Source organism: Telmatospirillum siberiense (assembly GCF_002845745.1).
Taxonomy (GTDB): Bacteria; Pseudomonadota; Alphaproteobacteria; order Rhodospirillales; family Magnetospirillaceae; genus Telmatospirillum; species Telmatospirillum siberiense.
This window is the reverse complement of the sequence record NZ_PIUM01000005.1, coordinates 1-57,671: the sequence shown is the minus strand read 5'-3', so window position 1 is coordinate 57,671 and position 57,671 is coordinate 1. Positions and strand designations below refer to the sequence as shown.

50 protein-coding genes and 1 tRNA gene (1 of these 51 running past the window's edge) are annotated in these 57,671 nt (G+C 62.5%); 26 read left to right on the top strand and 25 right to left on the bottom strand.

Features of this window, described 5'->3' with window-relative positions:
* On the bottom strand, positions 1-128 hold the beginning of the coding sequence (locus CWS72_RS06580; RefSeq protein WP_101249788.1) for a bifunctional 4-hydroxy-2-oxoglutarate aldolase/2-dehydro-3-deoxy-phosphogluconate aldolase. 544 nt of this gene lie to the left of the window's left edge; the window shows 128 of its 672 coding nt (coding positions 1-128); the start codon lies at positions 126-128; its stop codon lies off the left edge, out of view.
* 531 nt (positions 129-659) lie between these two features.
* Between CWS72_RS06580 and CWS72_RS06575 the strand changes: the two genes are divergently transcribed.
* Complete coding sequence (locus CWS72_RS06575; RefSeq protein ID WP_101249787.1) at positions 660-1,658, top strand: sugar kinase; 999 nt, start codon at positions 660-662, stop codon at positions 1,656-1,658.
* Between the two features lie 362 nt (positions 1,659-2,020).
* Here CWS72_RS06575 and CWS72_RS06570 read toward each other — a convergent pair whose 3' ends face one another.
* Both CWS72_RS06570 and CWS72_RS06565 read right to left on the bottom strand, forming a co-directional pair.
* Positions 2,021-2,734 carry a FadR/GntR family transcriptional regulator gene (locus CWS72_RS06570; RefSeq protein WP_101249786.1) on the bottom strand — a complete coding sequence of 238 codons (714 nt, stop codon included), beginning with the start codon at positions 2,732-2,734 and terminating at the stop codon, positions 2,021-2,023.
* Between the two features lie 216 nt (positions 2,735-2,950).
* Positions 2,951-3,796 carry an IclR family transcriptional regulator gene (locus CWS72_RS06565; protein ID WP_101249785.1) on the bottom strand — a complete coding sequence of 282 codons (846 nt, stop codon included), beginning with the start codon at positions 3,794-3,796 and terminating at the stop codon, positions 2,951-2,953.
* A gap of 181 nt (positions 3,797-3,977) precedes the next feature.
* Here CWS72_RS06565 and CWS72_RS06560 point away from each other — a divergent pair, with 181 nt between their 5' ends.
* From CWS72_RS06560 to CWS72_RS06545, 4 genes are all read left to right on the top strand, one after another.
* Entirely contained in the window at positions 3,978-5,567 is a 1,590-nt protein-coding gene (locus tag CWS72_RS06560) for a hypothetical protein (RefSeq protein WP_146002654.1), read from the top strand.
* 426 nt (positions 5,568-5,993) lie between these two features.
* Positions 5,994-6,272, top strand: a complete 279-nt coding sequence (locus tag CWS72_RS06555; protein ID WP_101249783.1) for a BrnT family toxin — start codon at positions 5,994-5,996, stop codon at positions 6,270-6,272.
* The gene (locus tag CWS72_RS06550; protein WP_101249782.1) at positions 6,232-6,489 is read left to right on the top strand and encodes a BrnA antitoxin family protein; all 258 of its coding nucleotides are present in this window, start codon (positions 6,232-6,234) and stop codon (positions 6,487-6,489) included. The genes CWS72_RS06555 and CWS72_RS06550 overlap by 41 nt, the downstream gene beginning before the upstream one ends.
* Positions 6,490-6,589: 100 nt before the next feature.
* Positions 6,590-6,922, top strand: coding sequence for a helix-turn-helix domain-containing protein (locus CWS72_RS06545; protein WP_146002653.1), 333 nt, complete (start codon positions 6,590-6,592; stop codon positions 6,920-6,922).
* A 77-nt stretch (positions 6,923-6,999) separates the two neighbouring features.
* Here CWS72_RS06545 and CWS72_RS06540 read toward each other — a convergent pair whose 3' ends face one another.
* From CWS72_RS06540 to CWS72_RS06520, 5 genes are all read right to left on the bottom strand, one after another.
* Entirely contained in the window at positions 7,000-7,563 is a 564-nt protein-coding gene (locus CWS72_RS06540) for a T4SS efffector SepA family protein (protein ID WP_101249944.1), read from the bottom strand.
* A gap of 462 nt (positions 7,564-8,025) precedes the next feature.
* On the bottom strand, positions 8,026-11,457 hold the full coding sequence (locus CWS72_RS06535; RefSeq protein ID WP_101249780.1) for a type I restriction endonuclease subunit R: 3,432 nt from the start codon (positions 11,455-11,457) through the stop codon (positions 8,026-8,028).
* A 24-nt stretch (positions 11,458-11,481) separates the two neighbouring features.
* Entirely contained in the window at positions 11,482-12,699 is a 1,218-nt protein-coding gene (locus tag CWS72_RS28050) for a restriction endonuclease subunit S (RefSeq protein WP_101249779.1), read from the bottom strand.
* Positions 12,696-14,798, bottom strand: a complete 2,103-nt coding sequence (locus CWS72_RS06525) for a class I SAM-dependent DNA methyltransferase (RefSeq protein WP_101249778.1) — start codon at positions 14,796-14,798, stop codon at positions 12,696-12,698. The genes CWS72_RS28050 and CWS72_RS06525 overlap by 4 nt, the downstream gene beginning before the upstream one ends.
* Before the next feature lie 230 nt (positions 14,799-15,028).
* Positions 15,029-15,105 (bottom strand) — tRNA-Arg (locus CWS72_RS06520).
* A gap of 435 nt (positions 15,106-15,540) precedes the next feature.
* Here CWS72_RS06520 and CWS72_RS06515 point away from each other — a divergent pair.
* From CWS72_RS06515 to CWS72_RS06500, 4 genes are all read left to right on the top strand, one after another.
* Positions 15,541-15,918, top strand: coding sequence for a hypothetical protein (locus CWS72_RS06515; protein WP_146002652.1), 378 nt, complete (start codon positions 15,541-15,543; stop codon positions 15,916-15,918).
* A 151-nt stretch (positions 15,919-16,069) separates the two neighbouring features.
* A complete protein-coding gene (locus CWS72_RS06510) occupies positions 16,070-16,258 on the top strand; it encodes a hypothetical protein (RefSeq protein ID WP_101249776.1) in 189 nt (62 codons plus the stop codon).
* Between the two features lie 143 nt (positions 16,259-16,401).
* On the top strand, positions 16,402-17,529 hold the full coding sequence (locus tag CWS72_RS06505) for an acyltransferase family protein (protein ID WP_158240532.1): 1,128 nt from the start codon (positions 16,402-16,404) through the stop codon (positions 17,527-17,529).
* Between the two features lie 148 nt (positions 17,530-17,677).
* Complete coding sequence (locus CWS72_RS06500) at positions 17,678-18,040, top strand: nitrous oxide-stimulated promoter family protein (protein ID WP_241911612.1); 363 nt, start codon at positions 17,678-17,680, stop codon at positions 18,038-18,040.
* A gap of 14 nt (positions 18,041-18,054) precedes the next feature.
* Here CWS72_RS06500 and CWS72_RS06495 read toward each other — a convergent pair whose 3' ends face one another.
* The gene (locus CWS72_RS06495; RefSeq protein ID WP_101249774.1) at positions 18,055-19,398 is read right to left on the bottom strand and encodes a chloride channel protein; all 1,344 of its coding nucleotides are present in this window, start codon (positions 19,396-19,398) and stop codon (positions 18,055-18,057) included.
* Positions 19,399-19,403: 5 nt separating this feature from the next.
* Entirely contained in the window at positions 19,404-20,168 is a 765-nt protein-coding gene (locus tag CWS72_RS06490) for a substrate-binding domain-containing protein (protein WP_158240531.1), read from the bottom strand.
* Between the two features lie 223 nt (positions 20,169-20,391).
* Between CWS72_RS06490 and CWS72_RS06485 the strand changes: the two genes are divergently transcribed.
* From CWS72_RS06485 to CWS72_RS28045, 5 genes are all read left to right on the top strand, one after another.
* A complete protein-coding gene (locus CWS72_RS06485) occupies positions 20,392-21,273 on the top strand; it encodes an AEC family transporter (protein WP_101249772.1) in 882 nt (293 codons plus the stop codon).
* Between the two features lie 181 nt (positions 21,274-21,454).
* The gene (locus CWS72_RS06480; RefSeq protein ID WP_101249771.1) at positions 21,455-22,123 is read left to right on the top strand and encodes an OmpW/AlkL family protein; all 669 of its coding nucleotides are present in this window, start codon (positions 21,455-21,457) and stop codon (positions 22,121-22,123) included.
* A gap of 420 nt (positions 22,124-22,543) precedes the next feature.
* On the top strand, positions 22,544-23,215 hold the full coding sequence (locus tag CWS72_RS06475) for an OmpW/AlkL family protein (RefSeq protein WP_241911611.1): 672 nt from the start codon (positions 22,544-22,546) through the stop codon (positions 23,213-23,215).
* A gap of 282 nt (positions 23,216-23,497) precedes the next feature.
* Positions 23,498-24,982: a putative sulfate exporter family transporter gene (locus CWS72_RS06470; protein WP_199175569.1), complete on the top strand. Its 1,485-nt coding sequence runs from the start codon at positions 23,498-23,500 to the stop codon at positions 24,980-24,982.
* A 26-nt stretch (positions 24,983-25,008) separates the two neighbouring features.
* Entirely contained in the window at positions 25,009-25,155 is a 147-nt protein-coding gene (locus CWS72_RS28045) for a hypothetical protein (RefSeq protein ID WP_199175568.1), read from the top strand.
* A gap of 36 nt (positions 25,156-25,191) precedes the next feature.
* Here the strand turns inward: CWS72_RS28045 and CWS72_RS27700 are convergent, their stop codons facing one another.
* Positions 25,192-25,524: a PilZ domain-containing protein gene (locus tag CWS72_RS27700; protein ID WP_101249769.1), complete on the bottom strand. Its 333-nt coding sequence runs from the start codon at positions 25,522-25,524 to the stop codon at positions 25,192-25,194.
* A gap of 224 nt (positions 25,525-25,748) precedes the next feature.
* Positions 25,749-26,582, bottom strand: a complete 834-nt coding sequence (locus CWS72_RS06460; RefSeq protein ID WP_101249768.1) for a MurR/RpiR family transcriptional regulator — start codon at positions 26,580-26,582, stop codon at positions 25,749-25,751.
* Between the two features lie 191 nt (positions 26,583-26,773).
* Between CWS72_RS06460 and edd the strand changes: the two genes are divergently transcribed.
* The 4 genes from edd (at position 26,774) to CWS72_RS06440 (ending at position 33,838) form a co-directional block, all read left to right on the top strand.
* On the top strand, positions 26,774-28,591 hold the full coding sequence (gene edd, locus CWS72_RS06455) for a phosphogluconate dehydratase (RefSeq protein WP_101249767.1): 1,818 nt from the start codon (positions 26,774-26,776) through the stop codon (positions 28,589-28,591).
* A gap of 658 nt (positions 28,592-29,249) precedes the next feature.
* Positions 29,250-30,041, top strand: coding sequence for a FadR/GntR family transcriptional regulator (locus CWS72_RS06450; RefSeq protein ID WP_158240530.1), 792 nt, complete (start codon positions 29,250-29,252; stop codon positions 30,039-30,041).
* Between the two features lie 78 nt (positions 30,042-30,119).
* Positions 30,120-32,306 (top strand): dihydroxy-acid dehydratase domain-containing protein, encoded by a 2,187-nt coding sequence (locus tag CWS72_RS06445; RefSeq protein ID WP_101249765.1) that lies wholly within the window; start codon positions 30,120-30,122, stop codon positions 32,304-32,306.
* 125 nt (positions 32,307-32,431) lie between these two features.
* Positions 32,432-33,838, top strand: a complete 1,407-nt coding sequence (locus CWS72_RS06440) for an MFS transporter (protein WP_101249764.1) — start codon at positions 32,432-32,434, stop codon at positions 33,836-33,838.
* Here CWS72_RS06440 and CWS72_RS28195 read toward each other — a convergent pair.
* On the bottom strand, positions 33,793-33,957 hold the full coding sequence (locus tag CWS72_RS28195) for a hypothetical protein (RefSeq protein ID WP_206747695.1): 165 nt from the start codon (positions 33,955-33,957) through the stop codon (positions 33,793-33,795). The genes CWS72_RS06440 and CWS72_RS28195 overlap by 46 nt on opposite strands.
* On the opposite strand from CWS72_RS28195, the gene CWS72_RS06435 reads away from it, so the two are divergent.
* From CWS72_RS06435 to CWS72_RS06420, 4 genes are all read left to right on the top strand, one after another.
* Positions 33,958-34,725 carry an SDR family NAD(P)-dependent oxidoreductase gene (locus CWS72_RS06435; protein WP_101249763.1) on the top strand — a complete coding sequence of 256 codons (768 nt, stop codon included), beginning with the start codon at positions 33,958-33,960 and terminating at the stop codon, positions 34,723-34,725. It begins immediately after the preceding gene.
* A gap of 19 nt (positions 34,726-34,744) precedes the next feature.
* On the top strand, positions 34,745-35,779 hold the full coding sequence (locus tag CWS72_RS06430; RefSeq protein WP_101249762.1) for an L-idonate 5-dehydrogenase: 1,035 nt from the start codon (positions 34,745-34,747) through the stop codon (positions 35,777-35,779).
* A gap of 104 nt (positions 35,780-35,883) precedes the next feature.
* The gene (locus CWS72_RS06425; protein WP_101249761.1) at positions 35,884-37,083 is read left to right on the top strand and encodes a mandelate racemase/muconate lactonizing enzyme family protein; all 1,200 of its coding nucleotides are present in this window, start codon (positions 35,884-35,886) and stop codon (positions 37,081-37,083) included.
* A gap of 454 nt (positions 37,084-37,537) precedes the next feature.
* Positions 37,538-38,308 (top strand): SDR family oxidoreductase, encoded by a 771-nt coding sequence (locus tag CWS72_RS06420; protein ID WP_101249760.1) that lies wholly within the window; start codon positions 37,538-37,540, stop codon positions 38,306-38,308.
* 193 nt (positions 38,309-38,501) lie between these two features.
* Here CWS72_RS06420 and CWS72_RS06415 read toward each other — a convergent pair whose 3' ends face one another.
* Positions 38,502-39,815 carry a methyl-accepting chemotaxis protein gene (locus CWS72_RS06415; protein WP_101249941.1) on the bottom strand — a complete coding sequence of 438 codons (1,314 nt, stop codon included), beginning with the start codon at positions 39,813-39,815 and terminating at the stop codon, positions 38,502-38,504.
* 274 nt (positions 39,816-40,089) lie between these two features.
* Positions 40,090-40,689: an HD domain-containing protein gene (locus CWS72_RS06410; RefSeq protein WP_241911610.1), complete on the bottom strand. Its 600-nt coding sequence runs from the start codon at positions 40,687-40,689 to the stop codon at positions 40,090-40,092.
* A 158-nt stretch (positions 40,690-40,847) separates the two neighbouring features.
* Between CWS72_RS06410 and CWS72_RS06405 the strand changes: the two genes are divergently transcribed.
* Positions 40,848-41,663: a universal stress protein gene (locus CWS72_RS06405; protein WP_101249939.1), complete on the top strand. Its 816-nt coding sequence runs from the start codon at positions 40,848-40,850 to the stop codon at positions 41,661-41,663.
* 159 nt (positions 41,664-41,822) lie between these two features.
* On the opposite strand, the gene polA is transcribed toward CWS72_RS06405, so the two are convergent.
* The gene (gene polA / locus CWS72_RS06400) at positions 41,823-44,642 is read right to left on the bottom strand and encodes a DNA polymerase I (RefSeq protein ID WP_101249759.1); all 2,820 of its coding nucleotides are present in this window, start codon (positions 44,640-44,642) and stop codon (positions 41,823-41,825) included.
* A 1-nt stretch (position 44,643) separates the two neighbouring features.
* Positions 44,644-44,823 (bottom strand): zinc-finger domain-containing protein, encoded by a 180-nt coding sequence (locus CWS72_RS06395; protein ID WP_101249938.1) that lies wholly within the window; start codon positions 44,821-44,823, stop codon positions 44,644-44,646.
* Positions 44,824-44,933: 110 nt separating this feature from the next.
* Here CWS72_RS06395 and CWS72_RS06390 point away from each other — a divergent pair, with 110 nt between their 5' ends.
* Both CWS72_RS06390 and CWS72_RS06385 read left to right on the top strand, forming a co-directional pair.
* Entirely contained in the window at positions 44,934-45,923 is a 990-nt protein-coding gene (locus CWS72_RS06390; protein WP_101249937.1) for an ABC transporter ATP-binding protein, read from the top strand.
* Positions 45,920-46,915, top strand: a complete 996-nt coding sequence (locus tag CWS72_RS06385; RefSeq protein WP_101249758.1) for an alpha/beta hydrolase — start codon at positions 45,920-45,922, stop codon at positions 46,913-46,915. The genes CWS72_RS06390 and CWS72_RS06385 overlap by 4 nt, the downstream gene beginning before the upstream one ends.
* Before the next feature lie 202 nt (positions 46,916-47,117).
* Here the strand turns inward: CWS72_RS06385 and CWS72_RS06380 are convergent, their stop codons facing one another.
* Positions 47,118-47,720, bottom strand: coding sequence for a DUF4337 domain-containing protein (locus CWS72_RS06380; RefSeq protein WP_158240529.1), 603 nt, complete (start codon positions 47,718-47,720; stop codon positions 47,118-47,120).
* A gap of 106 nt (positions 47,721-47,826) precedes the next feature.
* Here CWS72_RS06380 and CWS72_RS06375 point away from each other — a divergent pair, with 106 nt between their 5' ends.
* Positions 47,827-49,071: an MFS transporter gene (locus CWS72_RS06375; protein WP_101249756.1), complete on the top strand. Its 1,245-nt coding sequence runs from the start codon at positions 47,827-47,829 to the stop codon at positions 49,069-49,071.
* A 37-nt stretch (positions 49,072-49,108) separates the two neighbouring features.
* On the opposite strand, the gene CWS72_RS06370 is transcribed toward CWS72_RS06375, so the two are convergent.
* From CWS72_RS06370 to CWS72_RS06340, 7 genes are all read right to left on the bottom strand, one after another.
* Positions 49,109-49,291, bottom strand: a complete 183-nt coding sequence (locus tag CWS72_RS06370) for a DUF1289 domain-containing protein (RefSeq protein ID WP_101249755.1) — start codon at positions 49,289-49,291, stop codon at positions 49,109-49,111.
* A 10-nt stretch (positions 49,292-49,301) separates the two neighbouring features.
* Complete coding sequence (typA, locus tag CWS72_RS06365) at positions 49,302-51,122, bottom strand: translational GTPase TypA (RefSeq protein WP_101249754.1); 1,821 nt, start codon at positions 51,120-51,122, stop codon at positions 49,302-49,304.
* A gap of 3 nt (positions 51,123-51,125) precedes the next feature.
* The gene (locus CWS72_RS06360; RefSeq protein WP_101249753.1) at positions 51,126-52,124 is read right to left on the bottom strand and encodes an adenosine kinase; all 999 of its coding nucleotides are present in this window, start codon (positions 52,122-52,124) and stop codon (positions 51,126-51,128) included.
* A 105-nt stretch (positions 52,125-52,229) separates the two neighbouring features.
* Complete coding sequence (locus CWS72_RS06355; protein ID WP_101249752.1) at positions 52,230-52,640, bottom strand: GtrA family protein; 411 nt, start codon at positions 52,638-52,640, stop codon at positions 52,230-52,232.
* A 35-nt stretch (positions 52,641-52,675) separates the two neighbouring features.
* Positions 52,676-54,166 (bottom strand): NAD(P)/FAD-dependent oxidoreductase, encoded by a 1,491-nt coding sequence (locus tag CWS72_RS06350; RefSeq protein ID WP_199175565.1) that lies wholly within the window; start codon positions 54,164-54,166, stop codon positions 52,676-52,678.
* A 198-nt stretch (positions 54,167-54,364) separates the two neighbouring features.
* Positions 54,365-56,164: a hypothetical protein gene (locus CWS72_RS06345; protein WP_101249751.1), complete on the bottom strand. Its 1,800-nt coding sequence runs from the start codon at positions 56,162-56,164 to the stop codon at positions 54,365-54,367.
* A gap of 721 nt (positions 56,165-56,885) precedes the next feature.
* Positions 56,886-57,671 (bottom strand): ammonium transporter (locus CWS72_RS06340; protein WP_146002649.1); only part of this gene is annotated, 786 nt, incomplete at its 5' end.

Sequence of the window (57,671 nt, the reverse complement as noted above, 5' to 3'; positions counted from 1 at the left end):
CATTTGGCGCCACCGTTGGCGCAGGCCTGGATGACCTTTTTGCAAACCTCGACGTCGGGGTGATAGAACACAGGGATCACACCCTGGTCCATCATCGCAGACAATACCGTCATGCGGTCGACTGCCATTTCCTTAAACTCCTCAATCTTCAATTTTTGGAATCAGCACAGGACCACCCTCCTCCACGCCCGGCCCCGCCCCATAGGCATAACTCCACGCCGCGTCGAAGCCCACCAAAAATGAAGGCCTGACCCGATCAACGGGACGTAAGACCCGCCAAAGCCGCCGATGCCCGCCAGCGGGGAAGGGCAACGCCGATGCGGCCTTGTCACCGCGTCGGACGACGCGCCCTTTGGAAAATAGCGCCAAGACTTCTCTGCTCCTCGGTCGGACGACGCGCACGGCGTCTGGACAAGCCGCCACGAGACGGTCATCAAGCGACATCTTGACATCCGACAGGAAACGTTAAATGGTCAAGTGGTCCGACCAATTGGTGTCACAGCATTTTGGCTCTGTCAACCACCACGGGCCCGATGCCGCCAGGCCGTCGATAAAAGTCGATAAAACAGGCATCGGACGACCTCGTGTTGGTGATGTTTCCAGGCTTTGATAAGGTCGGCGGCAGGGTCGCACACGCATTTGGCCGAGGTAAGGAACAGATGACCACCGGAATAGAATTGACTCCAGCGGCGCCCGCTCCCGTCAGCACCGCGCCGGATCGGCCGCGCCGAATCGTCTCCATCGGCGAATGCATGATCGAGATGGCCGATCGCGGCAGCGGCACCATGACGATGGCTTATGCCGGCGACACATTGAATACCGCCGTCTATCTGGCGCGTCTCAACGGACCGGCCCTGGCGGTCGACTATGTGACGGCGCTGGGCGATGATCCCTATAGCGACGCCATGCTGGCCTTCTGGCGCCAGGAGGGTATCGGCACCGACTGGGTGGCCCGCCTTCCCGGCCAGTTGCCCGGCCTCTATCTCATCCGCACCGATGAGCGGGGCGAACGCAGCTTTTATTACTACCGGTCGGCGGCCCCGGCCCGCTCCCTCTTCGATCTGCCGGAAACCGTCGATCTTCTCGACCATCTGGCCGACGCCGACATGGTGCATTTCTCCGGCATCACCCTGTCGATCCTGTCCTATCCCGCCCGTGACCGCTTGGCTGAAGCCCTTGAGAAATTGCGCCGGGGCGGCACCCGCATCGTCTTCGACGGAAACTACCGCCCCTCCCTGTGGCCATCGGCCGACGTCGCCCGCCGGGTGGTTTCGCGCTTCCTGGCCTTCGTCGACCTGGCCCTGCCCTCCGCCGACGACGAGGAATTGCTGTTCGGCGACAAAAGCTGCGAGGCGGTCGCCAACCGCATGCACGGCCTGGGTGTCGAAGAGGTGCTGGTCAAGCATGGCGCCGAAGGCTGCTATATCTCGCAAGGGGATCTGCGCGTTCACGTGCCGGTCGGCGAACAGGTCACGCCCGTCGACACCACCGGCGCGGGCGACAGCTTCAACGCCGGCTATCTGAGCGGTCGCCTGGCCGGGCGGACTCCCGAAGAGGCCGCCCGCATCGGCGGACGGCTGGCGGCGACGGTCATCCGCCACCGCGGCGCCATCATCCCCCGCGACGCCATGGGCGATCTGATGGGGTGCCTGGCCTAGAGCCTGTCGTCAGCAGTTACCGCACTTCCGGTATTTTGGTTTCGCGATTCAATCAAAAGACGTCGTGCCCGGCCTTGAGCCGGGCATCCACGCCCCCGAACAAGTCACCGTCGTTCGCTCCCACCACGTGGATGGCCGTGTCGAGCACGGCCATGACGGTTTTGGGGCCATCAGCACGACATCCCGCTCACTGACGACAGGCTCTTATACCAAGTCTCGATGAGAATGACTCATCGAGACTTGGTCTGGCCCATTGAGGGCCCGCGCCATCGTTGGCGCGAAGCCAAGGGTTTCGGAGAAACCCGCCCGGCGATTGAGGGCTCGGTGATCGGGTCCGATCACCGAGAGTTGGTATTAAGGGGTCAGGTCGTCTCGTCGTCGCGCATCAGCACGGCCAGCACCTGCTCGAGATGGGCGTGCATGGCGGCGCGGGCGCTGGCCGGATCGCGCTGCATCAGCGCTTCGGCGATCCGTCCGTGGGAGGCCAGGGTGGCGGCCCGGTTCTCCGACAGGCCGGTCCTTTGGCTCAAGACGGAAAAGACCGGAGCGAACTGATTGGTCCACAAGCCTTCGACCAGTGTGGGCAGCACCGTGTTGTGGGTGGCCCGCGCGATCCGCTCGTGGAACTGGCGATCCAGATCCTGTGTCGCCTCTCCGGCCGCCATCTGCCGGGACATTTCCCGATGGATGGTGGCGATTTCCTTCAAGTCCTCGTCCGTCGCCTCTTTCGCCGCCAGGAAGGCCACTTCGCCTTCCAGAAGAACGCGGGCCGAAATGATGTCGAACGGGCTGGGCCCCACATCGTCGAGAATGATCGGCAGGGGGCGCGTCGCCGACGAATGGGCGCGCGCCTTGACATAGGTCCCCGAGCCGGTCCGCACCTCGACCAGACCGGCGATTTCCAACGCGATCATCGCTTCGCGGACCACCGGACGGCTGACCCCGAGCGCCTTCGCCAAATCACGCTCCGGCAACAGGCGATGCCCGACCGGAAATTCCCTGACGCGTATCAGCTCACTGATCTGGTCGGCCACTTGCTGATACAGCCGCTGGGTGTCAACGGGTTGGAATGGCATAAAATTCTACTTTGGTTCTCGGGGGAACGATCCCCTCATAATTACGGGGTCCTGCGCTTGATGTCAATACGGTGACCAGAACAAATAACGAACAAAAAGCGAAGATTAAATGCAATGTCGGATCGCCGACAATGCTGGACAGGGGAAACATTGATATCGCGAAGATTGTACCGAATTACCAACGCCCCCGCTTCAAAATAGATGCGGAGACGACGCTTACGACACTTTCCCCTGCAAGACCAGCTCGTCACCCCGGGGGAACGCCAAATCCCCAGGGGAATGCCAGCCCAATTCATGGGAAATCGCCGCCGCCGTGGCAAGAACCCGTGGCCGCAGCCGGGGCAGGCGCTCCAGCGGCATATAGGGCACGGCGCTGGCCACGCTGATGGCGGCGACGATGGCGCCGCCCGCGTCGCGAACGGGAGCCGCCACGCAGCGGATGCCCACCTCATTCTCCTCGAGATCGAAAGCGGCCCCGGCGGCGGCATAATCCTTCAGGCGAGTCAGATAGTCGTCGAGGGGCGGCACCGTCGCCGGTCCGCTGCCGGCCTGGGCGTGCCATCGCAATCCCGTCTCGTAGAGCCGGCGCCAATCGTCCGCGTCCATATCGAGCATCAGGGCCTTGCCGATGCCGGTGAAGGCGAGCGGCATCCGATAGCCGATGCGGGAACGCATCTGCAGGCCACGGTTGCCCGGCAATTTATCGAGATAGAACACCTCGTCGCCTTCGACCACGCCGAGATGCACGGTATCCTGCGTCTCCTCCGCCAATCCCTCGAGGGCGGGACGGGCGATGGCGGCGAGCGGCAACTGGTCGCGGGCCTGATAGCCCAGCGCGATCAGGCGCGAGCCCAGAACATAGCCCTCTCCGCCGATCTGCTTCAGAAAGCCCTCATGCACCAGGGCGGCGGCCAGCCGGTGGGTGGTGCTGCGCGTGCAGCCGATGGCCGTTCCGATGGCCGGCAGGCTCCGCGCCCCTTTCGCCACCGCGTCGATCACCGCCAACCCCCGCAGCAGAGTCTGCGTTCCCGCTGGCGATTCCGCCGGCACCGTCTTGGTCATTCCAGATTCCCTTCCAGATCCCCCGTCCCGTGCCGCACCGGGCGGCCAAGCGATGCTCCCAACATATGGGATGGGTGTCAAGCCGGCGGGCGGGGGATCGGAAACGCTATCGCGACCCGCGCCCGCATCGGCTACCATGCCGTCGAATTTTTTCGCCCATCATAGCCAGGGGATATTTCCCATGATACCGCGCACCGCTCTGACGCAGCTTGCCAAACTGCTCGCAGACGACTTGAGCGAGGGACATGTGGGCGGGGAACTCCGGAATATCGGCGAGGCGTTGGCGTCCGCGCCGGGCTCCATCCTCGACCTGCTTGACCTCATGGCAAAGGAGGCGAGGAAAAAGCGGCCGAACCAGGCCTTGCTCGACGCCTTCGCCTTCATGCTCGGCCAGTCCCTGGAGGTCCTGCGCTATGGCGTCGAAAGCAACGCGACCGAAGCGGTTGAAGCCGTATCGGCGGCCCGGGCGCATGTGCGGTCGCTGGCGCTTGAGGGCAAACTGGACACCGACATATTGCTTTTGATGCTTCGCCAGTTCACCGGCGCCAAACTGGAACTGGGCGACGACCTTCAGGAGGTGATGGCCGGCCTGCTCGACCAGGAGCAGGTTTCCGCTCTGCCCGGCGCGGTCGAAATCGGCGAGGTCCTGGCGGATATGGCGCGGGCATGCGGTGGCGACGTCTTCGCCCTGTATGCCGAACTGGCCGAACAGACCTCGGCCCTGCCGGAAAGCCACCGGGCGGGTATCGTCGCCGCCTTGTTGGCCGCCCCGGACCCGTCCCTGCGGGAGGCCGCGATCGGCTGGCTGCTGGATCCGGGCGCGGCGGCGCGGCGCGACACCGCCGGCCTGCTGCAACAGGCCGCCGCCGCCGGCCATGTCTCCGCCACCATGCTGCGCCGGATGATCGCCATCCGAAACTGGCTGCCCGACGACGAACGCCCGGCGGTCGACGCCGTCATCCGCGCCTGTCGTCAGAATGGCGTCGACTGCGCGCCATCGGCGGCGGCGCTGGTGCGTGACGTCCTCGCCACCGCGATCGACGGTTCGGGCGCACAAAGCCTGTTCCTGATGGTCAAGGACGGGCGCCGGCAGGCCGTCGCCGCGCTGCTGCTGAAGCGGGGTATCGGCGTGCGCGACGCCTGGGTCAACGGGGGCCTCGGCAAGGCCGATGCCGATATGTTCCTGTTCCAGGTGGAAACCCAGACCGATTGCTATGACGGCGATATCGACCATGTTCGTCTGCTGCTGGGGCATGCCTTGGCGGAGGCGGGCAAATCCGGCGTTCTGCCCCCGTTCGGATTGGTCGACGTCATCGAAAGGGCCGGGCTGACCACCGTGAACCCCGAAGCGATCACGCTCGACAGCCTGCTTGCCGGACTGTTGGCCGACATCCCGGCTGAGCGACGGACGCCGGCGATGGTCGCCGGGGCGATCAACGCCAGCGCGGCGTGGGAAGACTATTTTCCGTTCATGGACTCCTGGTTCGAGGACGATGGCGCCATCGCCGAATTGCTGAATGGGAAACGGATGTCGGCGAAAGGTCGCGTGGCCTTGCTGCTCGATAAATATCTTCCGGCACGCCGCGCCCGTTGGGCCGAACTGCTGGCATGGACGGCGCTGACCTTGCGGCAGGATGAATCGACCGAGGAGGATTGGATGAACTTCGCCCTGGTCGCTCACGAGATCCTCGGCGACCGGCCGCTGGCCGATATTCCGGTGATGACCAAGATCGCGGGGAAGACGGTGGAGGCGTGGCAATCCCGGCGGTAAGGACCATGGATTCAAAAATAACTTCCAGACAAAGGCTTGCCCGGAAGTTTGGTGGGTGGGACAGCTTCCATTCCAATCACGGCCGTGATTGTTCGACGGATCGATCCGAGCTTGTCGGCCTGAGATCGAAACCTTCCGCCCGCAGGTTCGTCGGAAATTCGAGCGCGATCAGGTGCGGGTCTTCTGATGGCACGCAGTGAATTGGAACGAATCGGAGATATCCTTTCCGCCATTGACGATATCCGGTCCGACACGGCAGGGGCCGTTACGCCCATCTGACCGCCGATCCGCTCAAGGCGGCGGCCGACCGCATCGCCGGAACCATCGCCCAAGCCATGAAGGGCGGTGCGGTTGGCGATGGCGCGGCGACACCCTCACAGGGTCAAAACTGATGCGTGCTGGCATATTTATTGTGGATACAGTAATATGACGTTGCGTCTGAGTTGGGACGAACCAAAACGGGCTGTGACTCTAGCCGCACGCGGTTTGGATTTCGCCGATGCCGGCAAGCTGTTCGCCGGTGATCACTTCACCCAGCTGGATGATCGGCGGGATTATGGCGAACCGAGGTACATCACGGCAGGATGGCTGGACGGCCGTTTCGTGGTGTTGGTGTGGACGCCCCGCGACGGCGGCCGGCGCATTATTTCGATGAGGTATGGACATGCCGACGAAGAAGCCGAGTTCCGAGAGAGAATGGGTTGACCCCGACGACGCGCCCCATTTGACCAAGGAATGGTTCGAGCGAGCCGATCTTTACCACGGCGATAAGCTGATCCGCCGGGGTCGGCCGAAAGCGGCGAACCCGAAGGAGGCCGTCAACATCCGCCTGGATACGGAGGTTCTAGAGCATTTCCGTAAGAGCGGCCCCGGTTGGCAAACCCGCATCAACGACGCGCTGCGCAAGGTGGTGGGGCTGTAGGCCGCGACTGAAAACAGCCTTCGGAAGAGTGATGTGGAAAGACCAATGACGAACGCCGACAGGCCCCTTTTCCCCTTACGTGGGATGCGGACTGGGCTGGGTGTTGCTGGCCAAGGGTTACACCGTTCACGAAACGTCCTACGGCCAGGGCCTTTCCATCCAGGATGCCGACGGGCTCCACACTTTGGTGCTGCGCGAGATCATTACCTCGCCACATCCGATCTGTGGGCAGGAACTGCGCTTCATCCGATCGATGCTCGATCTGTCGCAGGAAGGTATGGGCAAGATCATCGGCGTGCAACGCCTACAGGTCACGCGGATGGAAGCCAACCGCAAGAAGCCGATCACCCCTTCGGCCGACCGTGCGATCCGAATGTTTTCGCCCTGCAACAACATGACCGCGACTTGGCGGATCGCATTCTTGAATTGTTGAACGAATTCGACGACCAGCAGCATGAACAAACCACCTTCGCGCCTTCCGATCACGGATGGATGCGGGCGGCGTGATGGTTATGCATTTCCGGATCTGAGTAGCCCAGTGCGACCAGGATGTTGCGCTTTAGGGTTCTGACGCCACCAAAACTCGACGATGACGGGGATGCGCCACTTCTTCGCGAGACGATCCACTTCCTTCCAAGCATCCGACGCCGACTGACCTTGTACCGAAATGCCTAGGTCTGGGTAATACGTGAACCCTTCTTCTTCGTACCGCTTGGCCTTTGCGGGGATGCCCAGTTCGTGGGCCAGCTTGTCCCCCTCGAAGCCCTTTGCCTTCACCTGCGCGATCATCGTCAACAAAATTGAGGACCAGCGCGGACTATTGACCGACTTGCCGTTGATCGACGCCGACAGCGGTTTCGTGAACGCCAGGCCGGGTGCCGTATCGAACTCCATCGCGCCAGTGCCGATCACGCTCACGCCCTCCTTCGGCTCGTCGTCTCTCTCCATGCCAAGCTGCTCCATCGCCTCCTGCACAATGCGGTCGATAGTCTCGCTAGGCGTCTTGGTGCCGAACCAAGTCTTGAGGGTACTTAGATCGGCAAACGTCGCATCATTCACTCTCACAACGGGCATCGTCGCTTCCTCCATCTGACCGGACAGAGGATATGTTACATATTCTGAAATCGATTTTCAAGGAAATATGTAACATATCACCTGACAGTTGATGCATTGGTTACAGCCCCCCGTCGGCGTGCGGGCCAGGATGAGGCAGCCAGCTCTCATGCGGCGGCGGTGAGAAGCAACGGCATATTCGGAACAACGCTCGATTGGACGTCATTTTCGACCGAATCGCATTTCGCCTGGGCGTTTTCCCAGATGGCGTCATATTGGAGCCATAAAACGAATGCTTGGCTCCATAGAAAACGACGCGCAGACAAAGACTTAGACGCCGGTTGGCGCTATTCCTTTATCTTGCCTTGCTGGGGCATGCCGACCGACCACCGCTCCATCTACGCCGAAATACGCTCCACGAAATCAAAAGAATCCGTGGTTATTGCAACCAATTCCCAGATCTCTTGACCCGAGCTCTCAGCGCTATGCCGCTCGCGAGAACTCGCCGTTCATGGCTTGCTGCCAAACGAAGGCATAGACATTGCTCGCCACCAGCTTTTTCTCATCCGCGGTAAAGGGCGGCGTCGGGAGGCTGGCAAAAACCTCATCGAGGATAAACACCTCGACATCGGCCTTGGTTTGCTCTTTCTCCCAGAAGTGATCCAATTCGGCCAGACGTGCCTTGATCGCAGCGAGCAATTCCCTGCTGGCCTGCTTCACCCGTTCGCGTGCCGTTTTATCCAGACTGTCCTTTTGCAGCAAATCAAACAGGGCGAGTTCGTCTTCCTGAAGCCCTTCCCGTGCTGCCCGCTGTTGTTCCTCGTCGAGACCTTTTACAAGTTCCACCAATTGCCGGAAAATCTCTTCGATCGCTGTGCGATCCTTCTCGCGGTTGTACTCGGCAACGATGTCCTCGTATTTGCGCTGATAGTCCATGCGCATCGGGTTCCGTGCCAGCATCGCCGCCAGTTTCTCCTCGACGATATCCCGGATGTCCTGAATCACCGTTGCTTTATGCCTGACTTTCTTGGCGAACTCGTCGCGCAGCCGTTCCATGTCGATCTGGCTAAGATCAAAGGTCAGCCCCTCAGCCTGATCGTCGCCGACCGATTCGGTCCGGATCGCCTCGTTCACGATCCGGTGCAGTTCTTTCAGCAATTCGGTCACGTCGGCCGTATCGCGCCGTTCGCTCAGTTTTTTGTAGATGGCCTCGATATTGTCGTGGCGCTCGGCATAAGCGAACGCGGTCGGTTCCATCAGCAGGGCCTTGAAGCGGATAAAGACCTGTCGTGCCAGGATCTCGAACCGTCGCTTGGCTTCGTCGTTGGTGTAGACCGCCTCGACGGCATCGGCAAAGCCTTTGACGCGGGCAAAGCCCGTCGTACCGATCAACGTCGCCGGATCAAATCCGAGGCCCCGCAAATGGGCTTCGGTCGCCTCGATGGCTTCCAGAAGGGCCTGCACGCGCTCCTCGATCGGCGCGATGATTTCCTCTTCACCAGATCCGTCGTCGCCGAGCGCATATTGCGCCAACGCGGCCCGCAGGCTCGCCAGCATGCCGTTGTAATCGACGATCAGGCCGAAAGCCTTTCCGGGATAAACCCGGTTGGCCCTGGCGATGGCCTGCATCAGCGTGTGCGCCTTCATCGGCTTGTCGATATAGAGGGTGGACAGACATTCGACATCGAAACCGGTCAACCACATGGCGCAGACGATCGCCACGCGGAAAGGATGCTTCGGATTTTTAAAGGCGGTTTCGACATCGACTCGTTGACCGTCACTGGTCTCAAAACCTTTCTTCATCAACGCGCGATGCGGAATGATGTCGAAATCCCACTTCCGAAAGTCGGCGACCTCGTTCTGCGCCTCGCTAATGATGATTTCGACGATCGTCTCGTCAAGCCAGTTCGCTTGCGCGGCGAGTTTGTCGGCCGCCTCGACCAAGGAATTTCGTGCGGATTGGTCGGTCGTGACCGCCGCCTCCGATCGCTTGGCCTCCGACTCTGTCCGGACCTGCGCGGCCCTGGCCCGCCAACGCGGCATAATCCTTTGATGCATCCGGCCGCAGGTGATCTTGTCGATACAGACGAACAAAGCTTTGCCGGCTTCCCATCGGGTAGCGCAGTGCTCGACGAAGTCCGCCGCGATCTTGTCGAGTCGCTCGTCGGCGGTGATGACCTCATAGTCCTTGCCGAGGAGCTTTTCGAGGAGTGCCGCCTGATCGGGGTCGAGGTCCGCCTGTTCGACCTTTTCCGCGATCCGGTCATTCAGATCGGCCCGCGCCACGCCGAGTTTTTCGCCCCGGTTCTCGTAGACCAGCTTGACGGTCGCGCCGTCCTCCTCCGACCGCTTGAAATCGTAACACGAGACGTAATCGCCAAAGATGCGCTTGGTGATCTCGTCTTGCTTGAACAAAGGCGTCCCGGTGAAGCCGATGAACGCCGCGTTCGGCAAAGCGAGCCGCATGTTGCGGGCGAGTCGTCCGGCCTGCGTTCGGTGCGCCTCGTCAGAAATGACGATGATGTCGTCACGCTCGCTGTAGGGTTTCTTGGGGTTCACATCCTGATTGAACTTATGGATCAGACTGAAGATATAGCGATGGTTCTCTTTCAGCAGCCGTTCGAGGGCAACCCCGGATTCGGCGCGCGGCGTCTGGTCATCCGCGACACCACACCCTACGAAGGTCTTGTAAATCTGGCTATCGAGATCGTTGCGATCGGTCATCAGCAGGAAGGTGAAGTTTCCCGGCACTTTCCGGCGCACTTTCTCGGCGAAGAACGCCATGGAATAGGACTTGCCGCTGCCTTGAGTGTGCCAGAACACGCCGAGCCGGCCGAGATCCGGGTGCGCCCGCTCGACGATCTCCACCGGACCTTCGGGAACGAAAAAGGGCGTAGCGGCTTCCCTCAGTCCCGGCGGCACGCTGGACTCCCGGCGCGTTTGTTTGGCAACGACCCGGCTTTCCAGGGGCAATTCGATCATCCGGTACAGAAGCCGTCGTTCGACCGGAAATTCGCGTTTCAATTCTTCCTGGCGGGCGACCGACGCGACGGCGCGGTTGACGCCAAGCACCTGATGATTGCGGGCGACGATCTTGCGCGTCGCGCCGGCCTTGCTTTCGTCGAACAGAATGAAATTCTCAACAATATCGAGCAGCCGGTCCTGGGCCAGCATGCCGTTGAGCAGCACCTCCGCCTCGACGCTGCCCTTGTCGGTCTCATCCAGACGCTTCCATTCGGCGAAGTGATCCCACGCGCTGGTGATCGAGCCATAGCGGGCGTGGTCGCCGTTGCTGACAATCAGGAAGGCGTTGTGGTGGAAGGCATGGGCGATGACGTTCTCGTCCATATAGTCGCGCAGATTGCCGTCGAAACCGGCGCGGATGTTCTTGTAGACCGCCTTCAATTCGATGAAGACCAGCGGCAGGCCGTTGACGAAGCACACCAGATCGGCGCGGCGGTTATAATTAGGCGTGCGCAGGCCAGTCAGTTTCAATTCGCGGACGGCGAGGAAACGGTTGCTGCCCGGTCGGTTGTCGAAGTCGATCACCTGGGCGCGGGCCTCACGCAGGCGTCCCAAGGCGTCCCGGTAATGGACGGGAACGCCGCCCCGGATCAGGCGGAAGAAATCCTGGTTATGCTGGACCATCGAGCGGCTGAAATCCTGCACGGTCAGTGCCCGCAGGGTCTCGTCGATGGCGGCGGCCGGCAGATCGGGATTGAGCCGCGCCAAGGCGGCGCGCAGGTCGCGGGTGAGAACTGCTTCGTTGGTGCTGGTGCGCCCCAGCGTGCCGCCCGGCCCGAAGGTCTCGTCGTTGAAGGCGTATACGGACTCCCACCCCAGCACCTTTTCCAGGTGCTCGGCGAAAGTCGCCTGCACCAAGCGATCTTCGCTGTTGATGCCGGTCGCCGCCATGTCGTCAGTCCTTCGGCTTGGAGGTCATACCGCGATTTCTCCGTTCATCAGGCGCGGGAGAAGGAGGTCGCGGGCCTCCGCTGCCCGCCTACTGGCCGCTTCCAGTGTGCCAATTTGTGCCTCCATCGGAGCCGCTTGTTCTGCAAATTTCAGAACAAGCCGTTTGGGCGGAGCCACAACGGCGACCGTTATGAGCTTTTCGCGCGGAAGGTGCTTTATGGTTGTGCCTGTGAACAGCCCGGCCAACCGCCCGGACTTAGCCATGAATGACAGGCAATGGTATAGAAATCGCTGATCGAGTCCTTCGTGCGCTCGAATACGATGGAGAGCCTTTTGAAGCATCATTCCGGGGACCTGATCCTTCCAAATCGCGCAACGCCCTGGCTCGCCTCCTTCACACATTACGATATCGCCGGGCATAAGCCCGTATTTCTTAACTTCATGGGGTTCAAAACGCATCTTGCGAAGACTGTCGACCTCGAACCTGCCCCATCGAACGTTGACGTTTGCAAGGTAGGGCCTCAGCTCGCCACGATTCTTCTTTTCATCGAGCATCTTCCCAAGACGAACATCTGCAACTTCGCCCAGAGTCCGCCGTTCCCACCCCTCGGGGATGCCGTCGATGATCTTGGCGTGTTCGTGGCCGGGGAAGCGGAAGCGGACGAACCACTCGCGATAGAGCAATCGCGCCGCCTGCTCCAACAGCGCAATCCGTCGCCGGTTGTTCTCGATCAGGTCGTCGTAGCTGCCGACAATATCAACGATACGTTCCTGCACGGCCTTCGAAGGGCAAGGAACGACCATCCTCTCCAAGATCGCTTGGTTGAGGTTGTTTATGTTTGTTCCCTTCCCTTGAAGCGACAGGGTTCTTCGGAAAAGTGGCGTTCTAAAATACGACGACAGGAACTTTGAGTTTAAACTCGTGGCGGTCGGCCTGAAACGGATGCAGAAACCGGAGAAAGACACATCATCCAAGTCGTCTTCTATCAGCATCGATCTACCAACCAACTCTTTGTTCCCATTTGATCTAACAAAAAGGATATCGCCGGCACGCAGATCCGATTGTTCCACGCGAAGACCGGACGGATTTATCTCGTCGAGAATCGAGAGATCTGGCCGCCAGCGGTCACCAAAGTCTTTAACGCTAATGACCTTTAGTCCTCTGCCAAAGTTGGCGCTGGAATAGTTAAGGCCGTTGCGGAATTCTCCGAATTCACCAAGCCGACGCTGTCTGATGGTCACGCCCCCAACTCCTCGAAGTTCCGAGCAATCCGTACCGCCAGTTCTGTCGCCTCTTCATTGAGCCCCTTCAAGTCAATGTGGATGGCCCGCAGAGTCTCCTCAAAATCGAAGTCCTCGTCCACTTCTTCCGGGGAGACTCCGACGTAACGGCCGGGGGTCAGGCTCCAGTCGTGAGTGGCGATGGTCGCCCGATCGACCCGTTTCACCAGCCCCTCGACATCGCAAAGCACAGCGTCGGGGAAACGCTCTTGCAACCAGTCGGCCTGCTTGACGAAATAACGGGCCTGCCGCAGCGCTTCGACAGCTTTTACCCGCGCCTCGTCCAACGCCTTGCACGCTCGGTTCACCTCGGCATTGGCCCAGTCATCTGAGTCCCGCGCAGCAAGGTCTTTGACGGCAATGTCGATCACTCTAGCCGCCAGTTTCGTCACTAGATCGATCTGCTTGATCAGATCCCGGCAGCGCTCGGCCAACGGATGCAACGCCCTGAGCGCCGCGTGCAGACCCGCATTGTCGCGTCCGGCACCCTGCCAGTCCTTGGCCCTCGCCGCCACTTCCCCGACGAAGGCGTCGATGTCTGCCGTCAGGATTGCCTGGGCGCTGGTCAGGTCATCCCATGATCCGGCCAGCGGATCGTCTTGGCGCTCAGTCCTCGCGAACGGCTCCATCAGGTCAACCAGGGCACCCAGTGATTCCTCGTAGGCGGTAAGTACCGGCTTCGCCGCCTCGCCCTCGGTGATCGCCCGCGCCAGATAGGAGGCGACTAGCTTCAGGAAACGGCCCTGCTGGCCGCGATGGAGCCAGACGATGGCGGCGATGTTCTTCTGCTGCTCCGGGCTGAAGTCGCAGACCGCGCGCGAGACCTTGCGGAAGATGCTACGCGCATCGAGCATCAGCACATGGCCGCGGCGCGTCTCGTCCCGCTCCTTGGCCCGGTCGAAGAACCAAAGTTGGCAGGGCACGGTGCGCGTATAGAAGAAATTGCCGCGAATATCGATCATCACATCGACGGCACCGGTCTCGACCAGCTTCTGGCGTACCGTCGCCTCGTCCCGGCCGGCACTGGACGACTGCGACGACATCACCACACCGGCGCGGCCGTTGTCGTTCAGATAGCTGTAGAAGTAGGAAAGCCAAAGATAGTTGGCGTTCGAGACCTTTTTTCCCTTGTTGACGCCGGGCAGGCCGAAGGGCAGACGCGGATCCCCCTTGACCTTTTCGGCATCGACTTCGTCGACATTGAAGGGGGGATTGGCCATCACGAAGTCGCACTTCCCGACCAGTTCGTGCGGATCCTTGTAATAGGTGATGGCTTCGTTGCCGGCCCGGATGGTGCCTTGCAGGCCGTGAACGGCGAGGTTGATTTGGGCGATCTTGGCGGTCGTGTCATTCTTCTCATGGCCATAGAAGGTGACCCGCTTCATGGTGTCCTGGCCGGCATCCTCGATGAAATGGCTGGACTGCACGAACATCCCGCCGGAACCGCAGGCCGGATCAAGGATGATCCCGTGGTCGGGTTCGATGACATTGACGATGGTCTGCACGATCGAGGGGGGCGTGAAGAACTCGCCGTTGTCATGCGCGCCCTGCTTGGAGAATTCGGCCAGAAAATATTCGTAGATGCGGCCGAACACATCGCCCGAAGCCTGGCGCAGGCCTTCCGAATCGAACATGCGCATCATCTCTTCAAGGACACTGCCCTCGAACCGCTCATAATCCTTCGGCAATTGCCCTGCCAGCGGAGGAAAGGCGACCTCCACCGCCTCCATCGCCAATGTCAGAGCCGCGCCAAGGTTTCCATTCTTCGGAGTCTTGAGAATGACGTCGAAACGGGCGCTTTTCGGCAGATTCAAAGCACGACGACGGGCGAAGTCCGCTTCCACCAACGGACGATCCGGCATCTTGCCGGCGGCTTTGTCGGCCTCGATCGCCGCTTTGGCCTCGTAGTACCGGTTTGTCGCATGGCGCAGAAAAATCAAGCCCATGATCGGCATGAAATATTCATTCGACGCCAGATTGGAATTGGCTCGCAGATTGTCGGCTATTTTCCAGAGATCGGTTTCGAACTTCTCAATTCCCATCATGTGATCAGCGGTCATGTTTACTTTTCGTTTCCGTCTTGCAGTCGCTAAAGATCCGGGGCATCGGATTGGCACCCCGCACTATTGGTAAGGTATTAGTTTTTCATGGCGTTGGCGACCGACTGGATAGCGTTAACCGGATAGCGTTGAGAAATTTCCAGCCGACAAGGAGCCCGGCCGTGGCTACCCGGTGGCTTCCAGCCCGGATCGGGCTGTGCAGCGGCATCTCTATAAGTCTTTGAAAAGTTTGGTGCACCCGACGAGATTCGAACTCATGACCTCTGCCTTCGGAGGGCAGCGCTCTATCCAGCTGAGCTACGGGTGCACTGGATACGAACCGCGATAAATCGCGGTAGAAGGGACCGTATAGCGCATCTGCCCAAGAAAGGCAAAGGGGGAGATGGCGGCTAAGGCCCCCCGATCCAGGGACGAAACCCCTTGGCGATTTTTGCAATCTTTTTTTGGGGTAATCCAATGTTCCGGCCCATCACCTTATAAGCGAAATTCCCCGACGACACCTTAGCGAAGAGGAGGGGAATTCAGCTGACCGGATGCGCTGAGCACCGGCCAATGACACGAACGGGCGGTCACAACCGGGCCTTGCGATACCCGCAAGACGGCGATCGGAAAATGGCGGTTTTCCGGGGGTTGGCCGGGGCGACAGAGGGTCCCGGTGGGCTCGGGAAAGGATTGACATCCGGTCGGAGCTTCCTTTACGCAATGGGCCCTTGCTGGCCCAACCAACCCGATAACGCGCGCGATGAATACCCCTGGCGACCGAATAGCGATCATTTTGCTGGGACTGGGCCCCATGCTGCCCGGTCTGGCGGACGTGCCGCACGCGGATACGGACCGGATATGGGTTACCAGGGACGGCCGATATCTTCGTCTGGGCGAGATGTCGACGGACCATTTGCGCAATGCGATGACCATGCTGGAACGGAACGCCGACCAACGGCGGCGAATCGCCGTCGGTGACGGTCTGACGAAAGACGGCGGACGAGCGCCGGAGGGAACGGGTTTGCCCGATCCGGCAGAGGCCGTGCGGCGTGACGAGATGGCCGCCGCCATGAAACGGGTCATCGCCTCCCGGAGCGGACGTCCGTCGAAAGCGGGCTGGTTCCCCCGCCTGTCCTAAGGGTTCATATGACGCCGGCGGTCATTACGATTGCCAAGGAACTTTAACCGGCGAGCCGCCCCGCTTCTGCCATGATTGCTCTCTACCGGCGCCACAATGCCGGTGTCCAATCGTCTCATCCCGCGTTTCAACGCATGTGACGGAGCAGAGCATGACCTTTCACTATTACGTCGCCATCAGCGCCCAGGGCGTCACCGGACTTGCCGCGACCAAGCAGAGCGCCGTCGAGGAAGAGGCCGCCAAAAGCGGGGCGGAGGTGATCATGGTCGATTCCCCCAACGCTTTCCTGGCCCGCCGGAAGGCCGTGGCCTCGTGGAGCGCGCGGCAACCCAGCCACTGAGCCTGGAGCACGGCTGAGGACGTGCGTTCGACGCCCGCCGGGTGTAGCCTGCCGGAAACGAGCCCGCCGATTCTTTGATCGGAATGAAGGCGAGCCGGGGGCCACCCGGACCATGGGAAAGCACCCCCGGGGGGAGGCTGAACATGGATGGATCGTCGGCAACCGAAACCACGCGGCTCCAGGCGCTGGACAATCTTCGGGTCTTCGTCATCTTCCTGGTGGTCGTCCTGCATGGGTCGATCTGCTACATGGCCTATGCGCCCGAGTGGTGGTATGTCCTCGATCCCCACCGAAGCATGGCCTTCACCTATCTCGTGCTGCTGGTCGATGTTCCGATCATGCCCGCGATGTTCTTCCTGGCGGGATACTTCGCTTTCCCATCCCTGGCGAAACGCGGGGCGGTCCGGTTCGTGAAGGATAAGCTGGTCAGGATCGGCGTTCCCTGGGCGTTCGGCGCGCTCGTGCTGGCGCCGCCCACCGCCTATATGATCTATTATTCCCGAAATCTGCCCATGTCGCTGGCGACCTTCTGGCGCACCGATTTCTGGGGCAAGGCCTTCCAGCAATCGGTCTATTGGTTCCTGGGGGTGCTGCTTCTCCTTTTCCTGCTGACCGCGCTCGCCTTCGCCCTGAGCCGGCGCTTCGCCGCCTGGAAACCGGAGATACGGCGGCCGACGTGGCGGCTTTTCGCCCTGTTCGTCCTGACGATGTCGGCGGGATCGCTGCTCATCGGCGTCAATCACCCACTCGACCAATGGTCGCATGTCTATGTGCTGGTCTATCAGCCGGCGCGGGTTCCGCTTTACACCGGCTATTTCATCCTCGGCATCGTCGCTTGCCGGCAAGGCTGGTTCACCGGGCAGGGCTATCGGCCGGCGCCCTTCCGCTGGCTGGCCCTGTGCCTGGCCTTTGGCCTGCTCTATCTGACGGGTCGCATCGCCTTCCCCGCCACCGGACAGGCCATCGCCGTCACCGCCGCGACGGTCCTGCTGTTCAACCTGTTCTGCTTCTCATCCCTGATGGCGGGCGTCGCCCTGTTCCAGGCCCGGCTCGGCCCGGAGCGTTTCTTCCGGCGGAGCCGGGCCCGGAATTCCTACGGCATCTACTATCTGCATCCGCTGTTCCTCTATCCCCTGGCGCTGATCTTCGTGCCCCTGTCCCTGCCGCTTGCCGTGAAGGCCGCCGCCATCGTCCTCCTCGCCTATCTGGCGTCCTGGGGCGTCAGCGCGGCGATCCTGACCCGCCTGCCGGGGCTGCGGCGGATGTTTTGAGGCGGCGGGGGGGGGCCGCCGGTCATCGCCTCCGGCCGGTGAAAGGGATGGGGGTGTTGACCATCGTCAAAGACCGATCCACCCTGCCCGCCCAGACTGGGCTCGCCGGTCCGGACTGACCGACCGGAAGCATTAAGGAAACCAGACCGTGGACCAGGGCCATGCCGGCGGAACGTCCTTCATCCGCCGTGGACGCGAATTCAAGACCATCGTGGCGATGCTGCGCCTTTATTGCCGCGCCCGGCACCGCGCGGCCGGAGGGGAATTGTGCCCCGACTGCGCGGCCTTGCACGATTACGCGCTGCAACGGCTGCAACGCTGCCCCTTCGGCGAGGACAAACCGGCCTGCGGCAAATGCCGGGTGCATTGCTACAAGCCGGACAGGCGCGAACAGGTTCGCCAGGTGATGCGCTGGGCCGGTCCCCGCATGACCTGGCGCCACCCCGTTCTGGCACTACGCCACCTCATCGACGGGCGCAAGCCGGCGCCGACCCTGAAAAAACGCGAATAGCGCCGCCGCCATGGTTACGCGGGATTGGCCGGCGCGGCGTCCGGCCGGTCCCGCCGGCGCGCCATCTTCTCCAGGAATGTCTGCGCCAGGGCGCGGTAGAACGAGGTCGGGCAGACCATCTTCGAGACACCGAAACCGATCAGCGCCGTGGCCATCAGCGGAATGACCAGGGCCTGGTTGTCGGTCATCTCCATGACGATCACCACGGCGGTGATCGGCGCCTGCACCACCCCGGTGAAATAGCCGACCATGCCGAGGATCACCACCGCCCCGACGGGAACGCCGGGCAGGAAATGGGCGACGTCGGCGCCCAGCCCGGCACCGACCGCCAGCGAGGGAGCGAAGATGCCGCCCGGGATGCCGCTGGCGTAGGACAGCACGGTAGCGCCCAGCTTCATCAGACCGAAGCTGGCCGGCAGGCTGGTCCCGCCCTCGATCAGCCCCCTGGCCTCCTGATAACCGGTCCCGTAGACGGTATCGTTCGACCATTGGCCGAGCGCCGCCAGGGCCAGTCCGCAGACCGCCGCGAAGGCCACCGGATGGGCGCCGATCCACCGGCCCGCCCGGCCGGGCAGACCGCGTGAGAACCCGATCAGGACGCGGGCGAACAAGCCCCCCAGAAGCCCGCCGCCGATGCCGCAGGCCAGCACCGGCCGCCAGGCCTGCATCAGGTCGAGCACGGCGTCGGTGCGTCCGAAATAGGTGTAGTTGCCGAGCACCGCCATGGACCCGATGCCCGAGACGATGACCGCCGTCAGCACGGCGCCGCTGGTGCGCTCCTCGAAGGAACGCGACAATTCCTCGATGGCGAAGACCACCCCGGCCAGGGGCGTGTTGAAGGCGGCGGCGATGCCGGCGGCACCGCCGGCCAGCACCAGGGCGCGCTCCATTCCCTTGACCGGCAGATGCACCCAGCGTCCGAGGTTGTGCATGATGGCGGCGCCGATCTGCACCGTCGGCCCTTCCCGTCCGATCGACGCTCCGGCGCAGAGACCGAGGGTGGTCAGCAGGATCTTGCCGGCCGCCACCCGCAGGGAAAGAACGCTCCGCCGCTGGGCGAGGACGGGAAGCTGCAAGGCGGCGATGGTTTGCGGGATGCCGCTGCCCTCGGCCCCGGCGAACAGACTGCGGGTCAGCCATAGAATGGCGGCGAAGGCGGCCGGCGTGATCACATAGGCGAGCAGCGGGGATATCCGGACCGCCCTGCCGAAGAGATCGTTCCCCAGAACGCTGGTCCTGGCGAACAGGATGGCCGCCAGGGCGACGGCGATGGCACCGCTCCACAGCAGCAGACGATGGCGCAGGATCCGGAGGGAAAGAGCCGGATTGCGCAACAGGCGAAACGATTTGCGGGACATCGGCGTTATTCGCGCGGCGGCGCCATTCCCTTCTCACGCAAAAGCGCGGTGGCGATGTCGCCCTGCAGGAAATTCAGGAATTTTTCCGCCGCCTCGGGATTGGTCGCCGTGCTGCTGACGCCACCGGCGTAAAGGGTATAGTTCTGAATGGCGTCGGGCAACGGCCCGACCAGCCGGATCCCCTTGACGGCCATCAATTCGCTGATCTGCTGCAAGCCGACCGCCACGTCGCCATTGACCACACGGTCGCCGACGAGACCGCCCTGCACCAACACCGTTTTCGGCCGGAGCGCCTCGTCGATGCCCAACCTTTGGAAGAGCTGGGCGAGATAAACGCCGCTGGAGCCGCCGGACGCCGGATCGATATAGGCGATGGACGGCGCATCGAGCAAAGACTGACGGAAGGCCTCGACGTCTCCGATGGCCGGCGCTGGAGCCCCCTCCTTCACCGCGACGCCGATTCCCACCCGGGCCAGGCGGGCGGTCTTGCCGGCGACCAGTTTGCCATGCGCCGTCAGATCGGTGATCCCCGACAGGGTCAGGATGACGAGGTCGACCGGCTCGCCGTTCTCGATCCGGCGGAAAAGCGCGCCCGCCGTATCATGGGTCTCCGCCACCGTGTCGCCGCTGACGCGCTCGAAATCGGCGGCCAACGCCGCGATGACCGGCCGGAAGGCGCCGACGGTCGCCACCCTCACCTCGGCCGCGACGGCCGGCCGGCCGCCGAGAACCGTCAGGCCAACCAGCATTGCGAGGAAACCAGGACGCATCGGGAGCATCTCCATCGACGGGAAAGTATCGCTTCATGTAGCCCAAGCCGGCGACCGATGCAAAGCCGGCGGTTGGAATCGCGAAAACCGGCGCCGCCGGACGAATACCCAGGTATTTTAACCGTCCCCGCCACCCCGACCGGACTATCGCCGGCAACCCGGCCGGGATAGACTGCCGGGATCTCACAAGGGGAGCCTCGCCCTTCGGCGAAGCCGAGATGAAATGCACTTGATCACCAATCTAGCCGCCGTCATCGCGCCGGCCTTTCTGATTTCCCTGGCCGGCTATCTTTGGGCCCGGCGCGGCCTTCCCTTCGACCAGACCATGATCACCCATATGATCACGCTGATCGGCGCGCCCTGCCTGGTCTTCTCGATTTTCACCAAAATGCGGATGTCGGGCGCGGCCTTCGCCACGATGGGCGGCGCCTCGACGGCCTGCCTGGTGCTGTTCGGCGTCGCCGGAGCGATCGGATTGCGGGCCGCCGGCCTCTCCTCCAAGGTCTATCTGCCGTCGCTGATCTTTCCCAACGTCGGGAACATGGGCATTCCCATCTGCCTGTTCGCCTTCGGCGAACAGGGCATGGCCCTGGCCATGGTCTATTTCGCCGTAACCATCATCGGACAGTTCACCATCGGCGTGGCCCTGGCCTCCGGAGAATTCAGGATTGGCGCGCTGCTGAGGCTGCCGTTCATCTATGTGACCGTCATCGCGCTGGCTCTCAACGCGTTCGAGGTCCGCCCCCCGGCATGGCTGACCAATACCGCCGACGTGGCCGGGGGTTTGACCGTGCCCCTGATGTTGATGGCCCTGGGCGTCGCGCTGGCCCAGTTGAAGGTCGACAATGTCGGGCGCGCGGTGGCCATGTCCCTGGTCCGCCTGCTGCTGGGAGGGGCCGGCGGCTGGCTGGTGGCCAGGCTGTTCGGCCTGGAAGGCGCCGCCCTCGGCGTGCTGGTGGTGCAAAGCGCCATGCCGGTCGCCGTGTTCAATTACCTGTTCGCCAGCCTCTATCACAACGAACCGGAGGAAGTGGCGGGAATGGTCCTGGTCTCCACCGCCCTGGCCTATCTGGGGCTGCCCTTGCTGGTGGCCGCCCTGACCTGAAGCGCCATGAGATGCCGTCATCTTCCTCTTCGGGCAGGTCCGGCCACCCCACAATCTGTGACAAAAATGCTACAGAGTGAAAACTTCTTGAATCCGCTTGATCTGCATCAAAAGCCGGCTTGACCCCTCAAGGCGTGAAAGCGATGGTTTCAATTCAACCATTCATTTTGTGGGGGAAACTGTGAAATCAACGCATTTACTCGCTTTCACCTCGGCATTGGCTTTGTTCTCAGCGGTATCCGCAGCCAATGCCGATGATGCCAAGGTGGGCCTGGGCGCCGGCGACCTGCTGGTGCGCGTGCGCGCCCTGGGTGTTCTTCCCGATGTCAGCGGACGCGACAACGCGCTGCATGGCAAGATCGATATCGGCAATGATTTTATCCCCGAACTCGACGCCGCCTATTACTTCTCCGACACTTTTGCCGGCGAGCTCATCGCCGGAACCACCCAACACAAAGTGAAGGATAAACTGGCGAATTCCAGAATCGATCTGGGCAACGTCTGGTTGCTGCCTCCGACGCTTACCGGGCAATGGCATCCGCTTGGCCGTTCGGCGTTCGACCCTTATGTCGGCGCCGGCGTGAACTACACCATTTTCTACGATGCCGGCGGCGCGCAGACCATCGCTGCGGGCCAGCGTACCAAGGTCACCTACAAGAACAACTTCGGCGAGGCGCTGCAGTTCGGCGCCAATTATCAGGTAAACGGCTCCTGGTTCGTCAATGTCGACGTCAAGAAGATCTTCCTGTCGACGACGGCGGTGGTCAAGTTGAACGGAACGGAAGCCACCCGGGCCAACGTCCGTATCGATCCCTGGCTGGTCGGCGTCGGTGTCGGTTACCGGTTCTAGAGGTTCACCACAAGAGTGCGGCGGTTCGCAACCGAAGCGCTCTGAAGCTCAAATCCCCCTTGGCGATCATCCTGCGCCAAGGGGGACCTTTCCTTCGTTGAAGCATCGCCCTCCGGCATGCCAGCCTGAACGGATCTTTTCGTCAAAAAATAACAATAATTTTGTGTTTTATATATACATAACCACACATTGACGTCGTCATAATTTTATGGCGCAATGGTTTCCCTTCGGATTTCCCGTCTTGATGTCGTGAGGAAAGATTAATCGAGCCATCACAGGTGGAAGCAGGGCGGTGCATGTTTGAGATAGGCAAGCGATTTCCCGGTCATGAGCAGTCGATGCGATGTCGAGGGTCGTCCTTTTCGCCCGTAATGCGCGGAGGACGACTTTCATCAACTGTTCATATCGTTGGGGGAAATCTTGAAATCACTGCATTTACTCGCTTTCACCTCGGCCCTGGCTTTGTTCTCCGGGGTTTCCGCAGCCAATGCCGATGACGCCAAGGTGGGCCTGGGCGCCGGCGACCTGCTGGTCCGCCTACGCGCCCTGGGCGCCATTCCCGATGTCAGCGGACGCGACAACGGACTGCATGGCAAGGCCAGCATCAGCAACGACTATGTCCCCGAACTCGATGCCGCCTATTACTTCAGCGATCATTTCGCCGCTGAACTCATCGCGGGAACCACTCAGCATAGTGTGAAGGACAAAGGCAGCACCTTCGGCAAGACGATCGATCTCGGTAATGTCTGGCTGCTGCCGCCAACGCTTACCGGCCAATGGCATCCCCTTGCCCGCTCGGCTTTCGATCCCTATGTCGGCGCCGGCCTGAATTACTCCATCTTCTACGACGCCGGCGGCGCCCCGGCCCTCGGTGGCCAACGTACCAGGGTCTCCTACAAGAACAACTTCGGCGAGGCTCTGCAGGTCGGCGCCAATTACCAGGTCAACGGCTCCTGGTTCGTCAACGTCGACGTCAAGAAGATCTTCGTCTCGACGACGGCGGTGGTGAAGCTGAACGGAACGGAGGCCACCCGGGCCAATGTTCGCGTCGATCCCTGGCTGGTCGGCGTCGGTGTCGGTTACCGGTTCTAGACGGACGGAGAGGTTCGCTATCCGGAATCGCACGGGCTTCAAGGCGCGCGATTCCGGATATGCCGGTCTCAATACCGGCGAACGGGCCGGATCAAGGGTTCACCGGTATGACACCTCTACCGCCGAAGGACGCGCCCATAAGCAACACTATTTTTGTGTTATAATTAAGCTTAATAACACATTGACCGAGGAATAGTCTTGTGGCGCAATCATAGGTCTGCCCATGTTCGCCCATGCCGGCCTAAAGGGCAGCCCATCACTGTTAAATAAGTGGGGCAGTGCATGTCTGAAAAAGCTGAAACGATCTTCTGGTCCGAAAAAGCGGAAGCGATCTCCTGGATCAACGAGGACTGGCTCGCGCTGGGCATCGGATTTCTGATCTTCGCCGCGTCTCTCCTCGGATTGCTGGGTACCGATATCGTCGGCTGGGTGGTGACCACCTCGGTCTGGAACGATCCGGCCAAGGCGCTGGGGACCGCCTCGAAACTCTATGCCGGCCTGGGTGGAGCCGGCGCCTTGCTGGCCACCTATGCCGCGCTCCTGGTGATATTGACCGCCGCCGCCACCGCGCTGAAGGTCAATCCCAAGCGATTTGCCGTGACCTTCACGGTGTTCTTCGCCATCGCCTATGCCAGTTGGGTCGTCGGCAGTTATGCCTATGTGGCGGTGGTCACGCCGGCCGATCAGCAGAAATTCGGCATCGATTGGTCGCTGCGGCTGACCAACGAAGGGGGCTTCATCATCGCCCTGCTGGCGGGGCTGGTCATCGCCAACCTCTTTCCGCGCTTTGCCGATTGGTTGAAGGAGGCGATCCGCCCCGAGCTTTACATCAAGATCGCCATCGTCATCCTGGGCGGCTTCATCGCGGTCACGGCGGCCGGACGCCTCAATCTGGCATCCTCGCTTCTGTTGCGCGGCGTCGCGGCGATCGTCGAGGCCTATCTGATCTATTGGGCCGTGGTCTATTTCGTCGCCCGCAAATGGTTCGGCTTCAACCGCGAATGGGCCGTGCCCCTGGCTTCGGGCATTTCCATTTGCGGCGTGGCGGCGGCCATCGCCACCGGCGGTGCCATCCGCGCGCGCCCCGTGGTGCCGGTTCTGGTGTCGTCCCTGGTGGTGATCTTCGCCGTGGTCGAGGTGCTGGTGCTGCCCTTCCTGGCCCAGACCTTCCTTTCGCACGACCCCCTGGTCGCGGCGGCCTGGATCGGGCTTGCCGTCAAGACCGACGGCGCGGCGGTCGCCGGCGGCGGCATCACCGAAGCCTTGATCCTCGCCAAGTCGGCGGCCGAGGGCGTGCGCTATGAACCCGGCTGGATCGTCGGCACGACGGCCACCATCAAGGTCTTCATCGACGTCTTCATCGGCATCTGGGCCTTCATCCTCGGCTATATCTGGACCAATCACATCAACGCCGAGAAAACCGCCGACAAGACCAAGGCGATTGAAATCTGGCAGCGCTTTCCGAAGTTCATCCTGGGCTTCATCGTGACCTTCGCCCTCGGACTGATTCTCGCCCTGGCCGGCGGCCCGGAGCTGAAAGCCAAACTGCCGGCGGTGATCGGCGAGGCCAACACCTTCCGGGTGATCTTCTTCCTGCTGACCTTCTTCTCAATCGGCCTGCTCTCCAACTTCAAGAAACTATGGGCCGATGGGATCGCCAAACTGGCCGCCGTCTATGTGCTGACCCTGTTCGGTTTCGTGATCTGGGTAGGATTGCTGATCTCGTGGCTGTTCTTCCATGGGGTGACGCCGCCCCTGGCCAGTTGACACCCTTTCGGATAAGGAGAACTTTCATGTCCGACGTCAATATCAACGCGGAATTGCAAAAGGCTCCGGTGGAGCCCTTGCTGCCCATCGAGAAGAAGCTGATCGGCTGGAGCCTCGGCATCGGCGTTACGGCGTTGATCGCGCTGTCGGCCCTCAGCCACTTCATCGGATAAGCGGAGAAGGCCCCGGGGTCCTTCCCCGGGGCCTTTCTATTTGACGGCGTAGGGTTCGACCCCCAAATGCAGCGACGCCTGATGAACGACCAGTTTCATCAGCGCCATGGTTGCCCCGTCGAACCTCAAGGCGACGGAATCGCGATGGCGGACGACCACTTTTGCGCCGACCAGGACCCCCTTCCGCCGGTCCTTGCCGGCCGGGTAAAGCAGAAGAGTCACGGAATTCCCGATCACCAGGCCCGGTCCCTTGACCCGGACCCCTTCGAGCGAAATATCGGCGACGTCGAACAATCGACCGTCGATCTCAACCTTCAGGCCAATGGTGGGATAGCGCGGAAAAAGGCGGCGCTCATTGAACGGTGGCATCAAGCTTCCCCAGACTGCGAAAAATGGCGGGCCGGACAAAGGCGATCGGCCAATCGTCACGCAATGAATTTGAATACCATAGCATTCTATAGAGCGGTGGAAAAAATTCCCATGGTTGCCCCCGTCGCAAGATGGAACCTTCCATGGTTGAATATTCCGGGGACCACTGTGAGGGGATTTGCCGGGACCACCCATCCCCATACGGGGACAATGGATCAATAATCTCACCGGCGGCGGCTGAGCACCGCCGCCTTGCCTCGCGTCAGCGTTCCGCCGACGGCCGGCCCACGGGCGAGGGCCACGCCGACGGCCAGCACGTCACCGATGGTCAAATGAACGAGCCGGGAGGTCATCGGGGAAAAGACGTCGGTGTCCTCGGCGACGTCGGCCATCAGGGCCACCGTCGCCAACCGGGCCAACGGCGAATTGGAATGGGTGATGGCAATGACGGCGGCCCCCACCGACAGGACGTTTTCCGCCGCCTCCAAAATATCGTGGGTCCGCCCGGAATGGGAGATCAGCACCGCGACGTCCGTCCCACCCAGGGTCAAAGCCGACATGTTATAGACGTGCGGGTCGTTGTAGGCGACCGTCGGCATGCCGAGACGGAAAAATTTATGCTGCACGTCGGCCGCGACGATTCCCGAATTGCCCGATCCATAGAATTCGATGCGCCGGGCCCGGTCAAGCAGGCCGATGGCCCGTTCGACGGCGGCCGAAGACAAGGCGGCGCGGACCATCATCAGATTGGACAGGGCACGGTCGAAAACCTTGCCGATGATTCCCGCCGGCGATTCACCCGGCGCCACGTCCTGATGAATGAGGGCAACACCGCCGCCGCCGACCGCCTGGGCGAGCTTGATCTTGAATTCACGGAATCCCGAGCAGCCCACGGCTTGGCAGAAACGGGCGATAGTGGCCTGGCTGAGCCCGGTCCGCGCGGCGAGATCGTTCATCGAGAGACTGATGACCTCCTGCGGACGGCCAAGCATGAAATCGGCCAGTTTGCGCTCGGACGGACGCAGGGACGGACATAGAGTTTCGATCCGTGACAGCATGGACCACCCCTCTTTATGGAGAAAAACTACATAACGCCGAGCCCACCCATTTGGGCAAGCGCTTTCTCATGCTAAAGGGCACTTTCCCGTTTGCAGCCAAATTTCACCAGGCGAAACCGTTGTGATCGGTAAAGGGGAATGATAATATGTAGAAATTCTCCATATTTTTCTTGACCGCAAGAGGATGCCCCATGCCCCTCGACCCGCGTATCGCCAAGATCACCCAGCGCATCCGCGAGCGCAGCCGCGACAGCCGCGCCGCCTATCTGAGACGCACCGAGGCCGTGGCCGGGGCCTACCCGCCCGCCGAAACCCTGTCCTGCGCCAATTTCGCCCATGCCATCGCCGCCCTGAATACCGACGAGAAGGTCCGGCGAACCGGACGGGCGCCCAACATCGGCATCGTCACGGCCTATAACGACATGCTTTCGGCCCATCAGCCCTTCGCCGGCTTTCCCGAAATCATCAAGGATGCCGCCTGGAAGGCGGGTGGGGTCGCCCAGGTCGCCGGCGGCGTACCGGCCATGTGCGACGGCATCACCCAGGGCCAGCCGGGCATGGAACTGTCGCTGTTCTCACGCGACGCCATCGCCATGGGGACCGCCATCGCCCTGTCCCACAACAGCTTCGACGCCGCACTGATGCTGGGCGTGTGCGACAAGATCGTGCCCGGCCTGCTGATCGGCGCCCTGCAATTCGGCCATCTGCCGGTGATCTTCGTTCCCGCCGGCCCGATGAGCACGGGCCTTTCCAACGCCGAGAAATCGCGGGTTCGCCAGCTTTACGCGACGGGGAAGATCGGCCGCGACGCCCTGTTGGATTCCGAGACCAAGTCCTATCACGGTCCCGGGACCTGTACCTTCTACGGCACGGCCAACTCCAACCAGTTGCTGATGGAAGTGATGGGGCTGCATCTTCCGGGCTCGGCCTTCGTACATCCGGGCAGTCCCTTGCGCGAAGCCTTGACCCGGCACGCCGCCGAACGGGTGCTGTCGATCACCGCCCGGAGCGCCGACTACACCCCGATCGCGCGGGTCGTCGACGAACGGGCCATCGTCAACGGCATCGTCGCCCTGATGGCCACCGGCGGCTCGACCAACCATACCATCCATCTGGTGGCCATCGCCGCCGCCGCCGGCATCCGGGTCACCTGGGACGACTTCGACGAGATCTCGCGGACAACCCCCCTGCTCGCCCGCATCTATCCCAACGGTCCGGCCGACATCAACCTCTTCCATGCCGCCGGCGGCATGGGATTCCTGATCGGCCAACTGCTCGACGCCGGTCTGCTGGACGGCGAGGTGACGACCGTGGCCGGCGGCGGGCTCGGGGCCTATCGCCGGGATCCGCTGCTGCTCGACGGCGGACTCGCCTGGCGGGACGGGCCGGGCGCCAGCCTGGACACCACGGTTCTGCGCGGCCTCGGCGATCCCTTCGACGACGAGGGGGGCCTGCGCCTCCTCAAAGGCAATCTGGGACGCGGCGTCATGAAGATCTCGGCCGTTGCCGAGGCCAACCGGCGGGTCCGCGCCCCGGCGCTGCTGTTCGACAGCCAGGCCGAATTCGTCGCCGCCCACAAGGAGGGGCGGCTTGAGCGGGATTTCGTCGCGGTGCTGCGCTTCCAGGGACCGCGGGCCAACGGAATGCCGGAACTGCACGCCCTGACCCCCATCCTGGGCGCCCTGCAGGACGCCGGGCATCGGGTCGCCCTGATCACCGACGGGCGCATGTCGGGAGCGACCGGGAAAATTCCCATGGCCATTCATATCTCGCCGGAGGTGATCGCCGGCGGCCCCCTGGGCCGGGTCAGGGAAGGCGACATGATCCTGCTCGACGCCAACGCGGGGGTCATCGAAGCCGAGGTCGACTCCGCCCTTTGGGAAGCCCGCGCGGCGACGCCACCGGCCGCCCCGGTCAGCGAACTCGACGGCGGTTTCGGGCATGCCCTGTTCGGCCTCTTCCGCGCCCACGCACTGCCGGCGGAGGAAGGCGCCAGCAGTTTCGGCTGAGGGTCCGAGAGGGATAAAAGCCCACTCTTCGAGTGGGCTACAGCATTCGCGCATCTTTTTTTCGGTGGAGAAAAATCCGTCGTTTGCGAGCAGAAGACGGAGAAACCCTTGCCCCCTGCGGGCTAGCGGATTCACATATCTCAAATTTCGTAGTTTTATCAGTGCATTGCCAGCCTTGGATAAAACAGTGGCACCGGCCTCCGCGCCGGTGATCCGCCGAAGGCGGACCCTTTCCGGCTCCCGCCGGAACACCGGCAGGGACGCCGGTGCCACTCTTAGGATTGCTTCGTCTTTGGCTCGCAAACGACAGATTTTTCTCCACCGAAAAAAAGATATGTGAATCCGGTAGCCCCCTGTGGGAGAAGGTGGCCGCTTTAGCGGCCGGGTGAGGGGTGCTTAGCGTCCGCGCGACATAAAGACTTGTTTGTTTCTGCACGTTTTTTCCGCGCTCCCGCGCGTAAGTCCCCTCACCCGCTCGCTTACGCTCGCCGCCCTCTCCCACAGGGGGCGAGGGCTTATCCCAGCGCCTGTGGGCAGGGACGCAGGTGCCACTCTGTAGCAATAATAAGACAGCATTCCTGCCATAAATGTCAGACTTGAATTTTGTTATGTCTGACATATGATGCCTCCAATAAAAAATTCCGGGAGGCGCTGCGGGATGCCCAAGATGGATCCGCAGATACCAAGTGTCGATTTGGGCCGGCGTGCCGCGGATACGCTGGCGCGGGACATTATTGTCGGCCGCTTTCCGCCGGAAAGCATCCTGCCCAAGGAAATGGCGCTGGTCGAACATCTCGGCATCTCCCGCCCGACCCTGCGCAGCGGCCTGCAGATGCTGGAAACGGTCGGCATGATCACCCGCGTTTCCGGCCACGGAACCTTTGTCCGCCCCTATGCCGACTGGTCGTTCCTGAGCCCGCTGCTCAGCCGCTGGGTTGCCGACTATTCGCCGCCGCGGCCGCCATTCCTGCGCGATCTGTTCGCCTTCCGCCTGTCCATCGAGCCGGTCATCGCCATGGTCGCCGCCCGCAACGCCCGCGGCAAGGATCTCCAGGATATGGAGGAGGCCTTCGCCGGCATGACGGCGCATGGGCTCGACCCGCTGGATCCGGACTGCGTCTCCTCGCCCTTCGACGATTACGACCTGGCTTTCCACCAGGCCATCTACCGGGCGACCCGGAATCTGATCTGGACCCAGATGATTCCGGTCATCGAGCCGGCGCTAAGGCTGGTCATTCATCAATCGAACGCCGACGCCGGCGAACTGAAGGACAGCCTGGGCCGCCACGGCGCGCTGCTGACCTGCATCCGCCGGCAGGACGCCGCCGGGGCGCATGCCGCGGGCTTGTCCCTTCTGCTGCGCACGGCGAGCGATCTTGGAATTTCCTTGGAACCAATACCCACGACACAGGCCTATGTGCTGGTCAACAACGGATCGGATCCGCGTTAACGAACGCGGTCATACACACCATGCACGGTCATCGCCGACACTGGATCGGCGCCACCCGCAATTCAGGCAGATCGAAAAATGAGCAAAACCCCCGACCAGACGATCAACCCGGAATTTACCAGCCTGTTCATCGAGGAAGGATATAATCCCTATCGATCCTGCATCCAGGGATTGTCGAACGAGCCTATTACCGTGCGCGCCCTCCTGAAGCGCGCCGACGCCTTGCTGCAAGACGAGCCGGGCTACGCCGGTCTGGGTGATTTCTCGCTGCCGGTCATCGTCGGGCGGCTCTCCTCCAACCGGCCGCGCATTTGCATCATCCAGGGCTCGCCCGATCATCCGGCCCATCTTTACGACCATGAACATATGCTGCGCGCCGCCGCCCGCATCTGGCAGAACGGCGGGGTGCCCTTCACCTTCGGCATTCCGGTGATTTGCGACGGCACGGCGCAAAGCAATATCGGACAAAGCTATTCGCTGGCCTCGCGCAATCAGACGGCGATGGCGGTGAACATCAATTTCGAGGGACACAGCTACCACGCGGCCTATGTACTGGCGGGCTGCGACAAGACGCCCACCGGCATCCTGTCTGGCCTGGCCGCCGCCGACCGCGCGCGCCGCCATCCCGAACGCGGCACGGCGCCGGTCTGGGCGGTCTTCGTTCCCTCCCATGTGCTGGCCGGCGGCGTCATCCCCAAGGACACCCGCGCCAAACTGCAAAGGATCCAGGACGAGGCCCGGCGGATCGGCGATCCGCAACTGGCCGACGACATCGAGGAGAACTGTCACTACATCCTGCAATGTTCGTCCGACGAGGCCTTCCTGGGCCAACTCAACCGGGCGGTCGAGCATCGGATCATCGAGCGGGCCCAATCCGACCAGATCCTGAACGAACTGGCCGCCGCCACCTGCGGCGAAAAAGGCGGCATCTGCGCCTTCAACGGGACCGGCAATTCCTCGCGCACCCTGGTCTCCGCCCTCGGCTTCGTGCCGCGCGATTCCGAACTGCTGCTCGACGAGGCCGAGACCGAGATCGTCTTCCGCGGCATCGACAGCCTGTTCCGGCTTCTCAACAAGCCCGAATTCGCCGTCTGCGAGATCCTGGCCGGCAACTACGCCAACGCCATCCGCATCCACAACGCCACCGGCAGTTCGTCCAACCTGATGCTGCACATGCCCTGCGTGATGCGCCATGCCGGTTTCGACGTGACCCTGTTCGACTATGAGCGGGTGCGGGAGTCCCATCCCGTTCCCGACATCTTCGCCCACAGCCTGACCGAGGGCCGCGACACCCACGTCCTCGCCCAGCAGGCCAAGGCCGGCCTGCATCACGGCATGGAAAGCATCTACAAGGTCCTTGCCGATCTCGGCGTGCCGATGGATCTGGGCGCGCCCACCGTCACCGGCCGCACCTGGGGCGAGCGCATCGCCGGCATGGCGACGGCGGTTTCACCCGAGCTTCCGCCCGAACGCTCGGTGATCCGCACCACGCCGATCCGCGATATCTCGGGAACCGACATCATGCGGGGCAACTTCTTCTCGTCCTGCACGCTGAAGGTCGCCGGCATGTCCACCGAACAGTTCAACCGCTTCGACGGACGAGTCTTCCTGGTCCGCTACTACGAGAACGAGACCCTCTGCAATCACGAACTGCAATCGACCACCCTGGTGAAGACCCTGTGCGACAGCCTCGATCTGCCGCCGGAACTCCTGCGCCAGATGCGCCGGATCAACGGCGGCGACGACGGCGACAGCATGGAGGAGATGGTGGTCAAGGGAACCGTCGCCTTCGCCTTCGTCATCGCCGGGCAAGGCCCGAAAGCCTTCGGCATGCCCGAAATGTTCGCTCCCAGCGCCTATCTCCGGCATCAGGGCGTGCTGGAACGCACCTCCATCCTGATGACCGACGGACGCTATTCCGGCGTCACCAAGGGCGCCTGCGTCGGTCATGTCACGCCGGAAGCCTTCGAAGGCGGCGGCATCGGGACGTTGGTCAACGGCGATCTGCTCTGGGTCCGCCTGCGCGAGCAACGCATCGACCTGCTCGACATGGACGCTTTCCTGAAGGGCGAACTGGCCCCCACGACCGACGCGCCGCGCGAAAAACGAAGCGTCCTGGTCAAGGAACGCCAGGCCCGGATCGAAGCCCGCAAAACCCAGATCGCTGCCTGTAGCTGGCTCGATCACGTCACCACCGCGGAAAAGGGCGTGGTTCCCGATTCCGTCGATCGGCGCGCCGTTTTACCCTGGAACTTTCGCCAGTGACTAAAGTCTATATAAAAATAATTACAAATATAACAGAACACAATAGGTGGGATTCCGCGCTATAAATCGCACTCATAGCCAACCACCGCGCATCAGACGGTAGGAAATACTGAGAGGATACTCCAATGAACGAAGCAGACATTCGACGATATTCCGACGAAGCGACACAGATATTACTTAATAAACCGGGAACGGCATCAAGCAACGCCGGTGGCTGGATGATGATCGCCACCATCCTCATCGAGGCATGGGATCTGTACGCGATCGCCTTCGTGCTCATTTTCATCAAGGAGGAATACAACCCGACGGCGGCTCAGCTTGGGCTGGCCACGGCGGCCGTCCAGGGCGGCGCGCTGATCGGCGCCTTGCTGGGCGGTATCATCGCCGACCGGCTGGGACGCAAGCGGGTCTTCATCCTGACCATGGTCCTCTTCATCATCCTGGCTCTGGCGCAAGGCTTCTCCCAGAACATCTGGGATCTCATCATCATGCGCCTCCTGATCGGCATTCCGCTGGGCAGCGACATCTCCAACGGCTACGCCTACATCATGGAATCGATGTCCAAGGGCAAGCGCGAGGAAATGGGCAGCCGCTGGCAGTTCATGTTCGGCGCCGGCGAAGTGTTCTCCATCGTCGTCATCACCTTGATGTATTGGCTCGACATCCCCCACGATATCCTGTGGCGCGCCGCCCTGGCCCTGGGTGCCGTCCCCGCCATCATCCTGCTGATCGGGCGGCTGAACCTGCCGGAAACCCCGCTGTCGCTTCTGCAGCGCGGCCAGTTCGTCAAGGCCAAGCAGGTTTCCAAGCAGTTGTTCGACGATTCCCTCGACATGCTGCCCAACGAGGACGTGAAGATCCCGAAGCCGAGGCTCAGCGATTTCCTCAAGGTCATCTGGGCGGATCCGATCAAGCGCCGGGCGACGATCTTCGGCTGGATCTCCAATACCTGCCAGGGGGCGGAGTTCACCGCCTGGGGATTCTATCTGCCGGTCATCCTGATTCTGTCCGGCGTCGGCGTATCCGCCAGCGGCAATCTCATCGGCACCAATCTGGTAACGGCGCTGATCTTCTGCCTGGCGACCCTTTCCGGCTATGTCGCGCCCTTGATGCTTTCGAAGATCGGCCACCGCGGCGTTTCCATGTGGGGGTTCGGACTGGCCTTTTTCGGGCTGATCCTCGGCGGCTTCGCCATCATGTACGACTGGAAGATCCTTATCGTGGTCGGCGCCTGCATCCTGATGTGGGGCCATTATTGGGACGCCTCGAACGGCATGACCATCACCTCGATGGTGGCTCCGGCCCGATTCAAGGCGACCGCGTCCGGTTTTGGTTACGTCTTCGTCAAGGGGGCATCGTTCTTCGGCGCCTTCGTCTTCCCGCTGGTCAGCCAGTCGCTCGGCAAGGCCGGGGCGACCTTCGTGGTCGCCATCCTGTCCCTGATCGGCTTCCTGGCGGCGAAATTCATCCTGCCTGAAGTCTACAACTACGTGGAAACCGAGGAGGTCCAGCCGACCAAGGCGTCGCGCTGAACCTTGAAGACGAGACGGGTCCGGGGCTTTCCCGGACCCGCCTTCTCGCAACGACGCAACGCCCGGGCGATCTGCCGGGAACGACGGTCGGGACCGCCGGGCGTCAGGAGAAAAATCACATGTCCATCCAACTGTTCGATCTGACGGGCAAACGCGCCCTGATCACCGGCTCCAGCCAAGGTATCGGCCTGTCGCTGGCCGAGGGGCTCGGCAAAGCCGGCGCCTCGGTGATCTTGAACGCCCGCACCGCCTCCCGCCTCGACGAGGCGGTAACCGCCTTGCGGGCGGCCGGCATCGACGCCACCGGCGTGGCGTTCGACGTGACCGACCATGTCAAGGTGAGCGAGGCGGTGGCCAAGATCGAAGCGGAGATCGGTCCGATCGACATTCTGGTCAACAACGCCGGGATCCAGCGCCGCGGGCCCCTGGAAGACTACCCGATCGACACCTGGCACGAGATCGTGCGGGCCAACCTCGACAGCGTCTTCTTCGTGAGCCAGGCCGTCGGCAAATTCATGATCGGCCGCCAGCGCGGCAAGATCATCAACATCGGCTCGCTGATGAGCGAGCAGGCCCGTTATTCCATTGCCCCCTACACCGCCACCAAGGGCGCGGTGAAAAATCTCACCAAGGGCATGTGCACGGACTGGGCGCGCTACAATATCCAGATCAACGCCATCGGGCCCGGCTATTTCGCCACGCCGCTCAACAAGGCGCTGGTGGAGAACCCGGAATTCGACAGCTGGCTGAAGAAACGCACCCCGGCCGGCCGCTGGGGCCGCACCGAGGAATTGCAGGGAGCCGCCATCTTCCTCGCCTCCTCCGCCGCCGATTTCGTCAACGGTCAGATCATCTACGTCGACGGCGGCGTCCTGGCGACCATTTGATTCAGAAAGGACCAAGACCATGAAAGCCCTCGTCATCCATCCCCCGCATGAATTGCGGGTTGAGGAGGTCGCCAGCGATCCCGTCGGGGCGACGCAACTCCGGATCCAGGTCAAAGCCGGCGGCATCTGCGGTTCCGATCTTCACTACTACCATCACGGCGGCTTCGGAACGGTCCGCGTCAAGGAACCGATGATCCTCGGCCATGAAGTGTCGGGCACCGTCGTCGAGGTGGGCGCGGCGACAAGCGGCATCGCGGTCGGCCAGCGCATCGCCATCAGTCCCAGCCGCCCCTGCGGACATTGCCGCTATTGCCACGAGGGGCTGCAGAACCACTGTCTCAACATGCGCTTCTACGGCAGCGCCATGCCCACCCCGCACATTCACGGGGCGTTCCGCCAGGACATCGTCATCGAAGCCGCGCAGGCCCACGCCGTCGCCGACGAGATCAGCGACGGCGAGGCGGCGATGGCCGAACCGCTTTCCGTCGCCCTGCACGCCCTTCGCCGCGCCGGCCCCATTCTCGGCCGCCGCGTGCTGGTCACCGGATGCGGACCGATCGGCGCGCTGGTCATCATGGCGGCGAGGCGGGCCGGCGCCGTCGAGATCGTCGCCACCGACCTCAGCGCCAACGCCCTGGCCACCGCCCTGGCCTCGGGCGCCGACCGCGTCATCAACACGGCCGAGGATCCGTCCGCCCTGGCCGCCTATGGGGCCGACAAGGGCACCTTCGACATCCTGTTCGAAGCCAGCGGCTCGGAAAAAGCCTTGAGCGGCGCCCTGGTCGCCCTGCGGCCGGGTGGGATCATCATGCAGATCGGCATGGGCGGCGAGATGACCCTGCCGGTCAATGTGATCACCGCCAAGGAACTGGATCTGCGCGGGTCGTTCCGCTTCCACGAGGAATTCGCCCATGCGGTGTCCTTCCTCAACCGGCGGCTGATCGACGTGCGCCCCCTGATCACGGCGAGCTTCCCCTTCACCCGCTTCGAGGAAGCCTTCGCCATGGCCAGCGATCGCGGCCGGGCGATGAAGGTCCAATTGACCTTCGCTTAAAAAAAAGGATGAGCCCCTCCTTGATGACGGAGGGGCTCCGGCATCCCGCTCGGTGATCGGGTCCGATCACCGAGATCTGGTATTAAGCGGTTCGAGGAAACACCATGAAAATCACGCAAATCGAAACCTTGCGGACCGAGGAATTCTCCAACGTCCTGTGGGTTCGCGTGCATACCGATTCCGGGCTGTTCGGCCTTGGCGAAACCTTCTATGGCGCGGCCGCCGTCGAAGCCCACATTCATGACACCCTGGCCGGCCGGCTGTTGGGCCGCGACCCCTTGCGGATCGAGGCGCACAACAAGGAAATGGTCAATCTGCCGATGGCCCAGTCCTCGACCGGCGCCGAATACCGCGCCGCCTCGGCCATCGATCTGGCGCTGTGGGATCTGTTCGGCAAGGTCTGCGGCCAGCCGGTCCATCAGATGCTGGGCGGACTCTGTCACGACAAGGTCCGCGTCTACAACACCTGCGCCGGCTACGGCTATGTCCGCTCCAACAGGATCAAGCCCGTCGATACCTGGAACTTCTCCGACGCGGAAGGCCCCTACGAAGATCTCAAGGCCTTCATGACCGATGCCGGCGCCCTGGCCGAAAGCCTGCTCGAACAGGGCGTCAAGGGCATGAAGATCTGGCCGTTCGATCCGGCCGCCATCGAGAACAACGGCCTTTACATCACCGCCCCGCAGATGAAGAAGGCGGTGGAACCGTTCGAAAAGATCCGCAAGGCCGTCGGCGACAAGATGGAGATCATGGTGGAGTTCCATTGCCTGTGGAACCTGCCGGCCGCCAAGCAGATCGCCAGAACGCTGGAGGCCTACGCCCCCACCTGGTACGAGGATCCCATCCGCATGAATTCGCCGGCCGCCCTGGCCGACTATGCCCGCTCGACCAACGTCTGGGTCTGCGCCAGCGAGACGCTGGGATCTCGCTGGCCCTACAAGGATATGCTGGACCGCGACGCCACCGACGTGGTGATGGCCGATCTGTGCTGGACCGGCGGCCTGACCGAAGGCCGCAAGATCGCGGCCCTGGCCGAGACCTACCACCGTCCTTACGCTCCCCATGACTGCACCGGCCCGGTCGGCTTCGCGGCGGCCGTGCATTCAAGCTTCAGCGTGCCGAACACCTTGATCCAGGAATCGGTCCGCGCCTTCTATACCGGCTGGTACAAGGAACTGGTCACCGATGTGCCGCGCATCGAAAACGGCTTCGTCCTGCCCATGGAAGGCGTCGGCCTGTGCACCGACCTGTTGCCCGCGGTGTTCGAGCGTCCCGATCTGCACGTCCGGCGCAGCACTCTTTAAGAGGATGCGAGAGGGAGAAGGGTTGGGATGAGGGGGCGTCTCGCCGACAGGCGGAAGGAAATTCCCGGGTTTCAAGTGACTTTTCCCCCTCACCCTCCCTCAAAGCGGGCTACGGCATTCACACATCTTTTTTTCGGTGGAGAAAAATCTGACGTTTGCGAGCCAAAGACGAAGCAATCATTCAGTGGCACCGGCGTCCCTGCCGGTGTTCCGGCGGGAGCCGGAAAGGCTCCGCCTTTCGGCGGATCACCGGCACGGAGGCCGGTGCCACTGTTTTATCAAAGGCTGGCAATGCACTGATAAAACTACGAAATTTGAGATATGTGAATCCGCTAGCCCACTAGGGGAGAGGGATGAGGCGGTGAAGATCGCCGCTTTTGCCTCTCTTACGAGAGGATCGGCTAATTTATTGAAGCATCATGGCCCGGCCATGATGACAAGGGAGAGAGCAGTCATGTCCAATGCTTTGTTCGACCTGGCCGGACGGACGGCCCTGGTGACCGGTTCGACCCGGGGGCTGGGCCATAGTTTCGCCGAAGGCCTGGCCGAGGCCGGGGCGGCCATCGTCCTGAACGGCCGCGATCCAGCCTCGGTATCGGCGGCCGCCGCCGCCTTGCGCGACAAAGGCCATAGCGTTTACGAAGCCGCCTTCGACGTCACCGACGAAGCGGGTGTGGAAGCGGCCTTCGGCGCCCTCGACGCGCAAGGGATCGCCATCGACATCCTGGTCAACAACGCCGGCATCCAGTTGCGCAAGCCGATCGTCGATCTGTCGCTCGCCGAATGGCAAAAGGTCATCGACACCAATCTGACCAGCGCCTTCCTGGTCGGCCGTGAAACGGCACGGCGCATGATCGCCCGCGGCCAGGGCGGCAAGATCGTCAATATCGGCTCGCTGACCAGCGACCTGGCCCGCGCCACGGTGGCCCCCTATACGGCGGCCAAGGGCGGCATCAAATTGCTGACCAAGGCGATGACCGCCGAATGGGCGGAGCAGGGAATCACCGTCAATGCCATCGGGCCCGGCTATATGATCACCGAAATGACCCAGCCGCTGGTCGACACCCCCAGCTTCGACAATTGGGTCAAGCAGCGCACGCCGGCGCGCCGTTGGGGCAGGCCGGCCGATCTCGTCGGGACCGTCGTCTATCTGGCCTCCCCCGCCTCGGATTTCGTCAACGGCCAGATCATCTACGTCGATGGCGGGATCATGGCGGTGCTTTAACCGGTTTTCTCTGCCACAGCGGACTTTAAGGCTCTGGGACGAAACAATCGCCCCAGAGCCTAAGGGTTCACACGATGCCTGCGCCTCCGGCTTCGGCCAAGCTCAGGCGCCGCTCGGGCTTTAGGGCTTGGAGCGATAATTTCGCCCCAAGCCCTAAGGGCCTGTTTCTCTATTGATCGACAGGCCCTAATTTTCACAAACGGCGGGCGCCGGCGCTGACCCGGGCGACGAAAGCGTCGATATCGTTGTCCATCATCGTGGTGCGCCGCGCCAGATCACCGGCCGCCGTCAACACCTGTTCGGCGGCGCCGGTGGCCGTTTCCGCCACTTCGGCGACCTTGCCGATGGTCGCCGCCACCGTCTGCACGCCGTCGGCCACGCCATGCATGGTCCGGCTGATATCGGCCACGGCCGCGCTTTGCCGGTCGGTGGTCCCGACGACGTTTTCGGAATTTTCGTTGATCGAACGGATCATCTCGGCGATGTCGCGAACCGCCGTCACGGCATCGTCGGTCGCCTTGCGCATGCTGGCGATTTGCAGGGCGATCTCCTCCGTCGCCCGCGCGGTCTGATTGGCCAGGGTCTTGACCTCGCCGGCGACCACGGCAAATCCCTTGCCGGCATCGCCGGCCCGGGCCGCCTCGATGGTGGCGTTCAACGCCAGGAGGTTGGTCTGGCCGGCGATCGTCTCGATCAGGGTGATGACCTCGCCGATCTTCTGCGCGGCGGCGGCCAGTTCGGCGATGGCCATCTCGGTGTCGTTGGCGGCACCGGCGGTCCGGTTGGCCGTGACGGCGGACTGCTTTATCTGCGCCGCCACCTCATGGATGCCGGCGGCGACGCCCTCGATCGCCCGCGCCACCCGTTCGACATCTTCCGATGCCTGGCCGGCGGCCCGAGCCACGGTGGCCGACTGATGGGAGGTATCGCTGGCGATGGCCGACATCTGGCGGGCCGTCGCCTCCATTTCCGTGGCGGTGGCGGCCACCACGCCGCTTACCGTCTTGATCGACGTGCCGATATTCCCGGCTTCCGTGGCGAAAGCCTGGCTTTTCGCCTCCATCGAGGCCTGGGCCCGGTTGATCACCTGGGCATGTTCGGCGAACTCGCCCGACAGTCCATCGGTCAGGATATGGCGGAAATACCGGCCCTCGGCGGTATAAGACATGGCGGCGTCGGCCTCCTTGGTGAAGGCCTCGGTCAAATCGAGCAGATGGTTGATGTTGTGCAGCATGCGGGCCAGATCGCCATGCCGGGGCACGCCCAGAATACGGCGGTCGAGGTTACCCTTGGCCGCCGCCTCGACGGCAACCAGGGCTTTGTTGATGAAACCGTTGGCCCGTCGCAACCACCGCATCTGCTGGGCGGTGCAGGCCAGCATGGCCAGGGCAAGCCCCATGGAAAATCCGGACAGTCCCAGATAAGCGGCAAGCACGGCAAATAAGGAGAGCCCGGCCAGCAGCCAGGAACAGACGAAAGCCTTGGAAACGGAAGACAACCTCGTCATGCATCCCTCCACCATCGCCGAAATTCTTAATAGTTGTCGATCTTACGACGCTCTATGTATTTATAATTGATAGTATGCCGGCCGGCGCGGCGGAGGAAGCAGATATCGATGCGAAGGGGGACTTATACCAACTCTCGGTGATCGGAACCGATCACCGAGCTCTCAATCGCCGGGCGGGTTTCTCCGAAACCCTTGGCTTCGCGCCAACGATGGCGCGGGCGCGCTAATCGCGCCAGACCAAGTCTCGATGAGTCATCCTCATCAAGACTTGGTATTACTGCGGACCCGGCGGCAGATGTCCCTGCTCGACCATATCGGCGATCAGATCCTGAAGATGGCTCCACAACCGCTCCGAGGCATCGCCCACCACGCGGTTGCGGGCCAGCACGCGATCGGCGGTCACGCCATGCACCTTCCACCGAAGCCCTTGCGTCGCGACGTTGAGCAAAACCGGCTGGAACCGGTCGATCGCATGGGCGAAGCGGGCGTCGGACGTCGTCCGGGCTTCGAATTCGTCCCACAAGCCGCGGAGCTCCCTCCCCTGGTCTTCCGGCAACAAACCGAACACGCGGTCGGCGGCGCGTTGTTCACGCTCTTCCTTATCCTGGTTGGCGGCGACGTCATAAATGAAGGTGTCTCCGGCATCGATCTCCACCAGATCATGGATCAGGAGCATCTTCACCACGCGGGCGACATCCACCGCCTCGTCCGCATGTTCGGCCAGCAGCAGGGCCATCATCGCCAGATGCCAGGAATGCTCGGCATCGTTTTCCTGCCGGTGCGGTTCGGTGATCGGCACATTCTGACGAAGAATCGTCTTCATCTTGTCGATTTCCAGAATGAAAGCGATTTGTTGGGCCAGACGGTCGATCACGGCTGTTCTCCTTGGATATCCTTCATGATCCACCGAGGTTTAGACCTCTCCTCCCATCCCAGGCAAGCCCGGACCTCTCGTGAAAGGGACTTCCCGGCGAACGCGAAGAGTCACATATGTTGAACAAAGAGACGCGAAACAGGGGAGGAGACATCGCCATGAAGGACATCCTGGTGCATCTGGACGGCGGCGCGCAGATGCCGCACCGTCTCGATCTGTCCATCGATCTCGCCAAACGTGAAAACGCCCGCCTGATCGGCCTGTTCGCCCAAAGCGAGACGGACGCGCCCAGCATCGTCGCGCGGCGGCCGGGGAACCACCTGGAAGCGGCCGCCCAGCATGCCCGGGCGCTGTTCCGCGACAGGACGAACGAAGCCGGCCTGGACTCCAAATGGTGGCGTCTCGACCATGGCGAAGGCAATCACGTCGTCGCCGAGACGGTGTTTTGCGCCCGCTACGCCGATCTGACGATCCTCGGACAGTGGCGGGCGGAGACGGGGAAAGTCCCGGAAAATCTGGTGGAACAGGTGGTGCTGAACAGCGGCCGGCCGGTTCTGATCCTTCCCGAAACCGGACCGGTCACCCATCTGGGCGAAAGAATCGCCCTCGCCTGGAACGGCAGCCGCGAGGCCAGCCGGGCGCTGCACGACGCCATGCCCTTCCTCGAACGCGCCGTCCAGGTCGATGTGCTGTCCATCCGTGACGCGGGCGTCCACGACCAGGGCGAACCCGAGAACGGCCCTAAGGTCGACATCGTCGACCATCTGTTGCGCCACGGCGTCAAAGCCCGCTCGGAACGCCTTGTCTCCGAGGAGCTCGGCGTCATGGACGTCATCTTGTCGCGGGTCTTCGATCTGGGATCGGATCTGCTGGTGATGGGCGCCCACAGCGGATTGGGCTTGAGCTTCCTGCGCGGCGGCGGCACCCGGTTCATGCTGCGCCACCAGACCCTGCCGGTGCTGATGTCGAGCTGAAGAGGAACCGGCAGGGATATTATTTGACGCTCAGGGCTTGTCGCGAAATTATCGCTCCAAACCCTAAGATTCCATATGACGCCTACGCTCCGCTACGGCGGGCAAGAAGCGCCGCTCGGGCTTAAGGGCCCGTTGATTCGATAATTTATCAACGGGCCCTCAATGTGCCTCGGCCCAACTGGCGGCGACGCCGACCTCGACCAGAAGCGGCACGTCGAGGGAAGCGGCGGCCTCCATGACCCGCTTGACGACGGCCCTGGTTGCCTCGATCTCGGCCTCCGGGACCTCGAACACCAGTTCGTCATGCACCTGCAGCAGCATGCGAGCCGTCAACCCTTCGGCCGCCAGGGCATCCGGCAGGCGGATCATCGCCCGCTTGATGATATCGGCGGCCCCCCCCTGGATCGGCGCGTTGATGGCGGCGCGCTCGGCGAAGGCCCGCATCGCCGGATTGCGGTCGTTGATCCCCGGAACGAAGCATTTGCGGCCGAACAGCGTTTCGACCCATCCCTGCTTTTTGACCTGTTCCTTGGTGCGGTCCATATAGTGCCGGATTTCCGGATAGCGGGCGAAATAGGCATCGATATATTGCTTGGCCTCGCCGTTCGAAATTCCCAACTGCTGGGCCAGACCGAAGGCGCTGATGCCGTAGATGATGCCGAAATTGATCGCCTTGGCCTTGCGTCGGATGGACTGATCCATTCCTTCCACCGGCACGCCGAAAACCTGACTGGCGGTGATGGCGTGAATATCGGCGCCGTTTTTGAAAGCCTCGATCAGGCCCTGAATGCCGGCGACATGGGCGACCAGGCGCAGTTCGATCTGCGAATAGTCGGCCGAGAGCAGCTTGAAGCCCGGTTCGGCGATGAAGGCCCGGCGGATGCGACGCCCCTCCTCGGTCCGGATCGGAATATTCTGCAAATTGGGATCCGAGGACGACAGCCGCCCCGTGCTGGTGATCGCCATGGCATAGCTGGTATGGACGCGGCCCGTCGCCGGATTGATCTGATCGACCAGGGCGTCGGCATAGGTGCTCTTCAATTTGGCCAGTTGCCGCCAATCGAGAACCTTCCGCGGCAGCGGATGCAGCGGCGCCAATTGTTCCAGCACGTCGGCGCCGGTTCCCCAGGCACCGGTCTTGGCGCTTTTCTTGCCGCCCGGCAGGTTCAGCTTCTCGAACAGGATTTCGCCCAACTGCTTGGGCGAGCCGATATTGAACTCCACCCCGGCCAGAAGGCAGATATCGCGCTCGAAATCGCTCATCCGTCTGCCGAATTCCACGGACATGCTTTGCAGTTCGGCCTTGTCGACCTTGATCCCGGCGCGTTCCATGGCGGCCAGCACCGGAACCAGGGGACGTTCCAGCGTCTCGTAGACCGTCACCAGATGCTCGGCGACCAGCCGGGGCTTCAGCACGCCGTGCAGACGCAAGGTGATGTCCGCATCCTCGGCCGCGTAGGCCAAGGCCTTGTCCAGCGGGACCCGGTCGAAGGTGATCTGGGCCTTCCCGGTTCCGCAGACCTCGCCATAGGTGATGGTCTTATGGCCCAGATAAAGGGCCGACAGCTCGTCCATGCCATGGCCGTGGGCACCGCTTTCCAGCACATAGGACAACAGCATGGTGTCGTCGATCGGTGCCACCGCGAGCCCGCAGGAGCCCAGCACCTGCAGATCGAATTTGATGTTGTGGCCGACCTTGAGGACCGCCGGGTCCTCGAGCAACAGCTTGAGCCGCTTGACGATGTCGGCCTTGGGCAGCGGCTTCGGCCCATCGGCGCCGGGCTCCGGCCCGCCCAGATCGAGCGACCCTTGCGCGGCGCCGCCATTGTGCAGAACCGGAATATAGCAGGCCCGTCCCGGCGCGAGGGCCAGGGAAACCCCGACCAGATCACAGCGCAGCGGATCCAGGGAATTGGTCTCGGTGTCGACGGCGACGATACCGGCCTTGCGGCCGGCGGCAATCCACCGGTCGAGCGCGGCGATCTCGACCACCAGTTCATAGTCGGTCGCCACGGGGGCGGGTACCGGGCCGGGGGTCGCTTCCGGCATGACCACCGCCCCGGAAATCCGGGAATCGGGGGCACTCAGGGGTTTGCCCGCCGCCGGCGCCGGCTGTCCGTTGGTCAGGCGCGCGCGGATGCTGCGGAATCCCTGCTGATCGATGAACCCCAGCAGGACGTCCCGGTCGGGCTCCCTGACGGTGAAATTCTCCAGGGGTTCGGGAACCGGCACGTCATTTCTCAGACGGACCAGCTGCCTGGAGATCCTTGCCGCCTCGGCGTTGGATTGCAGGGTTTCACGGCGTTTCGGCTGTTTGATCTCGCCGGCGCGGGCCAGGAGGGTGTCCAGATCGCCATATTCGTTGATCAGCTGCGCGGCGGTCTTGACGCCGATTCCCGGTACGCCCGGCACATTGTCGGTGGGATCGCCGGCCAGGGCCTGGACGTCGACCACCTTGTCGGGTGAAACGGAGAATTTCTCGAAGACCTCGGCCGGCCCGATCTGCCGGTTCTTCATGGGATCGAACATGCCGACCCGGCCACCGACCAGTTGCATCAGATCCTTGTCCGAAGAGACGATGGTCACCTTGGCGCCCATCTCCGCCGCTTGCCGGGCATAGGTGGCGATCAGGTCGTCGGCTTCGAAACCCGGCATTTCGACGCAGGAGACGTTGAAGGCGCGCACCGCGTCGCGGATCAGGGAGAACTGGGGAATCAGCTCTTCCGGCGGATCGGGACGATGGGCCTTGTAGTCGGGGTAGATCTCGTTTCGGAAAGTGGCGCGCCCGGCGTCGAAGATCACCGCCAGACGATCGGCGTCCGATTCCGTCAGAAGCTTCATCAGCATGGTGATGAAGCCGAACACCGCATTGACCGGCACCCCGTCCGGATTGCTCATCGGCGGCAGGGCGTGGAACGCGCGGAAAATAAATCCGGAGCCGTCGACCAGATAGACGTGTTTGAACGGGGCTTCGCTCATCTCAATGACCGTGAGCGATCTTCGCCCCTTCCGCCAGGACGAATGTCCGGCTGCAATAGGGACAGACGACTTCGGAACCGCCGGCCTTGAACGTCAGATAGATCTTCGGATGGCCGGAGTCCGGGCCGCTGCCCTCGCAGGCGACGGTCGCGCTGTTCACCGTGATGACGTCCTTGGCCATGTCGATCATCCTTCGCTTTCAAAAGGGGAGTATCACCGCAAAACATTGCCCTGCGGTCCGCCGGATGATACCCATTGCGGCTGGCCAATCAATTCCCTTCTCGCTGGATCATGTCCGCAGCAACTCAACGGTCCTCCGTCAGCTCCCTGCCCGATTACGCCGTGGAAACCCGTCTGCTTTCCAAGACCTACGGCGCCCGGGGCCGCCAACCGGCCAAACTTGCCCTCGATTCGGTGAGTCTCGCCGTTCCGCGCGGCTCCTTCTTCGGGCTTCTGGGGCCGAACGGGGCCGGAAAATCGACCCTGATCAATATCCTGGCGGGATTGGTCGTCAAGTCCTCGGGCAGCGCCCGCATCTGGGGCTATGACACCGTCACCGACGAACGCTGGGCCAGGGCGGCCATCGGCGTGGTACCGCAGGAACTGAATCTCGACCCCTTTTTCACGCCCCGCGAAATGCTGGAAGTGCAGGCCGGACTCTACGGCGTTCCCGCCCATGAACGGCGCACCGACGAAATCCTCGAGGCCGTGGGCCTCGCCGACAAGGCGCACGCCTATGCGCGAACCCTGTCGGGCGGCATGCGCCGCCGGCTGCTGGTGGCCAAGGCGATGGTCCATACGCCGCCGGTACTGGTCCTCGACGAACCGACGGCCGGCGTCGACATCGAATTGCGCCAGCAGCTCTGGACCTATGTCAAGAGCCTGAACGCCGCCGGCACGACCATCCTCCTGACCACCCATTACCTGGAGGAGGCCGAGGAATTATGCGACCGCATCGCCATCATCGACCGGGGCCGGGTGGTCGCCAACGAGGAAAAGAAAACGTTGCTGCGCCGGCTGGACAGCAAGACGCTGACCGTCCTCGTCGACCACGACCTCACCGCCGTCCCCGCGGAATTGGCCCCCTTCGGACCGGAACTCAGGGACCGCCGCCGGCTGACCTTCCGCTATAAGCCCAGCCGCGTGCAGGTCGGCGCCATCCTCGCCGCTCTCGAGGCCGCCCGGCTTTCAGTGGTCGACCTTTCGACCGAGGAGACCGACCTGGAGGATATCTTCCTGCAATTGACCCGGCATACGCCGGATGACGCAGCCGGCCGATGACCATCCGGCGCGCCGCGGTCCTCATGATCGGTCTGTCCCTCGCCGCCTGCACGCCCACCGTCAAACTGGCCGGACCACCGGTCACGTCTCCGGCCCTGGCCGACGACGCCATCGTCACCGCCGACGAAATGCGTCTGCCGCTGCGGGCCTGGACACCGTCCTCCGAGCCATGGGCGGTGGTGATCGCACTGCATGGCTTCAACGACTACGGCTTCGCCTTCGACGAACCCGGCAAGGCCCTCGCCGAACACGGCATCGCCGTCTACGCCTATGACCAGCGCGGCTTCGGCGCCGCCCCGAATCGCGGATATTGGGCGGGCGAGACGACGATGAGCGCCGACCTGAGCGCCGCCGTCCGGCTGATCGGCGCGCGCCATCCGGGCAAACCTCTCTATTTGCTGGGCGAAAGCATGGGCGGCGCGGTGGTCATGGTCACCATGGCCCGCCCCGATGCCCCCCCGGTGGCCGGCATCATCCTGTCGGCGCCAGCCGTCTGGGGCCGCGACAGCATGGGTTTCCTCCAGCGCGGCGCCTTGTGGTTCACCTCTCACGCCATGCCCTGGCTGACCCTGACGGGACGCGGCCTCAACATCATGCCGTCGGACAATATCGAGATGCTCCGGCGTTTGAGCGCCGACCCCCTGATCATCAAGGAAACCCGCGTCGACGCCATCCACGGTTTGTGCGATCTGATGGATCACGCGGCGGAAGTCGGCCCCCTTCTGCATGTCCCGACGCTGGCGCTCTACGGCGACAAGGACGAGGTCGTGCCGGCCGAGCCGACCTTCCGGGTTTTCAAGGCCTTGCCGAAGGATCCCGTGCCGCCGGTCCGCGCCTTCTATCCGAACGGATACCATATGCTGCTGCGCGATCTGCAGGCCAAGGTCGTCCTGGACGACATCGCTTCCTGGATCCGCAATCGCCAGGCCCCCTTGCCCTCGGAAGCCGACCGCCACGCCCTCGACCGCTTGGCCGAGGCCGCAAAGGACTGACGCGGATTTAAGGCATAGCCCTGATATTAATAATAATATTATAACCGTCCATGTGACGTCGGTAATTTTAAAAAAGCACTGATAAATTAAGATGAACACCGATAAACACAGATAAGAAACATCATCTGTGTTTATCGGTGTTCATCTGTGTTCCATTATTATTTTATAATGTCGTCGCTCCCATATTGAACTTCAAAATGTTTTAAAGCGGCAGGACGACCAGCAGGGTGAAGGCGTCGATGGACAGCAGCGTGCCCAGGCCGCCCAGCGCGCCGGCCGCCTTGACCAGGAAGCGGGCTCCGGTGGTGACGCCGGCCGAGGCCAGAACGATGGCGATCTGCAGCAAGCCTTCGGCAAAGGCGAAATGCGCCTCCCGCACTTCGGCGGTCTCGCGTTCGTGCTCAAGCATCCGCGCCTTGGCCGCCAGTTCCTTGCGCCCGCTGCCGTCGCTCTCGGTATCGTAATGACGGACGGCCTCGCGGTAGCGGCTGAGCCTGGTCTCCAGCAGTTTGCGGACCTCGGGCGAGGTGACGGCGGGATCGGCCAGTTGCGTCTCCACTTCGTCGATGGCCAGATTGGTGGCGCTCTGCCGGATGCCCTTCGCCTGATAGTAGGCCCAGGTGTCGGAAGCCGAGATGGCGCTGCCGATCAGTTCCTTCGCCGTCTTGTTGGCCCCCAGCGCGGTAATCGCCAGAACCATCGCCAAGGCGGAAATCAACAGAGCGGTGCGGCGGCGAAATCCGTCCTCGCGTTCATCCTTCGCTTCCCGCTCGGCAATGGTTTCAGCGATTTCATTGATTTCCATGGTCTTTTTTATCTCCGTCTGTTTGACATGCATCATCGTCGCGACCGCCGGGGCGGCTCAAGCGTCTTTTTTGCGACAGACACCGGCAATCGGTTATAAGTGAGGGATGCCCTCCGACGCCCCTCCCGCCCCCGTTGCCGCCAGAGCGGCTCTCCGCTACCCCGATTTCCGCCGTTATCTGGCCGTCCGCTTTGCCGCCGGCGCCGGGCAGTTGATGCAGGGCGTCGCCGTCGGCTGGCAGGTCTATGCCCTCACCCATCGCCCGCTTTATCTCGGCCTGCTCGGGCTGGTGCTGTTCCTGCCGCAGATATTGCTGTCGCTGGTCGCCGGTCACGTCGCCGACCGCCTCGAACGGCGGAGCATCATGGCCGTCTGCCTGGCTGTCGAGGCGCTGTGCGCCGCGACGCTCTTCCTGGCGAGCCTGGATGGGCTCTCCGGCATTCTGCCGATTTTCCTGATCATGTCGGTTTTCGGCGTGGCGAGGGCTTTCCTCGGCCCGGCGATGGCGTCGCTGGTTCCCCTGCTGGTGCGGAAAGAACATTTTCCCAACGCCGTCGCCTGGAACGCCCAGGCCTTTCAGATAGCGGTGGTGTCCGGTCCGGCGTTGGGCGGCGTCCTTTACGGCTTCGGCGCCGAAACGGTTTACGGAGTGGTCACGGTTCTGCTGACGATCGCCCTGTTTTCGACGCTGCGCATAAAAAGTCGCCTGAAGCCGGCCGGCGAAGGCGGTGTGACATTGGACCGTCTGTTCGCCGGGGTGCGCTTCGTTCGCGACAATCCAATTTTGCTGGGCGCCATTTCGCTCGACCTGTTCGCCGTGCTGTTCGGCGGCGCCACCGCCCTGCTGCCGGTGTTCGCCAGCGATATCCTGGAGGTGGGCCCCTGGGGTCTCGGCCTGTTGCGCAGCGCGCCGGCCCTTGGCGCGGCGACCTGCGCCCTGTGGCTGGCCCATCACCCACCGAAGCGCCGCCTGGGACATCTGATGTTCGCCTGCGTCGGCGGCTTCGGGCTGGCCACCATCGTCTTCGGCCTGTCGTCCCATTTTCTGTTATCGCTGGCCGCCCTCATCTCCATCGGCGGCTGCGACATGGTCAGCGTCTATGTCCGCCAGTCGCTGATCCAGTTGGGGACGCCGGACGCCATGCGCGGGCGGGTGAGCGCCGTCAATCTGGTGTTCATCGGCGCGTCCAACGAATTGGGGGAATTCGAATCGGGCCTGACCGCAGCCTGGTTCGGCGCCGTCCCGGCCGTCGTTCTCGGTGGCCTGGGCACCCTGCTGGTGGTGGGAGTGTGGGCCTGGCGCTTCAAGGAACTGCGCCAGATCGATCGGCTGGAGGACATGGGGGGATAAACCCGACGCCGGTGCCGCCGCCTCTTTGACAGGTTTTTTAAGGCTCCGCCTGATCCATCATCCGCAAACGTTCCGGCAGGCGGGCAAGGATGGCTTCCTTTTCCTCATCGGAAGCCATCTTCCAGACCCTGATCTCCGCCACCGTCCGCCCGCACCCCCGGCAATGGCCGGTTCTCTGCACGATCTTGCAGATATCGACGCAGGGTGACGGGGCGGCCATGGGCAAGGGATCAGCTTTCCTTTTGGCGGCTGGCGCGCTTGCGTTCGTTGGGATCGAGCAGCCGCTTCCTCAGGCGGATGCTCTTCGGCGTCACTTCCACCAGTTCGTCATCGTCGATATAGGCGATGGCCTGTTCGAGGCTCATCCGGCGAGGTGGTGTCAGACGCACCGCCTCGTCCTTGCTGGTGGTGCGGATATTGGTGAGCTGCTTGGCCTTCAGGCAGTTGACCTCAAGGTCGTTGCCCCTGGAATGCTCGCCGATGATCATGCCTTCATAGACCTTGACCCCGGCGCCCAGGAACAGCGGACCGCGTTCCTCCAGATACCAGAGGCCATAGGCCACCGTCTCGCCCTGACCGTTGGAGATGAGGACGCCGTTGCGGCGGCCCTCGATCGGCCCCTTGTAGGGCACGTAGCCATGGAACATGCGGTTCATCAGGCCGGTGCCGCGGGTGTCGGTCAGGAATTCGCCGTGATAGCCGATCAGGCCGCGCGACGGCGCCAGGAAGGTCACGCGCAGCTTGCCGCCGCCCGACGGCTTCATTCCGGTCATCTCGGCTTTCCGCATGCTCATCTTTTCGACGACGACACCGGAATATTCCTCGTCGACGTCGATGAACACCTCTTCGACCGGCTCCAAACGTTCGCCCGTCGCCTCATCGATCTTGAACAGCACGCGGGGCCGGGAGATGGACAGTTCGAAGCCTTCGCGGCGCATCTGCTCGATCAGAACACCCAACTGCAGTTCGCCGCGGCCGGCAACCTCGAAGGCATCCTTGCTGTCGGTCTCCCGGATGTGGATGGCGACATTGCTTTCCGCCTCGCGCATCAGGCGGGTGCCGATGACGCGGCTGGTCACCTTGTCGCCTTCCTGGCCAGCCAGCGGGCTGTCGTTGACGGCGAAGGTCATGGCCAGCGTTGGCGGATCGATCGGCTGGGAATAGAGCGCTTCCGTCACTTCGGCCGCACAGATGGTATCGGCCACGGTGGTCTTGGTCATGCCCGAGACGGCAACGATGTCGCCGGCTTCGGCGACGTCGAGGGCCATCCGCTCGATACCGCGATAGGCCAGGATCTTGGCGATGCGGAACTGCTCGATCAGAACGCCGTCGCGCGACAGGGACTTGACCGACTGATTGAGCTTGACCGTACCGGAGTGGATGCGCCCCGTGAGCACGCGGCCCAGATAGGGATCGGCTTCCAGGGTCGTCGCCAGCATGCTGAAGGGCGCCGTGAGATCATGCTCGGGCTCCGGCACATGGCGGACGATGAGATCGAACAGTGTCGAAAGGTCCTTGCGCGGGCCTTCCAGACTGTCGTCGGCCCAACCGTCGCGACCGACGGCGAACAGGGTGGGAAAATCGAGCTGGTCGTCATCGGCATCCAAAGCCGCGAACAGATCGAACACCTCGTCATGCACCTGGTGCGGCCGGGCGTCGCCGCGGTCGACCTTGTTGATCACCACGATCGGCCGCAAGCCGAGCGCCAGGGCCTTGCCGGTGACGAATTTCGTCTGCGGCATCGGGCCTTCGGCGGCATCGACCAGAACAACCACGCCATCGACCATGGACAGGATGCGCTCCACCTCGCCGCCGAAATCGGCGTGGCCGGGGGTGTCGACGATATTGATGCGGGTATCCTTCCACTGCACCGAGGTGCATTTGGCCAGGATGGTGATCCCGCGCTCCTTTTCCAGATCGTTGGAATCCATCACCCGCTCGGCGACCTGCTGATTGGCGCGGAAGGTGCCGGACTGGCGGAGCATGGCATCGACCAGGGTGGTTTTACCGTGGTCGACGTGTGCGATGATGGCGATGTTGCGAAGATCCATGACTTAAACCGTATGCGAAAGCGTGTTGGCGACCAGTCGGGCGAGATCAACCGCCGGACGGGCGCCGATATGCCCGATGATCTCGGCGGCACAAATGCCGCCCAGGCGGGCGCATGTCCCCAGGTCACGGCCCTGGGTGAAGCCGTAGAGAAAGCCGGCGGCGTAAAGATCGCCGGCGCCCGTGGTGTCGACCACGGCCGAGACGGGCTCGGCCGAGCAACTCACCACGGTTTCCCCGTCTGTGACCACCGACCCCTGCGCTCCCCGGGTCAGGGCGGCCACGCCGACGTGATTTTTGAGCTGCCGGATGGCTCCGTCCAGATCAGTCCGGTAGAGCGCGGTGATCTCGGCCTCGTTGGCGAACAGAATGTCGATATGATCGGACATAAGTTCAAGGAACTCGGCACGGTGACGCTCGACACAAAACGGATCGGACAATGACAGGGCGACCTTCCGCCCGGCCGCGTGGGCCACGGTGGCAGCCTTGCGGAAGGCTTCCTTGGCCTGCGGCGGATCCCACAGATAACCTTCCAGATAGGTAACCTGCGCCCGGCCCAACAGCTCGGCGTCGATATCCTCAGGGCCCAATTCGATGCAGGCTCCCAGATAGGTCTGCATGGTGCGCTGGGCGTCCGGCGTGACCAGGATCATGCAGCGCGCGGTCGATGTCCCATCGGCGGCGGCCGGGGTATCGAAGACCACACCCTGAGTCCTGAGATCATGTCGGAACACGTTGCCGAGCTGGTCGTCCTTGACCTTGCCGATGAAGGCGGTCTTGCCACCCAGCGCGGCGATGCCGGCGATGGTATTGGCCGCGGAACCGCCCGAACATTCCACCGCCGGCGCCATGCCGGCATAGATGGAGTCCGCTCGATCCGCATCGATCAGCGTCATCACGCCCTTTTCCAGCCCCAGGGCTGTCAGAACTTTATCGTCGGCATGGGCGAGCACATCGACGATGGCGTTGCCGATACCGGCAACGTCAAACGAGCTCTCCGCCATGAATTCCTCCGGAAGGTTTGTCGCGGCGCAGTATAGCCAGGAAGGGGCGCAGAACAACAAAAAAGGGGTGAGGCCTCACGGGAAGGCCTCTCCCGCGTGGGCCGCTCAGCGAAGTTGAGCGCAGGCGTTGTCTCGCTGCGGGGTGCCGCGCTGGAACAAAACATAGCGGCGCAGGGCATAAACGGTGGCGAAACTGATGCCGACGGCCAGCACTTTGGCCACATGGATATTGTTCACGCCCATCCGCTCGCAGCCACTGACGACGCCGACGCTGACTGCCGTGCCGACGATGCCGGTAGCCGCATAGGCGGCGAATTCGCCCAGCCGGTTGTGACTAAGCAGACCAACGGTGAAGACATAGCGGGTCGCCAGGAGATAATTGACGACCAGACCGGTCAGATAGCCGGCGGCGGTGGCGAGAACGGGCGTGACGCCGAAAAGCCTGATCAGGACGACATAGAGCCCGTAGTCCACCCCCAGGCAGAGCGCGCTGACGACGATGTAACGCATGAACATGTCTTGAACAGTCTCCGGACTCGCGGATCGCCGTATCAGGCGCCCTTTATTTCCTCGTGATACTCGGCATCCTCGTTGACCAGCCAGACGTCATAGTCGTCATTGCCGTTGATGATGTTCTTGACGGTCAACATCGCCGTCATCATCGCATGATCCTGATTGTTGTATTTGTGCATGCCGTTCCGGCCGACGAAATGCAGGCCGGGATATTTGGCGACGAACTCGGTCTTGATGGACTCGACGATCTCCTTGTAGTCGGCGTCATAGACCGGATAGGCCTTTGGTTGACGCACCACCCTTCCGTCGATGACCTGATCCGGGGAGGCCAGGCCGAGGGCGCTCAGTTCCTTCACCGCCAGGGCGACCAGATCGGCATCGGCGGTCGTCCACAGCTCGTCGCCCTCGAAACAAAAATATTCGAGTCCCAGACAGCCGGATTGGCTGTCGGGCACCATTTCCGGCGACCAGGACGAGAAATTCTGCACCCGGCCCACCTTTACCGATGGGTCATGGATATAGATCCAGTTGTCATCGAACGCCGGGCGCCTGTTCAGCATGACGGCGACGGTGATGAAATCGCGGTAGCTCAGCTTGGCGGCGAGGCGCGCGCCGTCGGGCACCGGCTGGACGGCCTGGACCACATCTCGCAGCGGTGCCGAGGAGATGATCCGCCGGGTCCGATAGACACAGCGGCTGCCGTCGGCACGGACGGCACTCACGTCCCACAGATCCAATTCGGCCAGCCGGTGAAAACCGATGGCGGTCACGCCCATTTCGACCAGGCCGCCATTGGCCAGCACCTTTTGCCTCGCGGCCTCCCACATCATGCCGGGGCCCCGGCGTGGATAGCGGAAGCTTTCGATCAGCGTCTTGACCACGCATCCGCCCTTCCCGCAGGAAGCTCCCCGGCGGCCGATGGACTTGCCGATGGCCGACAAGATCGCCGTGGCCAGGTTCAGTCCCTTGATCCGTTGGGCCGCCCAGTCGGCCGACAGCGCGTCACAGGAAATTCCCCAGACTTTCTCGGTATAGGTCTTGAAGAAAATGCCGAACAGACGCTCGCCGAACTGGTTGGCCACCCACTGGTGGAAGCTGGTTGGATGCCGGTTGGGAAACGCCCTGGCCTTGGCGTAGGAACAGACGCAAAGGAAGCTTTGCAAAAGCCCGAGATTGGTCAATGCCTCGAAGGCACGCAGCGGATAGCTGTAGAATTTCCGTTTATAGAGGATACGCGACGAACGCGGCCGGTCGAGAAAGTCATCAGGCAGGATTTCCCGCCACAGCGCCTCGACCTCCTTCGATTTCGAGAAAAAGCGATGTCCGCCGATATCGAACAGATATCCCTTGTATTCCTCGGTCCGGCTGATGCCCCCGACATAAGTTGTATTGGATTCAATAACGGAAATGCTTAGGCCTTTTTGCTTGCTCAGCAGATAGGCCGCCGTCAGGCCGGCTGGACCGGCCCCGACCACCAGAACGTCGAGCACCCCCTCCATGGCCCGTCCCCCATTCACCTGGCTACACATGCGCTTTCTCTGAAAACTTACTCTGCTGGCCAAGCGACCGTTCCCACAAACGCCACCTTAGGCCAAGCCGCGCGCACCTGACCACAGAATGCCGCGGATGGCAATTTGAGACTTCATCCGGTCCAGAGATTTGGAGACGGATCCGCACTTCTGAGCGGGACAAGCCGTGGTTATCCGTGCTCCGTGCCCTTGGCAAATTTAAATACGGCGTGGCCAGGAGGACTGGATGACGAAATGATCGCCATCACGCCTCAGCAGATAGCTTGACCCGATCGCCAAATCCGTCCCCATGATAAGCGATGGTTCCGGTCCGCCGTCGGAAACCCAGGCGTAATCGACCTCCGGCGGAAAAGCCCGGAACTCCTTACTTTTGGGAGGAGATGCGGCGAGGGTAACCGATCGTGGCGGGGTGCCGGCCACCATATAGATCGAATCCGCCGGGGTTTCGGCCCGTAGCGCCAGATAGCGATAGTGCAGGGGAAAAATTTCCTGAATCGTCCCCGCGTCGGTATCCATCTCGACCATCGCGACATGGGCATGCGGAGGCAAACTGTTTGCCATCTCCTGCGCCATTTGCCGCAGGTCGACATAAACCGTGTGTTTGGGACGAGGGGCATCGACACGCAAAAACGGAAACGCCGCGCATTCGATCAGAATGACGGCCACCGGCAGATAGAGGGCGTAACGGTCTTTGAAAACCGATCGCAGCGGCAGCAAGGGCAAGGCGCAGAAAATCACCACGGGCGCGACATGTTGGGTGAAACGCCAGAATTCCGGCGCCACACGTGCCGCCTCGCCACCGGTATCGACGGCGAGATAGATGCCCACCATCGAAACAAGATGCCCCAGCCCCATCGCCGCGCCGAACAAAGCACTTTCACGCACAGCAGGAGCCAGTTTGCGATAAAAGAAGCCGCCGCCAACGATCGTGGCGGCCAGGGCCAGCGTATAGCCGCATTTATGGCCCAGCACCGCCAGAATCGAACCAAGAATTGCCGGCAGATCCCCCCAGTACCAGGCGGCCCAGGGCTGCACGCTGGCCACGCCCTCGGGAATTTGCTCGATTTGGTAATGCTGCCATAACCACCAGGTTATCAGCGGAAAGGGCAAGGACAGGAGCGGTCCCAGCAGGCTCGCGGGCGAAGGCCTGCCACGGGCACGCCAGAACAAAAGCAGAAGCCAGGCGATCAGCATGATGCCGAAGATGGAGAAGCTGTCTTGCCGGATGGACACCAATGAGGCCGCGGCCAAGCCAATCGCCAAACCATCGGACCTCCGCGCGAAGGCGATACCGCCAAGCAGGATCTCCCCGACCATGATCGCGGCCACCTGCCCGGTGATCGCGTCGCCATAGTTCGATAAATACATGGCAGGGACGAACGCCGGACTCAGAATTCCATTGGCGAGCAACCCGATGGCGGCCGAGCACCAGCGATTCGAGGTGACTGACCGGGCGAGAATCATTTCACTCGCCAGACCACCCACCGCGAGATTGAGCAGCGCGTTCCAATTGATCACCGCCGTTTCGGCCAGAATTCCGGTCAGACGCGATACCGCCAGTCCGACGAACGCCGAGGCGTGGGGATAGCCGGGATGAATCGAAATCGACGGATCGCCGCCCAGCGACGGGAAATGATCGTACCGCACCAAATAAAGAATATTAGGCAGCCATTGACTATATTCGTCATATCCCGCCGGTGTGATACTGGCGGCAATCGCCAAGTAAGGCAGCCCCAACACCAGGACCGGGAAGGCGGCGCGCCATTCGAGCCGACGCCAGCGGAACAACCCGCAGAGGCCCAGGACGGCGAGAGCGGCCAATACGGGGCTCAACGCCATTCCCCCCACCGTGCCGAGCAGGACCAATGTCAGCGTCGCAATGCCCCATCCGACGACCAACGCCATGGCTGGTCGGCGCACGCCGATGAGGGCCCCCAGCGACATCACGAGAATGGCGACAAGATAAGTCGCCGCGGCAACAATCAGGTGCTCGGACAAGTCTCGGTCTCTCCAGGAAAGCTATTCCGGAAATGATCATCGGGTCTGATGTCTTAACATTAATTTTATTATGGACTATTAACCGATTTTTTCCTCCCTGGATAGCCCATCCACCTCGGTATTCCGGGCAATCGGCCCCATTTATCTGGGATAAGATTTTCCTCTTATGCGGCATCTCAGTCACATATAGACCCGTTTTAGTTGTTCATTGTCCCTCAAGCGCCGGGCGGGCGCGGGCTCCGCCCGCTTGGCTTTATATATCGCCCTCAGGCGCCGGGCGCCGGCATCCGCCGGCTTGGCTCTCCTCGCTTCTGCCTCCGCTGGCGCTCCCGGCATAAGCTGCGGCGCGCTCAACGCGCTAGTCACCGGCTAAAGCCGGTTCCGGTCGGGTCACACAAAGGACGGGAGAGGAGAGGGACGGAGCGGGCTTGCCCGCGACTGGGCCATTGAGGCCCCGCGCCATCGTTGGCGCGTAAGCCAAGCCGGCGGATGCCGGCGCCCGGCGCTTGAGGGACAAAATATATAACCGGAGCGGGCATCGCCCGCGACTGGGCCGTTGAGGCCCCGCGCGAGCGTTCGCGCGTAAGCCAAGGGCGCGGATGCGCCCGCCCGGCGTTTGAGGGACAATGAACAACTCTTCCCTTTTGTTTGAGGGACACCCTCAAACAAAAGGGAGCGCCTTGCGGGCGCTCCCTCATTAACCAATCCCGGTGGGGATTGGTTAATGGATCACCTCGCCATGCAGGGTGATGTCGAGCCCCTCGGATTCCTCTTCCGGGGTGACCCGCAGGCCCATGACCAGGTCGATCACCTTGTAGAGGATGAAGGAAACCACGGCGCACCAGACGATGGTGAAGGCAACGCCTTCCGCCTGCAGAACCAGCTGGCCGGGATTGCCTTCCAGCAGACCCGAGGTGCCACCGATGTCCTTCACCGCGAACACGCCGGTCAGCAACGCTCCGGTGATCCCGCCCACGCCATGCACGCCAAAGGCGTCCAGGCTGTCGTCATAGCCCAGCATATGCTTCAGGCTCGTTGCCCCCCAGAAGCACACCACACCGGCAATCAGACCGATGAGAAGCCCGCCCGTCGGGCCGACGAAACCCGACGCCGGCGTGATCGCCACCAGACCCGCAACCGCGCCCGACGCGGCACCCAGGGCCGACGGCTTCTTGCGGACGATCCACTCGACGCCCATCCAGGTCAGCGTCGCCGCGCCCGTCGCCAGTTGCGTCACAACCATCGCCATGCCGGCCCGATGGTCCGAGGTCAAGGCCGAACCCGCATTGAAGCCGAACCAGCCAACCCACAGAAGCGACGCGCCGATCAGGGCATAGGCCAGGTTATGCGGGGAGAAGTTTTCCGTCCCGAAGCCCTTGCGCTTGCCGACGACCAGGGCCCCGACCAATCCGGCGACGCCCGCGTTGATATGCACCACCGTGCCGCCGGCAAAGTCCAGAACCCCCGCCTTTGCCAGAAAGCCCGAGCTCGCCCAAACCCAATGCGC

Coding starts and splice junctions, on each gene's coding strand:
- CWS72_RS06575 (WP_101249787.1), top strand. CDS start 660: ATGACCACCGGAATAGAATTGACTCCAGCGGCGCCCGCTCCCGTCAGC.
- CWS72_RS06570 (WP_101249786.1), bottom strand. CDS start 2,734: ATGCCATTCCAACCCGTTGACACCCAGCGGCTGTATCAGCAAGTGGCC.
- CWS72_RS06565 (WP_101249785.1), bottom strand. CDS start 3,796: ATGACCAAGACGGTGCCGGCGGAATCGCCAGCGGGAACGCAGACTCTG.
- CWS72_RS06560 (WP_146002654.1), top strand. CDS start 3,978: ATGATACCGCGCACCGCTCTGACGCAGCTTGCCAAACTGCTCGCAGAC.
- CWS72_RS06555 (WP_101249783.1), top strand. CDS start 5,994: ATGACGTTGCGTCTGAGTTGGGACGAACCAAAACGGGCTGTGACTCTA.
- CWS72_RS06550 (WP_101249782.1), top strand. CDS start 6,232: ATGCCGACGAAGAAGCCGAGTTCCGAGAGAGAATGGGTTGACCCCGAC.
- CWS72_RS06540 (WP_101249944.1), bottom strand. CDS start 7,563: ATGCCCGTTGTGAGAGTGAATGATGCGACGTTTGCCGATCTAAGTACC.
- CWS72_RS06535 (WP_101249780.1), bottom strand. CDS start 11,457: ATGGCGGCGACCGGCATCAACAGCGAAGATCGCTTGGTGCAGGCGACT.
- CWS72_RS06525 (WP_101249778.1), bottom strand. CDS start 14,798: ATGACCGCTGATCACATGATGGGAATTGAGAAGTTCGAAACCGATCTC.
- CWS72_RS06515 (WP_146002652.1), top strand. CDS start 15,541: ATGAATACCCCTGGCGACCGAATAGCGATCATTTTGCTGGGACTGGGC.
- CWS72_RS06510 (WP_101249776.1), top strand. CDS start 16,070: ATGACCTTTCACTATTACGTCGCCATCAGCGCCCAGGGCGTCACCGGA.
- CWS72_RS06505 (WP_158240532.1), top strand. CDS start 16,402: ATGGATGGATCGTCGGCAACCGAAACCACGCGGCTCCAGGCGCTGGAC.
- CWS72_RS06495 (WP_101249774.1), bottom strand. CDS start 19,398: ATGTCCCGCAAATCGTTTCGCCTGTTGCGCAATCCGGCTCTTTCCCTC.
- CWS72_RS06490 (WP_158240531.1), bottom strand. CDS start 20,168: ATGCGTCCTGGTTTCCTCGCAATGCTGGTTGGCCTGACGGTTCTCGGC.
- CWS72_RS06485 (WP_101249772.1), top strand. CDS start 20,392: ATGCACTTGATCACCAATCTAGCCGCCGTCATCGCGCCGGCCTTTCTG.
- CWS72_RS06470 (WP_199175569.1), top strand. CDS start 23,498: ATGTCTGAAAAAGCTGAAACGATCTTCTGGTCCGAAAAAGCGGAAGCG.
- CWS72_RS28045 (WP_199175568.1), top strand. CDS start 25,009: ATGTCCGACGTCAATATCAACGCGGAATTGCAAAAGGCTCCGGTGGAG.
- CWS72_RS27700 (WP_101249769.1), bottom strand. CDS start 25,524: ATGCCACCGTTCAATGAGCGCCGCCTTTTTCCGCGCTATCCCACCATT.
- CWS72_RS06460 (WP_101249768.1), bottom strand. CDS start 26,582: ATGCTGTCACGGATCGAAACTCTATGTCCGTCCCTGCGTCCGTCCGAG.
- edd (WP_101249767.1), top strand. CDS start 26,774: ATGCCCCTCGACCCGCGTATCGCCAAGATCACCCAGCGCATCCGCGAG.
- CWS72_RS06450 (WP_158240530.1), top strand. CDS start 29,250: ATGCCCAAGATGGATCCGCAGATACCAAGTGTCGATTTGGGCCGGCGT.
- CWS72_RS06445 (WP_101249765.1), top strand. CDS start 30,120: ATGAGCAAAACCCCCGACCAGACGATCAACCCGGAATTTACCAGCCTG.
- CWS72_RS06440 (WP_101249764.1), top strand. CDS start 32,432: ATGAACGAAGCAGACATTCGACGATATTCCGACGAAGCGACACAGATA.
- CWS72_RS06435 (WP_101249763.1), top strand. CDS start 33,958: ATGTCCATCCAACTGTTCGATCTGACGGGCAAACGCGCCCTGATCACC.
- CWS72_RS06430 (WP_101249762.1), top strand. CDS start 34,745: ATGAAAGCCCTCGTCATCCATCCCCCGCATGAATTGCGGGTTGAGGAG.
- CWS72_RS06425 (WP_101249761.1), top strand. CDS start 35,884: ATGAAAATCACGCAAATCGAAACCTTGCGGACCGAGGAATTCTCCAAC.
- CWS72_RS06420 (WP_101249760.1), top strand. CDS start 37,538: ATGTCCAATGCTTTGTTCGACCTGGCCGGACGGACGGCCCTGGTGACC.
- CWS72_RS06415 (WP_101249941.1), bottom strand. CDS start 39,815: ATGACGAGGTTGTCTTCCGTTTCCAAGGCTTTCGTCTGTTCCTGGCTG.
- CWS72_RS06405 (WP_101249939.1), top strand. CDS start 40,848: ATGAAGGACATCCTGGTGCATCTGGACGGCGGCGCGCAGATGCCGCAC.
- polA (WP_101249759.1), bottom strand. CDS start 44,642: ATGAGCGAAGCCCCGTTCAAACACGTCTATCTGGTCGACGGCTCCGGA.
- CWS72_RS06395 (WP_101249938.1), bottom strand. CDS start 44,823: ATGGCCAAGGACGTCATCACGGTGAACAGCGCGACCGTCGCCTGCGAG.
- CWS72_RS06390 (WP_101249937.1), top strand. CDS start 44,934: ATGTCCGCAGCAACTCAACGGTCCTCCGTCAGCTCCCTGCCCGATTAC.
- CWS72_RS06385 (WP_101249758.1), top strand. CDS start 45,920: ATGACCATCCGGCGCGCCGCGGTCCTCATGATCGGTCTGTCCCTCGCC.
- CWS72_RS06380 (WP_158240529.1), bottom strand. CDS start 47,720: ATGGAAATCAATGAAATCGCTGAAACCATTGCCGAGCGGGAAGCGAAG.
- CWS72_RS06375 (WP_101249756.1), top strand. CDS start 47,827: ATGCCCTCCGACGCCCCTCCCGCCCCCGTTGCCGCCAGAGCGGCTCTC.
- CWS72_RS06370 (WP_101249755.1), bottom strand. CDS start 49,291: ATGGCCGCCCCGTCACCCTGCGTCGATATCTGCAAGATCGTGCAGAGA.
- typA (WP_101249754.1), bottom strand. CDS start 51,122: ATGGATCTTCGCAACATCGCCATCATCGCACACGTCGACCACGGTAAA.
- CWS72_RS06360 (WP_101249753.1), bottom strand. CDS start 52,124: ATGGCGGAGAGCTCGTTTGACGTTGCCGGTATCGGCAACGCCATCGTC.
- CWS72_RS06355 (WP_101249752.1), bottom strand. CDS start 52,640: ATGTTCATGCGTTACATCGTCGTCAGCGCGCTCTGCCTGGGGGTGGAC.
- CWS72_RS06350 (WP_199175565.1), bottom strand. CDS start 54,166: ATGTGTAGCCAGGTGAATGGGGGACGGGCCATGGAGGGGGTGCTCGAC.